General features: G+C 67.0%; 64 protein-coding genes (2 of these 64 only partly in view). 33 read left to right on the top strand and 31 right to left on the bottom strand.

The features are described from left to right. The 3 genes from K368_RS23685 to K368_RS0101930 all read left to right on the top strand — a co-directional run. Positions 1-1,115, top strand: the 3' portion of a protein-coding gene (locus tag K368_RS23685) for a PepSY-associated TM helix domain-containing protein (protein WP_051439718.1). Its footprint begins 406 nt before the window's first position; the window shows 1,115 of its 1,521 coding nt (coding positions 407-1,521); its start codon lies beyond the left edge, outside the window; it ends in the stop codon at positions 1,113-1,115. After that, entirely contained in the window at positions 1,112-1,450 is a 339-nt protein-coding gene (locus K368_RS0101935) for a DUF3325 domain-containing protein (RefSeq protein ID WP_027170911.1), read from the top strand. The genes K368_RS23685 and K368_RS0101935 overlap by 4 nt, the downstream gene beginning before the upstream one ends. A gap of 73 nt (positions 1,451-1,523) precedes the next feature. Continuing rightward, entirely contained in the window at positions 1,524-2,813 is a 1,290-nt protein-coding gene (locus K368_RS0101930; protein ID WP_027170910.1) for an ArgE/DapE family deacylase, read from the top strand. 73 nt (positions 2,814-2,886) lie between these two features. On the opposite strand, the gene K368_RS0101925 is transcribed toward K368_RS0101930, so the two are convergent. After that, positions 2,887-3,633 (bottom strand): glucose 1-dehydrogenase, encoded by a 747-nt coding sequence (locus tag K368_RS0101925; protein ID WP_027170909.1) that lies wholly within the window; start codon positions 3,631-3,633, stop codon positions 2,887-2,889. 107 nt (positions 3,634-3,740) lie between these two features. On the opposite strand from K368_RS0101925, the gene K368_RS0101920 reads away from it, so the two are divergent. Together K368_RS0101920 and typA are read left to right on the top strand one after the other, a co-directional pair. Then, a complete protein-coding gene (locus K368_RS0101920) occupies positions 3,741-4,094 on the top strand; it encodes a helix-turn-helix domain-containing protein (RefSeq protein WP_027170908.1) in 354 nt (117 codons plus the stop codon). Positions 4,095-4,495: 401 nt separating this feature from the next. Beyond that, complete coding sequence (gene typA / locus K368_RS0101915; RefSeq protein ID WP_027170907.1) at positions 4,496-6,316, top strand: translational GTPase TypA; 1,821 nt, start codon at positions 4,496-4,498, stop codon at positions 6,314-6,316. Between the two features lie 77 nt (positions 6,317-6,393). Here the strand turns inward: typA and K368_RS0101910 are convergent, their stop codons facing one another. From K368_RS0101910 to K368_RS0101875, 10 genes are all read right to left on the bottom strand, one after another. Next, entirely contained in the window at positions 6,394-8,049 is a 1,656-nt protein-coding gene (locus K368_RS0101910) for an acyl-CoA synthetase (RefSeq protein ID WP_036265892.1), read from the bottom strand. Between the two features lie 119 nt (positions 8,050-8,168). Beyond that, entirely contained in the window at positions 8,169-8,333 is a 165-nt protein-coding gene (locus K368_RS26960; RefSeq protein ID WP_197030967.1) for a hypothetical protein, read from the bottom strand. Between the two features lie 52 nt (positions 8,334-8,385). Continuing rightward, positions 8,386-8,634 (bottom strand): hypothetical protein, encoded by a 249-nt coding sequence (locus K368_RS0101900; RefSeq protein WP_027170905.1) that lies wholly within the window; start codon positions 8,632-8,634, stop codon positions 8,386-8,388. Beyond that, entirely contained in the window at positions 8,635-8,973 is a 339-nt protein-coding gene (locus tag K368_RS0101895) for a hypothetical protein (protein ID WP_027170904.1), read from the bottom strand. Between the two features lie 51 nt (positions 8,974-9,024). Beyond that, on the bottom strand, positions 9,025-9,348 hold the full coding sequence (locus K368_RS27225) for a hypothetical protein (protein ID WP_245259471.1): 324 nt from the start codon (positions 9,346-9,348) through the stop codon (positions 9,025-9,027). Beyond that, positions 9,342-9,647, bottom strand: coding sequence for a DUF2254 family protein (locus K368_RS27550; RefSeq protein ID WP_280940216.1), 306 nt, complete (start codon positions 9,645-9,647; stop codon positions 9,342-9,344). The genes K368_RS27225 and K368_RS27550 overlap by 7 nt, the downstream gene beginning before the upstream one ends. A gap of 59 nt (positions 9,648-9,706) precedes the next feature. Continuing rightward, complete coding sequence (locus K368_RS27545; RefSeq protein ID WP_280940215.1) at positions 9,707-10,282, bottom strand: DUF2254 family protein; 576 nt, start codon at positions 10,280-10,282, stop codon at positions 9,707-9,709. A 93-nt stretch (positions 10,283-10,375) separates the two neighbouring features. Then, a complete protein-coding gene (gene cysK / locus K368_RS0101885) occupies positions 10,376-11,350 on the bottom strand; it encodes a cysteine synthase A (protein WP_027170903.1) in 975 nt (324 codons plus the stop codon). Between the two features lie 280 nt (positions 11,351-11,630). Continuing rightward, positions 11,631-11,801 carry a hypothetical protein gene (locus K368_RS26955; RefSeq protein WP_197030966.1) on the bottom strand — a complete coding sequence of 57 codons (171 nt, stop codon included), beginning with the start codon at positions 11,799-11,801 and terminating at the stop codon, positions 11,631-11,633. A gap of 368 nt (positions 11,802-12,169) precedes the next feature. Then, positions 12,170-12,664 (bottom strand): META domain-containing protein, encoded by a 495-nt coding sequence (locus K368_RS0101875; RefSeq protein ID WP_027170902.1) that lies wholly within the window; start codon positions 12,662-12,664, stop codon positions 12,170-12,172. Positions 12,665-12,984: 320 nt separating this feature from the next. Here K368_RS0101875 and K368_RS0101870 point away from each other — a divergent pair, with 320 nt between their 5' ends. Beyond that, a complete protein-coding gene (locus K368_RS0101870; protein ID WP_245259470.1) occupies positions 12,985-13,305 on the top strand; it encodes an XRE family transcriptional regulator in 321 nt (106 codons plus the stop codon). Positions 13,306-13,323: 18 nt separating this feature from the next. On the opposite strand, the gene K368_RS0101865 is transcribed toward K368_RS0101870, so the two are convergent. Both K368_RS0101865 and K368_RS0101860 read right to left on the bottom strand, forming a co-directional pair. Continuing rightward, positions 13,324-14,559, bottom strand: coding sequence for an FAD-dependent oxidoreductase (locus K368_RS0101865; protein ID WP_027170901.1), 1,236 nt, complete (start codon positions 14,557-14,559; stop codon positions 13,324-13,326). Continuing rightward, positions 14,556-15,512 carry a LysR family transcriptional regulator gene (locus tag K368_RS0101860; RefSeq protein ID WP_027170900.1) on the bottom strand — a complete coding sequence of 319 codons (957 nt, stop codon included), beginning with the start codon at positions 15,510-15,512 and terminating at the stop codon, positions 14,556-14,558. The genes K368_RS0101865 and K368_RS0101860 overlap by 4 nt, the downstream gene beginning before the upstream one ends. A 203-nt stretch (positions 15,513-15,715) precedes the next feature. On the opposite strand from K368_RS0101860, the gene K368_RS0101855 reads away from it, so the two are divergent. From K368_RS0101855 to K368_RS0101840, 4 genes are all read left to right on the top strand, one after another. Further along, positions 15,716-16,777: a class 1 fructose-bisphosphatase gene (locus tag K368_RS0101855; RefSeq protein ID WP_027170899.1), complete on the top strand. Its 1,062-nt coding sequence runs from the start codon at positions 15,716-15,718 to the stop codon at positions 16,775-16,777. Positions 16,778-16,811: 34 nt separating this feature from the next. After that, positions 16,812-17,672, top strand: coding sequence for a phosphoribulokinase (locus tag K368_RS0101850; RefSeq protein WP_027170898.1), 861 nt, complete (start codon positions 16,812-16,814; stop codon positions 17,670-17,672). 61 nt (positions 17,673-17,733) lie between these two features. Then, entirely contained in the window at positions 17,734-18,420 is a 687-nt protein-coding gene (gene rpe / locus K368_RS0101845; protein WP_027170897.1) for a ribulose-phosphate 3-epimerase, read from the top strand. Continuing rightward, positions 18,414-19,160, top strand: coding sequence for an HAD-IA family hydrolase (locus K368_RS0101840; RefSeq protein ID WP_027170896.1), 747 nt, complete (start codon positions 18,414-18,416; stop codon positions 19,158-19,160). Before rpe ends, K368_RS0101840 begins: the two co-directional genes overlap by 7 nt. Here K368_RS0101840 and K368_RS26430 read toward each other — a convergent pair. Then, entirely contained in the window at positions 19,117-19,275 is a 159-nt protein-coding gene (locus tag K368_RS26430; protein ID WP_155934974.1) for a hypothetical protein, read from the bottom strand. The genes K368_RS0101840 and K368_RS26430 overlap by 44 nt on opposite strands. A gap of 161 nt (positions 19,276-19,436) precedes the next feature. On the opposite strand from K368_RS26430, the gene K368_RS0101835 reads away from it, so the two are divergent. Together K368_RS0101835 and ruvC are read left to right on the top strand one after the other, a co-directional pair. After that, entirely contained in the window at positions 19,437-20,183 is a 747-nt protein-coding gene (locus tag K368_RS0101835) for a YebC/PmpR family DNA-binding transcriptional regulator (RefSeq protein ID WP_027170895.1), read from the top strand. Positions 20,184-21,103: 920 nt separating this feature from the next. Beyond that, on the top strand, positions 21,104-21,667 hold the full coding sequence (ruvC, locus tag K368_RS0101830; protein ID WP_018041974.1) for a crossover junction endodeoxyribonuclease RuvC: 564 nt from the start codon (positions 21,104-21,106) through the stop codon (positions 21,665-21,667). Between the two features lie 122 nt (positions 21,668-21,789). Here ruvC and K368_RS0101825 read toward each other — a convergent pair whose 3' ends face one another. Beyond that, positions 21,790-22,419 (bottom strand): YceI family protein, encoded by a 630-nt coding sequence (locus K368_RS0101825; protein WP_027170894.1) that lies wholly within the window; start codon positions 22,417-22,419, stop codon positions 21,790-21,792. Positions 22,420-22,502: 83 nt separating this feature from the next. Between K368_RS0101825 and ruvA the strand changes: the two genes are divergently transcribed. From ruvA to bfr, 4 genes are all read left to right on the top strand, one after another. Beyond that, positions 22,503-23,120, top strand: coding sequence for a Holliday junction branch migration protein RuvA (gene ruvA, locus K368_RS0101820; protein WP_027170893.1), 618 nt, complete (start codon positions 22,503-22,505; stop codon positions 23,118-23,120). Positions 23,121-23,234: 114 nt separating this feature from the next. Then, a complete protein-coding gene (locus tag K368_RS0101815; RefSeq protein WP_155934972.1) occupies positions 23,235-24,224 on the top strand; it encodes a hypothetical protein in 990 nt (329 codons plus the stop codon). A 206-nt stretch (positions 24,225-24,430) separates the two neighbouring features. Further along, a complete protein-coding gene (locus K368_RS27220) occupies positions 24,431-24,712 on the top strand; it encodes a (2Fe-2S)-binding protein (protein WP_036265891.1) in 282 nt (93 codons plus the stop codon). Between the two features lie 62 nt (positions 24,713-24,774). After that, positions 24,775-25,272 carry a bacterioferritin gene (bfr, locus tag K368_RS0101805; protein ID WP_027170890.1) on the top strand — a complete coding sequence of 166 codons (498 nt, stop codon included), beginning with the start codon at positions 24,775-24,777 and terminating at the stop codon, positions 25,270-25,272. A 30-nt stretch (positions 25,273-25,302) separates the two neighbouring features. Here the strand turns inward: bfr and K368_RS23675 are convergent, their stop codons facing one another. After that, complete coding sequence (locus tag K368_RS23675) at positions 25,303-25,857, bottom strand: Uma2 family endonuclease (RefSeq protein WP_036265888.1); 555 nt, start codon at positions 25,855-25,857, stop codon at positions 25,303-25,305. 160 nt (positions 25,858-26,017) lie between these two features. Here K368_RS23675 and ruvB point away from each other — a divergent pair, with 160 nt between their 5' ends. The 10 genes from ruvB to tolB all read left to right on the top strand — a co-directional run bounded on the left by ruvB (position 26,018) and on the right by tolB (position 34,451). Further along, entirely contained in the window at positions 26,018-27,106 is a 1,089-nt protein-coding gene (ruvB, locus tag K368_RS0101795; RefSeq protein WP_197030965.1) for a Holliday junction branch migration DNA helicase RuvB, read from the top strand. Positions 27,107-27,184: 78 nt separating this feature from the next. Further along, positions 27,185-27,454 carry a type II toxin-antitoxin system ParD family antitoxin gene (locus tag K368_RS0101790; protein ID WP_027170888.1) on the top strand — a complete coding sequence of 90 codons (270 nt, stop codon included), beginning with the start codon at positions 27,185-27,187 and terminating at the stop codon, positions 27,452-27,454. Between the two features lie 7 nt (positions 27,455-27,461). Next, positions 27,462-27,791: a type II toxin-antitoxin system RelE/ParE family toxin gene (locus K368_RS0101785; protein WP_027170887.1), complete on the top strand. Its 330-nt coding sequence runs from the start codon at positions 27,462-27,464 to the stop codon at positions 27,789-27,791. Continuing rightward, a complete protein-coding gene (locus tag K368_RS0101780) occupies positions 27,788-28,732 on the top strand; it encodes a metallophosphoesterase (protein WP_027170886.1) in 945 nt (314 codons plus the stop codon). Before K368_RS0101785 ends, K368_RS0101780 begins: the two co-directional genes overlap by 4 nt. Then, the gene (locus K368_RS0101775) at positions 28,729-29,703 is read left to right on the top strand and encodes a metallophosphoesterase (RefSeq protein WP_051439717.1); all 975 of its coding nucleotides are present in this window, start codon (positions 28,729-28,731) and stop codon (positions 29,701-29,703) included. Before K368_RS0101780 ends, K368_RS0101775 begins: the two co-directional genes overlap by 4 nt. After that, positions 29,700-30,113: a tol-pal system-associated acyl-CoA thioesterase gene (gene ybgC / locus K368_RS0101770; protein WP_027170884.1), complete on the top strand. Its 414-nt coding sequence runs from the start codon at positions 29,700-29,702 to the stop codon at positions 30,111-30,113. The genes K368_RS0101775 and ybgC overlap by 4 nt, the downstream gene beginning before the upstream one ends. Before the next feature lie 248 nt (positions 30,114-30,361). After that, positions 30,362-31,078, top strand: a complete 717-nt coding sequence (gene tolQ / locus K368_RS0101765; RefSeq protein ID WP_027170883.1) for a protein TolQ — start codon at positions 30,362-30,364, stop codon at positions 31,076-31,078. 31 nt (positions 31,079-31,109) lie between these two features. Continuing rightward, positions 31,110-31,553, top strand: coding sequence for a biopolymer transporter ExbD (locus tag K368_RS0101760; RefSeq protein WP_027170882.1), 444 nt, complete (start codon positions 31,110-31,112; stop codon positions 31,551-31,553). A gap of 14 nt (positions 31,554-31,567) precedes the next feature. Then, positions 31,568-32,989 (top strand): cell envelope integrity protein TolA, encoded by a 1,422-nt coding sequence (tolA, locus tag K368_RS0101755; RefSeq protein WP_027170881.1) that lies wholly within the window; start codon positions 31,568-31,570, stop codon positions 32,987-32,989. A gap of 130 nt (positions 32,990-33,119) precedes the next feature. After that, positions 33,120-34,451, top strand: coding sequence for a Tol-Pal system beta propeller repeat protein TolB (gene tolB, locus K368_RS0101750; protein WP_027170880.1), 1,332 nt, complete (start codon positions 33,120-33,122; stop codon positions 34,449-34,451). 155 nt (positions 34,452-34,606) lie between these two features. On the opposite strand, the gene K368_RS0101745 is transcribed toward tolB, so the two are convergent. After that, positions 34,607-35,839, bottom strand: a complete 1,233-nt coding sequence (locus K368_RS0101745) for an MFS transporter (RefSeq protein ID WP_027170879.1) — start codon at positions 35,837-35,839, stop codon at positions 34,607-34,609. A 181-nt stretch (positions 35,840-36,020) separates the two neighbouring features. Here K368_RS0101745 and K368_RS0101740 point away from each other — a divergent pair, with 181 nt between their 5' ends. Then, complete coding sequence (locus K368_RS0101740) at positions 36,021-37,190, top strand: hypothetical protein (RefSeq protein WP_245259469.1); 1,170 nt, start codon at positions 36,021-36,023, stop codon at positions 37,188-37,190. A gap of 12 nt (positions 37,191-37,202) precedes the next feature. On the opposite strand, the gene K368_RS0101735 is transcribed toward K368_RS0101740, so the two are convergent. The 5 genes from K368_RS0101735 to K368_RS0101715 all read right to left on the bottom strand — a co-directional run bounded on the left by K368_RS0101735 (position 37,203) and on the right by K368_RS0101715 (position 44,290). Beyond that, positions 37,203-37,835: a redoxin domain-containing protein gene (locus K368_RS0101735; protein ID WP_027170877.1), complete on the bottom strand. Its 633-nt coding sequence runs from the start codon at positions 37,833-37,835 to the stop codon at positions 37,203-37,205. A 5-nt stretch (positions 37,836-37,840) separates the two neighbouring features. Then, a complete protein-coding gene (locus K368_RS0101730) occupies positions 37,841-40,018 on the bottom strand; it encodes a protein-disulfide reductase DsbD domain-containing protein (protein ID WP_036266658.1) in 2,178 nt (725 codons plus the stop codon). A gap of 153 nt (positions 40,019-40,171) precedes the next feature. After that, positions 40,172-41,446 carry an FAD-dependent oxidoreductase gene (locus K368_RS0101725; RefSeq protein ID WP_027170875.1) on the bottom strand — a complete coding sequence of 425 codons (1,275 nt, stop codon included), beginning with the start codon at positions 41,444-41,446 and terminating at the stop codon, positions 40,172-40,174. A gap of 41 nt (positions 41,447-41,487) precedes the next feature. Beyond that, positions 41,488-43,329 (bottom strand): aminopeptidase P family protein, encoded by a 1,842-nt coding sequence (locus K368_RS0101720; RefSeq protein WP_027170874.1) that lies wholly within the window; start codon positions 43,327-43,329, stop codon positions 41,488-41,490. Between the two features lie 43 nt (positions 43,330-43,372). Beyond that, positions 43,373-44,290: a 50S ribosomal protein L11 methyltransferase gene (locus K368_RS0101715; protein WP_027170873.1), complete on the bottom strand. Its 918-nt coding sequence runs from the start codon at positions 44,288-44,290 to the stop codon at positions 43,373-43,375. 483 nt (positions 44,291-44,773) lie between these two features. On the opposite strand from K368_RS0101715, the gene modB reads away from it, so the two are divergent. The 3 genes from modB to K368_RS23665 all read left to right on the top strand — a co-directional run bounded on the left by modB (position 44,774) and on the right by K368_RS23665 (position 47,141). Next, positions 44,774-45,466, top strand: a complete 693-nt coding sequence (gene modB, locus K368_RS0101705; RefSeq protein ID WP_027170872.1) for a molybdate ABC transporter permease subunit — start codon at positions 44,774-44,776, stop codon at positions 45,464-45,466. 8 nt (positions 45,467-45,474) lie between these two features. After that, the gene (gene modC / locus K368_RS0101700; protein WP_036265884.1) at positions 45,475-46,590 is read left to right on the top strand and encodes a molybdenum ABC transporter ATP-binding protein; all 1,116 of its coding nucleotides are present in this window, start codon (positions 45,475-45,477) and stop codon (positions 46,588-46,590) included. Between the two features lie 158 nt (positions 46,591-46,748). Next, positions 46,749-47,141, top strand: a complete 393-nt coding sequence (locus K368_RS23665) for a hypothetical protein (RefSeq protein ID WP_036265881.1) — start codon at positions 46,749-46,751, stop codon at positions 47,139-47,141. A 253-nt stretch (positions 47,142-47,394) separates the two neighbouring features. On the opposite strand, the gene flaF is transcribed toward K368_RS23665, so the two are convergent. Further along, positions 47,395-47,928 carry a flagellar biosynthesis regulator FlaF gene (flaF, locus tag K368_RS0101690; protein WP_245259468.1) on the bottom strand — a complete coding sequence of 178 codons (534 nt, stop codon included), beginning with the start codon at positions 47,926-47,928 and terminating at the stop codon, positions 47,395-47,397. 122 nt (positions 47,929-48,050) lie between these two features. On the opposite strand from flaF, the gene K368_RS0101685 reads away from it, so the two are divergent. Next, positions 48,051-48,305, top strand: a complete 255-nt coding sequence (locus tag K368_RS0101685; RefSeq protein ID WP_027170869.1) for a hypothetical protein — start codon at positions 48,051-48,053, stop codon at positions 48,303-48,305. 10 nt (positions 48,306-48,315) lie between these two features. Here the strand turns inward: K368_RS0101685 and K368_RS26950 are convergent, their stop codons facing one another. The 7 genes from K368_RS26950 to K368_RS0101650 all read right to left on the bottom strand — a co-directional run bounded on the left by K368_RS26950 (position 48,316) and on the right by K368_RS0101650 (position 52,457). Continuing rightward, entirely contained in the window at positions 48,316-48,471 is a 156-nt protein-coding gene (locus K368_RS26950) for a hypothetical protein (RefSeq protein WP_197031090.1), read from the bottom strand. 192 nt (positions 48,472-48,663) lie between these two features. Next, positions 48,664-48,927, bottom strand: a complete 264-nt coding sequence (locus K368_RS0101675) for a hypothetical protein (protein ID WP_227437903.1) — start codon at positions 48,925-48,927, stop codon at positions 48,664-48,666. 213 nt (positions 48,928-49,140) lie between these two features. Next, positions 49,141-49,641, bottom strand: coding sequence for a metallophosphoesterase family protein (locus K368_RS0101670; RefSeq protein ID WP_027170867.1), 501 nt, complete (start codon positions 49,639-49,641; stop codon positions 49,141-49,143). A gap of 13 nt (positions 49,642-49,654) precedes the next feature. Beyond that, on the bottom strand, positions 49,655-50,659 hold the full coding sequence (locus tag K368_RS0101665) for an energy transducer TonB (protein WP_027170866.1): 1,005 nt from the start codon (positions 50,657-50,659) through the stop codon (positions 49,655-49,657). Positions 50,660-50,664: 5 nt separating this feature from the next. Then, the gene (gene tolR / locus K368_RS0101660) at positions 50,665-51,147 is read right to left on the bottom strand and encodes a protein TolR (protein WP_027170865.1); all 483 of its coding nucleotides are present in this window, start codon (positions 51,145-51,147) and stop codon (positions 50,665-50,667) included. A gap of 110 nt (positions 51,148-51,257) precedes the next feature. Beyond that, the gene (locus K368_RS0101655; RefSeq protein ID WP_027170864.1) at positions 51,258-51,950 is read right to left on the bottom strand and encodes a MotA/TolQ/ExbB proton channel family protein; all 693 of its coding nucleotides are present in this window, start codon (positions 51,948-51,950) and stop codon (positions 51,258-51,260) included. Positions 51,951-52,049: 99 nt separating this feature from the next. Continuing rightward, entirely contained in the window at positions 52,050-52,457 is a 408-nt protein-coding gene (locus K368_RS0101650) for a Tat pathway signal protein (RefSeq protein ID WP_245259655.1), read from the bottom strand. A 676-nt stretch (positions 52,458-53,133) separates the two neighbouring features. On the opposite strand from K368_RS0101650, the gene K368_RS0101645 reads away from it, so the two are divergent. Next, complete coding sequence (locus K368_RS0101645; RefSeq protein WP_027170862.1) at positions 53,134-53,571, top strand: Hsp20 family protein; 438 nt, start codon at positions 53,134-53,136, stop codon at positions 53,569-53,571. Positions 53,572-53,649: 78 nt separating this feature from the next. Next, positions 53,650-53,934 (top strand): DUF1150 domain-containing protein, encoded by a 285-nt coding sequence (locus tag K368_RS0101640; RefSeq protein WP_027170861.1) that lies wholly within the window; start codon positions 53,650-53,652, stop codon positions 53,932-53,934. A 17-nt stretch (positions 53,935-53,951) separates the two neighbouring features. Here K368_RS0101640 and K368_RS0101635 read toward each other — a convergent pair whose 3' ends face one another. Further along, positions 53,952-54,094, bottom strand: the final stretch of a protein-coding gene (locus tag K368_RS0101635) for an alpha/beta hydrolase (RefSeq protein WP_027170860.1). It continues 637 nt past the right edge of the window; the window shows 143 of its 780 coding nt (coding positions 638-780); its start codon lies off the right edge, out of view; the stop codon is at positions 53,952-53,954.

Here is a 54,094-nt window from a genome sequence, read left to right as displayed (position 1 = left end):
CGGCCCTCGGCCGCTGGATCGTCGGCATCTGCGCGATGGTTCTGCTCGTCGCCCTCATCAGCGGCATCGTCACCCATCGCCGGATCTTCGCCGATTTCTTCACCTTCCGCCGTTCGAAATCCGCCCAGCGCGGCTGGCTCGACGCGCACAACGTTACCGGTGTTCTGGCGCTGCCGTTCCACCTGATGATCACCTATACGGGCATCGTCTCGCTCGCGCTCATGTACATGCCGTGGGGAATGGTGAGCGCCTACAAGGGCGACGAACTGCGCTTCTATGTCGAGTCCGGCCAGATGCCGACCTGGCGAGCCGCCGAGGGCAAGCCGGCCGAGCCGGCGCCGCTCGGTCCTATCATCCGCCGCGCCCAGGCCGAGGTGAGCGAGCCGCTTGAGATGGTCTCGATCAACAATCCCGGTGATGCCAATGCCACCGTGGTGGCGGTGTTCGAGGAGCCCCATGGGCTCGCCCATCGCCACCCGCAGATCGCCTTCCACGCGGTGACTGGAGAGGTGGTCGAACGGACCGGGCCGCTGAAACCGGCGGCGCATGCCTATACGAGCTTCGTCGGCCTGCACGAGGCGCATTTCGCCGGGCCGGCCCTGCGCATCCTGTTCTTCCTATCCGGCCTGATGGGCTGCGCCGCCATCGCCACTGGCCTCGTCCTGTGGACCGTGGCGCGGGCGCCGAAGGGCGTTGTCCGTCTCGCCCCCGGCTGGCGCCTCGTTCATGCGCTCAATATCGGTACGATCCTCGGCCTGCCAATCGGAATGGCGGCACTCTTCCTCGCCAACCGCCTTGTTCCGGTGGAGTGGGCCGCCAGGGAGTCCTGGGAAGGAGGCGTGTTCTTCGGAAGCTGGCTCCTCGCCGCCCTGATCCCCCTCGCCCGCCCGCATCGCCGGGCATGGAGCGAGATGAGCTATGTCGCCGCGCTCCTCTTCCTCGCCGTCCCCCCGGTCGACTGGGTGCGGATGGGGTGGCGCACCGACTTCCTGGGCTTCGACGCCGCCATGGTGGCGCTCGCGCTGGTCTTCCTCTTCGGCGCGCGGAGGCTCGGGCGCCACGAGGGCCAGCGGAGGGAGGCTACCCGCACCACCGGAGATCTCGCCCGAGCATGACGCCCGTTGCCGTGTCCCTCACCTCACTCCTGAGCTTCTCCGGCCTCGCCTGCCTCTGTCTGAGCATGGACCGGCATGGCCGGACCCTGTTCCACGGGCGCCCCTCCCCGCGCCGGGACAGGGCGTTCCGCGTTGCCGGTTGGCTTTTCATCGCCTTGGCCTTCGCGGCCGCCGTCACCACGGCTGACTGGAACTTCGGTCCGGTGCAATGGCTCGGCTCGCTCACCGGGGCCGCGCTCTTCGTCGTGGCGCTAATGTCCTATCGTCCGGCCTGGATCCGCCCGGCGGCCATCGCGGCGCTTCCCCTCGCCATAGCCATCGCATTCTTCGTCTGAGCTGGTACCGGGCTCCCGCCTGGCAGGATGGGGCTTTATGAAGGTGTTGGACGGGTTTTCACGAGGACGACCGATGGTGCTCGACGCTGCTCTCGCGGACCGCATCACCGCCTCCGTGGAACGGGGCTTCGCCGATCAGGTGGCACATACCCAGGCGCTTGTTCGATTCGGCTCGGTGCGGGGCGCCGAGCATGCGATTCAGGACCAAGTCTTCCGTTGTCTGAAGGACCGTGGCTACGCCATGGAGCGGGTCCACATGGATCATGCGGCGATTGCTGCGCATCCCGGCGGGGGACGGATCGCGCCTGACCATTCCGACGCGCCCATCGTCGTCGGCATCCACCGTCCCCGCCATGAGACCGGCCGCTCGCTGATCCTGCAGGCGCATGTGGACGTCGTGCCCCCCGGCCCCCTCGACCTGTGGAGACATCCGCCCTTCGATCCTGTGATCCAGGGAGACTGGATGTATGGACGGGGTGCCGCCGACATGAAGGCCGGCCACGCTGCCAACCTCTTCGCCCTCGATGCGTTGGCTCGGATCGGCCTTCAGCCGGCTGCCACGGTGACGGTCCAGTCTGTGGTCGAGGAGGAATCCACCGGCAACGGCGCTCTCATGACACATTTGCACGGCTACCGGGCCGATGCCGTACTGATCCCCGAGCCCGAGGATGAGAAGCTCGTCCGCGCCAATACCGGCGTGCTGTGGTTCACCGTCGAGGTGCGGGGCACACCTGTCCATGTCCGTAAGATGGGGGCGGGGGCCAACGCCATCGATGCGGCCTATCGGGTGATCGGGGCCCTCCGCGAACTCGAGGAATCGTGGAACGACCGCAAGGCGGGGCGCCGCCATTTCGAGGGCGAAGCGCATCCGATCAACCTCAATGTCGGCCGGATCGAGGGGGGCGATTGGGCGTCATCGGTGCCCGCTTGGTGCCGGATCGCGTGCCGGATCGCAATCTATCCGGGCGTCGCCGCGGCGGATGCGGCACGCGAGATCGAGAGGGCGGTAGCGGACTTCGCCCGGACCGATCCGTTCCTGGCAAAGACGCCGCCGCTGGTGGCCTTCAATGGTTTCTTCTCGGAAGGCTACGAGTTGGACGAGGGCTCGGAGGCCGAGGCGGTGCTCGCTACCGCACACAAGCGGGCCATGGGGACCGACCTTCGGAGCTTCATGTCGCCGAGCTATCTCGATACCCGCATCCATGCCCTCTACGATCGAGTTCCAGCCCTCTGCTACGGGCCGATCAGCGAGAACATCCACGGTTTCGACGAACGTGTCAGCCTCGCTTCGGTCAAGCGGATCACCACCGCGATCGCGCTGTTCGTGGCCGAATGGTGCGGGACCGAGGCGCTCGGCCGATAGGCGCGGGCGTCGCGGCCTGTGTTCCCGTGCGTGCTCCTGCCGCCGGAGTACGCACGCGTAGCGGTGCCTCGCGTCAGCGAATGCCGCCGCTGGCGGTGATGTTCTCGCCTGTCAACCAACGGGCATCGTCCGAAGCGAGGAAGGAGACGACCTCGGCGATATCGTCCGGCTGGCCGGCCCGGCCGAGCGGTGTCTGCGCGATGAACCCGGCTTCCATATCGGAGCCGACGATGCCGGCTGTGTGGGTGCCCTCGGTCACTACGAAGCCGGGGCTGACCACGTTGACACGGATCTTACGTGGGGCAAGCTCGTTGGCGAGGACGTCCGAGATCGCGTTCAAGGCCCCCTTGGTGCCGGCATAGACCCCTGCGCTCGGCGTATGCACATGGGTGATCGCCGAGGAGATATTGACGACGCTGCCGCCTTCTCCGAGATGCTTGGCCGCCGCCTGGGTCGCCAGCAGGACGCCGAGCACGTTGACGTCGAAGAGACGGCGATAATGCTCTTCGGTGATTTCCTCGATCGACGCGAATTCATAGACGCCGGAATTGTTGACTAGCACGTCCAGACGGCCGAACCGCTTTACTGCTGCCTCGATCAATTCCTGTGCCTGGGCGGCCTTGGAGACGTCCGCCTGGACTGCAATGGCCTTGCCTCCGGCCGATGTGATGGTCTCGACGACGGCGTCGGCACCGGCCTTGCTCGATGCATAATTGACCACTACGGCCGCGCCGTCCTTCGCCAGGGCTTTGGCGATCGCCGCACCGATGCCCTTCGATCCGCCGGTCACCACGGCGACCTTTCCGTCAAGCTTCGACATGTGTGTTATCCTTCGTCAAGAACTGGCCCCAGAACGGCTGCCTTGGTTCCATAGTTCTGAACTTCGGAACTAAACAAGCGAAGATCAAGCCCCCATATGGACGAATTATGAGGCCCCTGTTTCACCCGGCGATTGAGGACATCCAGCCGCAAGCGATCCTCCACGCCCTGTCCGATCCTCGCCGCGCGGTGATCTTCGCGCGGATCAGGAGCGCGGGCTGCGTCGAGGCTTGCTCGGCCTTGTCCGCGATGGGAGACCAAATCATCCCGAAATCCTCGCTCTCGAGCCATTTCAAGGTGCTGCGCGAGGCCGGATTGATCCACTGCGAACGTCACGGCGTGGAGATGCGGAACCGCTCGCGTTGCGCCGAGGTAGAGTCTCGCTTTCCAGGTCTGCTGGCCGCGATCATGAGCGCCTACGCATCGAGCATCGACGCGAGCGCGTGCGGGACAGGCGAGTAACTGCCGGCGCGTCGCCTTGCATCGTGAATGCCCTGGGCTCGGACGGATGCCGGACGTGGTCCATCGGCTTGGTGGCGTTCACGGTCGCATTGGCGCCATTGCTCAGGCCGAGCCGGAGGCGGATGCTCGTCTCAGGGTTGTTCTTTTCCTGCGCGGCAGACTGCATGCGGACCGCATGACAGCGTCACCGGTCTTCGCTGTTTCCGCGCATGAAGCGCCGGGCTTGAAGCTGCGGCACGCGGGGCCGCGTGAGATGAGTAGCAGACACGCAGCCCATACCCCTTGCCGGAACGCCCGACACCTTATATTGCGACGCGATAGCTCGATCCCGTGACCCGGCGCTGCCGGCCGCATCCCCGCGGCCCGTCGCGTGACGGGCTCTTCTCGCTGCCGGATACCTTATGAAGCTTCGCAATATCGCCATCATCGCCCACGTCGACCACGGCAAGACGACACTTGTCGACAAGCTCCTGTCCCAGTCAGGGTCGTTTCGAGACAACCAGCGCGTCGAAGAGCGCGCGATGGATTCGAACGACCTCGAGAAGGAGCGCGGCATCACCATCCTGGCCAAGGCGACCTCGGTCGTCTGGAAGGATACGCGCGTCAACGTCGTTGACACCCCCGGCCACGCCGATTTCGGCGGCGAGGTGGAGCGTATCCTCTCGATGGTGGACGGCGTGATCGTCCTCGTCGATGCCGCCGAGGGCCCGATGCCCCAGACCAAGTTCGTGGTCGGCAAGGCCCTCAAGATTGGCCTGAAGCCCATCGTGGCGATCAACAAGGTCGACCGTCCGGACGCCCGCATCACCGAAGTGGTGAATGAGGTGTTCGACCTCTTCGCCGCTCTCGACGCTACCGACGACCAGCTTGATTTCCCGATTCTCTACGGTTCGGGCCGCGCCGGCTGGATGGCGACGTCGCCCGACGGATCCCAGGAAGACGGTCTCGCGCCGCTCTTCGACCTCGTGCTCTCGCACGTGCCCCAGGCCAAGGTCGAAGAGGGTCCGTTCCGGATGCTCGGCACCCTGCTCGAAGCCAACCCCTTCCTCGGCCGCATCATCACCGGCCGCATCGCATCCGGCACCGTGAAGCCGAACCAGGCCATCAAGGTCATGGACCGCACGGGCAAGCTCGTGGAGACCGGTCGCGTCTCGAAGATCCTGGCCTTCCGCGGCCTGGAGCGCGCGCCCATCGACATCGGTGAGGCGGGCGACATCGTCTCCATCGCCGGCCTCGTGAAGGGCACCGTGGCGGACACCTTCTGTGACCCGCAGGTCGAGACCCCGATCCAGGCCCAGCCGATCGATCCGCCCACTGTCACCATGTCCTTCATCGTCAATGATTCGCCCCTGGCTGGCACCGAAGGCGACAAGGTGACGAGCCGCATGATCCGCGACCGCCTGTTCAAGGAGGCCGAGGGCAACGTCACGCTCAAGATCGAAGAAGCGGCCGACAAGGATTCGTTCTTCGTCTCTGGCCGCGGCGAGTTGCAACTGGCCATCCTGATCGAGACGATGCGCCGCGAAGGCTTCGAGATCGCCGTGTCGCGTCCTCGCGTAGTTCTCTCCAAGGATGAGAATGACAACGTCCTCGAGCCGGTCGAGGAGGTCGTGGTCGACGTGGACGAGGAGTACTCGGGCGTCGTCGTGCAGAAGATGTCCGAGCGCAAGGCCGAGATGATTGAGATGCGGCCCTCCGGCGGTAGCCGTCTGCGCCTCGTCTTCCACGCGCCGACCCGTGGCCTCATCGGCTACCAGGGCGAGCTCATGACCGACACGCGCGGTACGGCGATCATGAACCGCCTGTTCAAGGCCTACGAGCTCTACAAGGGCGAGATGCCCGGCCGTCGCAACGGCGTTCTGATCTCGAACGACAAGGGCGAGGCGGTGGCTTACGCCATGTGGAACCTGGAAGATCGCGGCCCGATGATGATCGAGCCCGGTGCCAAGGTCTATCAGGGCATGATCATCGGCGAGCACAACCGCGAGAACGATCTCGAGGTGAACGTGCTCAAGGGCAAGAAGCTCACCAACATCCGCACCACTTCGAAGGACGAGGCCGTGCGCCTCACGCCGCCGATCCGCATGACCCTGGAGCGTTCGCTCGCCTGGATCCAGGACGACGAGCTGATGGAGGTCACGCCGAAGTCGATCCGCCTGCGCAAGACCTATCTCGACCCCAACGAGCGTAAGCGCTTCGAGCGGTCGGGCGGCGTCGCCTGAAGGGCGTTCAACGATTTGAACCATACGAAGGCCGGGCTCATTGCCCGGCCTTTTCTTTTTGAGTGGAGTTGGCGCCCTCACTCGGTCTTCGCCCGCTTTCGCAGCAGGTATTTCTGCACCTTGCCCGTCGAGGTCTTGGGCAGCTCGCCGAAGACGACGTGACGGGGGAGCTTGTAGCCGGCCAGACGCTCGCGGCACCAGGCGATGAGGGCGTCGGCTTCCACCGTGGCGCCGGGCTTCAGCTCCGCGAAAGCCATCGGCGTTTCGCCCCATTTCTCGTCCGGCCGGGCCACCACGGCTGCGGCCGAGACGGCGGGATGGCGGAACAGGGCGTCCTCGACCTCGATGGAGGAGATGTTTTCGCCGCCTGAGATGATGATGTCCTTGGAGCGGTCCTTCAACTGGATGTAGCCGTCCGGGTGCTTGACCCCGAAATCGCCGGAGCGGAACCAGCCACCCTTGAAAGCGTCTTGCGTGGCGGCAGGGTTCTTCAAGTAGCCGCGCATCACCACGTTGCCACGGAACATCGCCTCACCCAGTGTCTCGCCGTCGGCAGGCACCGATTCGCAGGTCTCGGGATCGCGAATGTCGAAGCCCTCCAGCACGGGGTAGCGCACGCCCTGTCGCGCCATTTTTTCCGCGCGCGCGTCCGCATCCAGCGCGTCCCAGTCCCGGTGCCAGGCATTCACGACGGCCGGTCCGTAGGTCTCGGTGAGGCCGTAGAGATGCGTGACGTCGAAGCCGGCGCTGCCCATGGCGGCCAGCACTGCCTGGGGCGGAGGTGCTGCTGCCGTTAGGAAAGCGACCCGGTGGGGCAGGGGGCGGCGCTCGGCCTCAGAGGCGTTGAGCAGAAGTTGCATCACGATCGGCGCGCCACAGAGATGGGTGACGCCGTGCTCGGCGATGGCCGCATAGAGCGCGCCGGCCCGTACCTGCCGCAAGCAGACATGGGTGCCGGCGACCACCGACAGGGTCCATGGGAAGCACCACCCGTTGCAATGGAACATCGGCAGGGTCCAGAGATAGACCGGGTGCTGCCCGAGTTGGCCGGTGATCACGTTGCCGAGTGACAGGAGCGCCGCGCCGCGGTGATGATAGACCACTCCCTTCGGGTCACCGGTGGTGCCCGAGGTGTAGTTGAGCGAGATCGCGTCCCATTCGTCCGCCGGCATCGCCCAGTCGGACGCCGGATCGCCCTCCGCCAATAGTGCCTCGTAACCGAGGCTTCCGATCGTGGCGTCATCACCGGTGAAGACCGGATCGTCGACATCGATGACGAGGGGCTTGTGCCGTGCCTGTTCCAGGGCGGGGTCGACGATTCGGCTGAACTCCCGGTCGGTGATCAGCACCCTGGCCTCGCCATGATCGAGGCAGAAGGCGAGGGCGGCCGCGTCGAGACGGGTGTTCAGGGTGTTGAGCACGGCGCCGGCCATCGGCACTCCGTAATGACACTCGATCATCTCGGGGGTGTTGGCGAGCATCACCGCCACCGTGTCGCCCCGACCGATGTCGCGCGCTTTGAGAGCCGCCGCGAGACGCCGGCTGCGCTCGTAGAGCTCCCCATAGGTTCGGCGCAGCTCACCGTGGATCACCGCCACATGATCCGGAAACACCCGCGCCGCTCGATCGAGGTAACTCAGTGGTGTCAGCGGCTGGTGATTGGCCGGGTTTCGGTCGAGGTCCCGGTCGTAGATCGTCGTTTTGTCTCCTACGACGGCATCGGGGGCATTCATGGCGTCTGTCTCCCTTTGGGATACAGTACCCGCCTCGCCGGTGGGCTCAATGGCCTTCTCTATTCGTGGACGAAGGGCATGTCTCGATTAACGACCACGCCCTTCATCGCCACAATCCTTCAGCCGCCACCGGGGTCGGTCTCGTCATCGGGTGTCTTGCCGCCCTGCGGCCCTTGTCCCGGCTTGCCGTCGGTCTTCTCGTTCGGATCCATTACGGCATCGGGTGCCGAGTTGGCCGGCTTTCCCTGTGGTGGATTATCCTTCTTGTCCGTATCGTCCGCCATGGGCGTTCCTTTCCTTCACTCGAAGCGTCACGTCGGCCCCTGCCGGGGTGTCTCACCGCTTGCGGTCCGATTGGCCATCCGATGAACCGCCCACGGGCGTCGGGTTGCGCCCGGCCTCGTCAGCGTCCTTGTCCCAGCTCGCCTTCCGGTCGGCGTCGCTGAGGCCGCCCGAATCGATGCCGGTGATGTCCGCCTGTTGCGCAGTCTGATGCCCACCTTCCACCGCAGGCTTGCCCCGGGATCCGACCTCGTTGGGCTTGCGCGTCGCGGCATCGGTGGGCTGCTTGTCGAAATCCGACATCTAGCTCTCCTCGTCCTTGCCGACGCTCGCGGTGGCGCGATCGATCGAATCCCTCGCCGCCGCACTCGGAGGCTTAGCTTTCTGCGATGCATCGCCGATGGCCCGGATGTTCTCCGCAGGCACTTCCGCCTCCGTCTGGTCGGTGGCGTCTTCACTCGGCGTCCCGGACGCGATACGGGCGGTCTCGGCCTCTCCCGAGGGATCGCCTTTTAGGTCAGCTTGCGTACGGGACGGAATGCCAACGTCGCGGGCATTGTCCTGGCCGGGATTCTGGCCGTTTCGATCGGTATAGGCGTCGAAATCCTTCAGCGAAGGGCGCTGGCGCGGTTCATCCGTCATGGTGTCCTCCAATGTTGGAAGTTCAACCACTCCATGGGCCGCGAGGTTGCGTCAGCGCCGATGGCCGACGACGGCGTGCGCGGCGCGCAAGGATTCGAGATCGTCGGGCAGGTCGAGGTGCTTCTCCGCCCGCGCGAGGGCATTATCCGCCTCCCGGCGTGCGGCCGCCTGAAAGCCGGGGCCGTCAATGGCGTGAAGGGCGGCGAGCGCCTTTTGCAGACGCACCGCGACCTCGGCGCAGGCGGCACCATCGCGGCCGATGTGACGGAACGCGTCGGCGAACAGGTCCGCCGCCTCGATGCCGGGCACGCGCAGGCGTGGGTAGGTCTCGGCCCGTGTTGGGGCGGCCCGGCATTCGGCCCAGAGCGTCAGCACCCGCACTTGCGTGCCGATGACGTGATCGGCGTGCCGGGATCGTTGATCGCCGCAGACAGCCCGCGCGAGGCAACCTCTGAGAGGACGATGATGCCGAAGCATGGATCATCGTCGAAGCTGCGCCTGTCGCCGATGACGACGGCCTTGGTGATGCCGGCCAGGGTCGCGGCGTCGGGATTGTCGTCGATCTTTAACAGGATCCGGCCCCGATGGACGAAGCTGCCGGGTAGGACCGCTACCGCTAGGTGCAGGACAAGGTCCGACGCCTCGGCGAGTGCCTCCAGTGCCCCGGAATCCACGTGCTGGAGTAGCCCATGCTCTGTGCCTGCACGGCGATCGCGCCCTCCGGTGCGGCGCACTAGGGCAGCCCACCGAGATAGGGTGCCTCGGCCCGCCCCCTGATCGAGGCGCAGGCCGCCTCCTCAATGGCGTCGACGGTCTCGCCGACCCGGCCGAGATGGGCCAGGGTGTCGATCCAGCGCACCAGGGTGAGGACCGCCGAAGCGAAGACGACGAGGGTGAAGCCAAACAGGATGACCCGGCCCTGGTCGCCGTAGAGATGGGTCTTGAGCGCGATCAGCCCGACCACGCTGTAGACGAAGGCGCCGATGAAGCTCGCTACCGCATTCTGCGTGCGGGTATCCTCCATCAGCAGGGTCACGGCACGGGGCGTCACGTTGCTGGTGGCGCCGCCATAGGCCTGCACCATGATCGAGAGCGAGCATGTCGCCACCGGCAACATGCTCGTCGCGAGCACGGACAGGATCTGGTCGACGGCGTCGGCGCCGATCGATCGGGCTATCTCGATGGGGATCAGCGGCGCGCCGAGGGCCGTGGCGAGCGCGGCCGCTACACCGGCTCCGTAGAATGCAGCCACCCGCAGCCAGGGGCTGCGGGTGGCGCGGCGGATCCGATACAGGGCAGTCGAGCACAAGGGCGGCCTTCAGAAAGGGGTTCGAAAGCCACAGGGAGAAAGCGCCGTCGTCGTGGAAAAGTCGGCCCCGTGGGCAGGGCCGTCCGTCGGAGGTTAGATTCCCTCGAAGAGCGCCGAGGAAATGTAGCGTTCGGCGAAGGAGCAGGCCACCGTGACGATGCGCTTGCCCTGGAACTCCGGCCGTGCCGCCAGCTTCAGCGCTGCGGCGACGTTGCCGCCGGTGGAGATGCCTCCAGGGATGCCTTCGAGCTTGGCGAGAAGCCGGGCGGTGTCGAAGGCTTCCTGGTTCGAGACGGTGATCACCTCGTCGATGACTTCGCGGTCGAGGTTGCCCGGGATGAAGCCGGCGCCGATGCCCTGGATCTTATGCGGGCCGGGCTGGCCGCCGGAGATGACGGGCGAATCGGTAGGCTCGACGGCGATCACCTTGAGATTCGGCAGGCGCGGCTTCAGCACGCTGCCGACACCCGTGATCGTCCCGCCCGTGCCGACGCCGGCGACGAAGGCGTCGAGCTGGCCCTGGGTGTCGTTCCAGATCTCTTCGGCCGTGGTCTTGCGGTGAATTTCGGGGTTGGCCGGGTTCGAGAATTGCTGCGGCATGATCGAGCCGGGAATTTCGTTCAGAAGTTCCTCGGCTTTGCTGATCGCGCCCTTCATGCCCTGCGGGCCTGGGGTGAGGGCCAGCTCCGCGCCGAGGAAAGCCAGCATCTTGCGGCGTTCGAGGGACATGGTCTCGGGCATCACGAGGATCAGGCGGTAGCCGCGTGCCGCCGCTACGAAGGCCAGGGCGATGCCGGTGTTGCCGGAAGTGGGCTCCACCAGCGTACCGCCCGGCTTCAACTGGCCGGAGGCTTCGAGGGCGTCGATCATGTTGACGCCGATACGATCCTTCACGCTCGCGATCGGGTTGAAGAACTCGAGCTTGAGCAGGATCTCGGCATCGACGCCGCGTTCCTTGGTGATGCGGTTGAGCCGGACCAGGGGTGTATTGCCGATCGTCTCGGTGATCGAGCCATAGATATGGCCGTGGCCGGGTTTGCGGGTCTGCGAGGGGCTGGTGTCGGCCATGACGAGATCTCCTGATCGGCTCTTACGCATCGCGAAGGCCTCGACAGGCCCTGCGCTCGGTATGCGCCGGGATATCGCGTCGTTCTATGCGAGGCAATCGGCAATGGCCGCAGGGCAAAGACAAATCTTCTCTGTCTTCAACGATCTGATTCATCAGTAGAAGTATTGATTTGCCTGGTGACAGGCCAAGAGAATGTTGTTCTTGCTACGTCGCCCGTGACTCGTCGTCCCGGACCTTTTGTGCGGTCTCGCCATGATCGATGCCTGGATCAGGCGGTGTTCACGAGAACAGGACCATTGCCGAGAGCACAAGGATAGTCGCGCAGAACGGTGTCGACAGCGCGATCCGGAAGGCCCCCGGATGCAGGCTCGGCGGGCAGGTATAGACCGCCTCTTCGCGAGCGCCGCTGCGGACGACGCTCCCCGTCGCCCATTCCAGTCGCTTCACCATTTCGCTTCCCCCGCTTCAACCGCGATCGGCAGAAGGCGATGGGGGCATTGAACGAGGGGTAAAGCCGGGCCGGAGACCTCGGATCGTCGTCAACGCGGCCTTAAAGCGAAGTCCACATTCGTAAGGGAGCCGGCGTCAGGGCGCCTTACATACCGGCACCGAGGAGGCGGGCTGGGCATCGGACTGCCGCGCCTGCACGTCAGCGTTGTTCATCCATCGAACGGATGGGGCCGGTAGGGTAGCTCCACGCGCTTCCGGCCTCGATTCCGTTGCGGTGAGCCGAGTCGGCTGTCTCTCGCGAAACGTCCATCGCAGCGCGTGTTCGCCCAGGGAAGGACGGCCGGTGACCGGCCGTGCTGCGGAGAAATCTAAAGCGCGCGATCGAACTTCAACTCGCCCTTCTGGCTCTTGATCACCAGCTGCGACCCGACGAGGTCCCACTGGGCGGCGGTGCGCAGGGCGATGAAGAAGTCCTGCTCGCTGGCGCCGGTACCCTTATCGCAGGGCTTCTTCGTGAGAGCGAGGGGGCCGACGGCGAGGTGCTGCTCGCGCAGGGGGAAGGCCGTGGCGGCGAAAGTGTTGCAGCCGCCATAGCCACGAGCGCGGTACTGCTTATCGATGATGAAGCTCGGCCGGTCGGTGCCGTTGAAGGGCTTGCCGTTGAGGCTCACGGCGGTCCAGGTCGCATCGAGCGGAAACATCTTCTCCTGGGCCTTGGCCGCCGGAACGTACTGCTTCTTCTCGGGCTTCTCGCGGTTGTCCTTGCCGAAGCCGGTGACGTTGGATCCCTGCGCCATTGCGCCCGTCGCCAGCATCCCCGCCGTCGCGGCACAAGCCATCGCGGCGAACAGCATCGCTCTCATCGTCAGGCCCTCCTTCGTAATCATCAATCGAACTCGCATCGTCGCGCACCGCGTCCCGGTTGCGACGCGCGATCGTTCGGGCCGCTCGTCCCGCGCGAAGCTCTGCGTCGGACGAGGCTTGCGTGGACAGCGTACGGACGCCCTTCGGATAAGATTCCAGCACAAATAAGGTCAAGAGTGCCCGTTGTGGGTTTTCCTTGTCATTCACTTCCAAACGTCGCTCCACGCTCCCTCTACGTGAACAATCCCGCTGCCAGCCTCGTTAAAGCAGCTTAGAAGCCGGCGCGTGTCGAGCGCCATTGCATGACGGAGTGCTTCCTGTGTCGGGACTGGACGAGAGCGAACGCGGCGGGGCGGGGCCGAACACGATGAGCCCGGCGCAATCGCGAGCCGCCCGCGGCATGCTGGGCTGGTCGGAGGCGGATCTCGCGGCCAAGGTCGGTCTGGCCGAGCAGGATGTGAAGGCCTTCGAGAATGGCACCGGCGATCCGGCATCGGGCCGGATCGAAGCGCTGAGAAGTGTTCTCATGACCGCCGGCATCGTCTTTCACGAAGGCAGCGAGAGCGGTGTCGGCCTTCGTGCGACTGGCGGAGACGAAGGCACCCGGCTCGGATCGCTGACTACGGAGAACGATCACTGAAGTCGTGGCGAGAGGCGGTCAGGGTCCGTTGCGTCCCATGGCGAGAGCCTTGAGATCGAAGGCCGGATCCGCAGCCTCGTCCTGCGTCGGTGACAGGCCGCGCGCGATGATTCGGCGGGCGGCCATATGCTCGGCGGCCGAATCCACCGTCTCGATCCCGGTGAGGTGCGGACCGCGATAGCGGAACACCGCAAATCCCCCGGCGGTGGCGCGTCGCACGGAGATGTCGTTCGATGCCGGCAATCCCACCATCTGCAGCTTGTGCCCGCCCTGATCGCTCCAGAACCAGGGAACGGCATCGTAAGGGGCGGGGCGTCCGGTGATGCGGGCGGCGAGGCAGCGGCCCTGGTCGATGGCGTTCTGAATAGATTCCACCCGCGCCGTGCCATGGGCTGCGAAGCGTGTGGGAAACTGGGCGCAATCGCCGATAGCCGAGATCGACGGGTCGTCGGTGAGAAGAACGGAGTCGACAACGATGCCGTCCTCCACGTGAAGGCCGGCCTCGGCTGCAAGGTCCTGGTTTGGAAGAACGCCGATCCCGATCAGGACCAAGTCGGCCGGGCATACGGTGCCGTCTGACAAGACAATCGACTCGGCCCGCCCAGCCCAACCCTCGATGGCCTGCACGCCGCCGCCGAACAGGAAGCGGATGCCGGCGCTCTCGTGTACCTCTCGGAAGAAGGTGGCGATCGGCTCGGACACGGCCCTCGCCATCGGCCGATCGGCGGCTTCGATGACGGTAACGGACAGGCCGCGTGCGGCGCAGATGCTGGCGAACTCGAGCCCGATGAATCCCGCGCCGACGATGGCGATGCTGCGCGATACGGCGATGGCCGCCCTGATCCGCTCGGCATCCACGATCGAGCGTAGCTGGTACACGCCCGCAAGCTCGGCCCCGGGCACCGGCAGAGGCCGGTTTCGCGATCCCATGGCGAGGACGAGGTGATCGTAGCCGAGGTCACGTCCGTCGCTGAAGCGGACTTTGCGGGCTGACCTGCTGATCGCGACGGCCTCGACCGAGGTCTCGCAGGCGATGCGGTGGTCCGCGTAGAAGCCCGGCGCCCGCAGAAACAGGCCGGCGGCATCCACCTTGCCGGCGAGATAGGCCTTCGAGAGCGGTGGACGCTGATAGGGAAGGCTCGGCTCGTCGCCGATCATCGTCACCGATCCGGCATAGCCGGCCTCGCGCAGGGAAGCCGCAGCTTGCAAACCGGCCTGCCCGGCACCGACGACGACGATCCCGGTCTCGCTCACGCCTCGAACTCCGCGGTGACCGGACTGACGGCCGGTGACAGGGCCAGACGCGGCAGCTTCCGCCCGCCTTCCTTCACCGTGTAATCCCAGAACGCCGCCGCCGCCGGCCCGAGCACCTTGTCGGCGCGGCGGACTACGTACCAGTCGCGACGGATCGGCAATCCCTGCACGTCGAGCAGAATCATGCGCCCGCTCTCGACCTCGGCCGCCACCGTGTGGCCCGAGATGAGGGCGATGCCGAGTCCGGCCATCACCGCCTGCTTGATCGTTTCGTTCGAGCCAGAATCGATTCCGAGTTTCGCGCGCTGGATCATGATGCCCGACATGAACTCCTCGAACACCGTGCGGGTGCCGGACCCTTCCTCGCGCACCAGAAAGGATTCCTCGGTCAAGTCCGCCCGCGTGAGGTTGGTCCGCGTGCTGAGGCGATGGCCCGGCGCCGCGATGATCACCAGCGGGTGCGCGCCGAACATCTCGGCCTCAATGGCAAAGTCGCGCGGCGGACGACCCATGATGGCAAAGTCGATTTCGTAGTTGCGCAGGGCCTCGACCATGGCGCCGCGATTGCCGACGACGAGGTTGATCTCCACCGCGGGATAACGGTCGACGAAACCGGCGATGATCTGGGGCGTGAAATACTTGGCGGTGGACACCACCCCCATGGCGACCCGGCCGCCACTGCCGCCCTTGAGGGTCTGGAGCCGGTCGGCGCAAGTCTCCAGCACCGTGTTGATGCTGTCGATCGCCCAAAGCATCTCGCGCCCGGCATCGGTGGGCTTCAGGCCCGTGGGGGTCCGGTCGAACAGCAGCAGCCCCGCCTCCTCCTCCAACTGGCGGATGCGCGCGTAGAGCGCCGCCGAGGTGACGTTGAGTTCCTGGGCCGCACGGGTCATCGTTCCGAGGCGGGCGACCGCTGCGACGGCCTGGAGTTGCTTGAGCGAGAGGTTGCGCATCCGGCGTTTTTAGTTTTTTTGGAACCGCCCGCAAGTTTTTTCAGAATTCCTTCTTTGCACGGGGAATGCCCGTCTGGCGCTCTGGTTGAACCCGGCGCTATCGTGCAAAGGGCGGTGCTCCGGGCTTTCGAAGGCCTGGAAGCTGGACGGATGATGAGCGGCCGGATGGTCTCCGGCGGGTCTGTGGAAGAGGACGTGAGCCGATGTCGTTGGGGTCTCTGGAAATCGGGTCGCGGCTCGATGCGTACCTCGCCCAGGCGGTTGCCGCCGATCAGGGCCTCGCCGACGTCGCCGCAGTCATCGCGGCCTGTGCCGAGGCGGCTGTGGATGTGAGCGAGGTGATCGGCCGCGGCGCGCTGGGCGGCGGCGATCTCGCGGCACAGGGTGAGCAGAACAGCGACGGCGACGTGCAGAAGGCCCTCGACGTGCTGGCGCACCACAGATTCACCGAGGCCCTGCGCGGCGCGCCGGTGGCGGAGGTCGCCTCCGAGGAGGCCGAGGGCATCATGCTTCTCAACGCCGGCGCCCCGCTTGCCGTCGCCATCGATCCCTTGGACGGCTCGTCGAACATCGGCGTGAACATGGCGGTGGGCTCGATCTTCGGCATCCGGCCCGTGGGCGCGACGGCGGAGAACCCCCTCGGTTCGTTCACGAGCCCCGGCACCGCCCAGCTCGCCGCCGGCTTCGTCACCTACGGTCCGGCGACCTCCCTGGTGCTGACGCTTGGATTCGGCACGCAGATCTTCACTCTAGACCGGGCCGAGCGTGTGTTCCGCCTCACCAGTCCTCGGATCGAGGTGGTGGCCGCTGCCAGGGAATACGCCATCAACGCTTCCAACGCCCGGCATTGGGACACCCCGGTGAAGGCCTTCATCGAGGATTGTCTGGCCGGTTCCGACGGGCCGCTGGACAAGAACTTCAACATGCGATGGCTCGGCTCCCTTGTGGCCGATGCGCAGCGGGTGCTCCTGCGTGGCGGCGTGTTCCTCTATCCCGGTGACAACCGGAAGGGCTACGCGCAGGGCCGCCTGCGCCTCCTCTACGAGGCTGCGCCCATCGCGATGCTGATGGAGCAGGCGGGTGCGTTGGCTACAGACGGCGCCAACCGTATCCTCGACATCTCCGCCACCGGCATCCACGAGCGCGTGCCGCTGGTGTTCGGATCAAGCGAGGACGTGGCCTGCGTCGCCAAGTATTACGGTGGCCGCAACGCCGCCGCCGGCCGCTCGCCCCTGTTCGGCCAGCGCGGCCTGATGCGAAGCTGACCGGGGACAGGCTGGAACCGGTCGGGCATCGTTCATGTCGGCGCGTCATCCCATCATTTCGGTCACCGGATCGTCGGGCGCCGGCACGACCTCCGTGCGCAACACGTTCGAACAGATCTTCCGCCGCGAGGACGTGAGCGCGGTCTACATCGAGGGGGACGCGTTCCACGCCCTCGATCGCAACGCCATGCGCAAGGCCATGGCCGAGGAGCCGACCCTCAGCCACTTCGCGCCCCGCGCCAACCTGCTCCTGGAGCTGGAGGAGGTGTTTCGCAGCTACGGCGAATCCGGCGGCGGGCGTACGCGTCACTACGTCCACGACGTTGCCGACGCGCAGGCCTACGGCGCCGAGCCGGGCACCTTCACACCCTGGGAGGATTTCCCGCCGGGCTCCGACCTGCTGTTCTACGAAGGCCTTCACGGCTGCGTCGTCGACGACAATGTCGACATGGCCCGCTACGCCGACCTCAAGATCGGCGTGGTGCCGGTAATCAACCTCGAATGGATCCAAAAGCTGCACCGGGACCGCTCGTTCCGCGGCTATTCCACCGAGGCCGTCACCGACGTGATCCTGCGGCGCATGCCGGATTACGTGCAGACGATCTGCCCGCAATTCACCTGGACGGACATCAACTTCCAGCGCGTGCCCACGGTGGATACCTCCAACCCTTTCATCGCCCGCTGGATTCCCACCGCCGACGAATCGCTGGTGGTGATCCGATTCAAGGACCCGAAGGGTATCGACTTCTCCTACCTGATCTCGATGATCCAGGGTTCCTTCATGAGCCGTGCCAATTCCATCGTGATTCCGGGTGGCAAGCTCGACATCGCGATGCAGCTCATTCTGACCCCGATCATTATGCAATTGGTGGAACGCAAGCGCCGGCTTGCCTGAGACCAGCGAACGTCCGGGCTCTTGCTCTTGCCGGACCGATAAAGTGAACGAGATAGCCCGAATGACGACCCGCACGGCCGGCCCCATCATCTCTCCTTCCATCCTCTCGGCGGATTTCGCCGCCCTCGGCGAGGAGGTCCGCGCGGTCTCGGAGTCCGGGGCGGACTGGATCCACCTCGACGTGATGGACGGGCATTTCGTGCCCAACATCACTTTCGGCCCCGACGTGGTGAAGGCGCTCCGGCCGCACAGTGCCAAGATCTTCGACGTCCACCTGATGATCGCCCCCGCAGACCCGTATCTCGCGGCCTTCGCCGAGGCCGGCGCGGATGCGATCTCCGTCCATGTGGAGGCCGGCCCGCATATCCACCGCTCGCTCCAGACCATCCGGTCTCTCGGCAAGCGTGCCGGCGTCGCGCTGAATCCGGGTACCCCTGCGACCGCCATCGAGTCCCTGATCGACATGGTGGACCTCGTCCTGGTGATGACGGTGAATCCCGGCTTCGGCGGCCAGAGCTTCATCCCCTCGACCCTGGAGACCATCGCCCGGATCAAGGCCATGACCGCCGGCCGCGACATCGACATCGAGGTGGATGGCGGCATCACCCCGGAGACCGTCGGCCTCGCCGCCGCTGCCGGGGCCAACGCCTTCGTCGCCGGCAGCGCCGTGTTCAAGGGCGGGCCGGCCGGATATGCCGAGCGCATCGCCGCCATCCGGGCGGGCGCCGGCGGCACCGTCGCATGTTGAAGGCGCTGATCTTCGACGTCGACGGAACCCTGGCCGAGACCGAGGACCTGCACCGGCAGGCCTTCAACCGCGCCTTCTCCGAATTGGGGCTCGACTGGCACTGGTCGCCGGAGCTCTATGCCGACCTTCTCACCGTCATGGGCGGCAAGGAGCGGCTCGCCCATTACGTGGCTACCGAGCACGGCGAGCCGGATGCGGAACGCCGCGCGCAGATGAGCGAGATCCACGACCGCAAGACCGGGATCTACGGCGACCTCGTCACGAAAGGAGCGCTCGAACTGCGCCCCGGCATCGCGCGCCTGGTGGGGGAAGCCAAGAGCGCAGGCCTTCTCCTCGCGGTGGCGAGCACCACGAGCCGCCCCAACGTGGACGCGCTCCTCGCCGTCAACTTTCCCGAGGGCAGCCCCTTCGACGTGGTGGCCTGTGGCGACGAGGCGGAGCGCAAGAAGCCGCATCCGGACGTGTTCGTCCTGGCCCTCACGCGCCTCGGCGTGGCGGCGGGGGAAGCCATCGCCTTCGAGGATTCGGTGGCCGGCATCCGCTCGGCGCTCGATGCGGGACTGCCCGTGGTTGCCACGCGAAGCCGCTACACCGGCGGACACAGCCTGGAGGGCGCATTCTCGGCGGTGTCGGATCTCGGTGAGCCGGGGACGCCCCATACCCACCTTTCGGGAACCCCATGGGCCGGGGGGGTCGTCACCCTCGCGGGGCTGGCGGCCTGGCACGAGCGGGCGGGCTGACCCCCTTCGCCGGCCGGGGAAACAGCGTCGCCCCGGCGAGGAGGCCGAGGCCGGCGGCGAGGGCGAGGCGCCACCAGGGCCGCTTGGCTCCGTCGTTCCGGGGGGATGTCGCCATGTTCGTATCCGCCGGGGCCGGAAAAGCCCCGCTCCGCCAACGCGGCGGACACCGTCGCGTTGCCTCCACGGGCGGACCCGGCCTATAACCCGGCCAAATGCCGCTGCGGCGACGTATGCGTGCCCCTCCGTTCCACCTCTGACACGACCCAAGGTCACGCCATGGCCGGCCATTCCCAGTTCAAGAACATCATGCACCGTAAGGGCCGCGTCGATGCGGTCCGCTCCAAGATCTTCGGCAAGCTCGCCCGCGAGATCACGGTGGCGGCCAAGCTCGGCATGCCCGATCCGGCGATGAACGCACGCCTTCGCGCCGCCATCATCGCGGCCCGCGCGGAGAACGTGCCCAAGGACAACATCGAGCGCGCCATCAAGAAGGCCTCCGGCGCCGATGCCGAGAACTACGACGAGATTCGTTACGAGGGCTACGGCCCGGGCGGTGCCGCGCTCATCGTCGAGGCGCAGACCGACAACCGCAATCGCACGGCCTCCGACGTGCGCTCGGCCTTCACCAAGTCCGGCGGCAGCCTCGCCGAGACGGGCGCCGTTTCCTTCATGTTCGACCATGTGGGCGTGGTGGAGTTCGACGCATCGGTGGCCGATGCCGACACGATGCTGGAGGCCGCCATCGAGGCGGGCGCCGACGACGTGCGCTCCTCCGAGGATGGCCACGAGATCACCTGCGCCCAGGATTCCTACGGTGAGGTCTCCAAGGCCCTGGAGGCCCGGTTCGGCGAGCCGCGCCGCACGGCTCTGGTCTGGAAGGCCCAGAACACCATCGAGGTCGACGACGAGACCGGCGAGAAGCTGATCCGCCTCGTGGAGGTCATCGAGGACCAGGACGACGTCCAGAACGTCTACGTCAACTTCGCCCTCTCCGACGCACTGGTGGCCAAGCTGGAGGGTTGAGGGCCGTCCTTTAGCCCTCCCCCCCGTTGCGGGGGAGGGTGCCTGCGGAGCAGGCGGGAGAGGGGGCGACATCTCTGGACAACGCGCTCCCCTCATCCGATCCGCTTCGCGGGCCATCGTCTCCCGCAGAGGGGAGACGGACACGTGCACCACCGGCTCTCCACACCCCTTCACCCCCGCGCGCGGACAAGCGCCGGGGGCATGGCCCAAGTGAAGCCCCAAACAGGGGACGCGGGACGCCGCGAAACCCATTGAGCGCTATAAATGTTTGCCGGTCCCCCGGCGTCCCGTCAGGCTCCGGCGTTCCCGCCGGGGCCTGTTTTGTCGTCGCGGTGTCTCCAGCGGTCCTCGCGTTGCGTCGCGCCTGAGGTGGTCGTGTCGCATCCCAGCCCGGCTGTTCGAACGGACTTTGCCCCGCACGCCCTCTCGTATTGGAGGGGCCGCAAACCTCATCATGGCAGCCGAGATCAGGGTCAGTGCCGGGGCATTTAACTCCCGACCTACCGCGCCCCCATCCGAGCCCCCAGACTATCGAGCCGCCGCCCGGGGCGATGGTGACCGACACCACCGACGCAGGCACCGCCCCGCCGCCCCTCCGACCCACCCGGTCGGTCACCGGGCGAGCCCCCTTCGCTGGGCGGCAGGTGTGGGGATATAGGCATGTGATAGGAATTTTGTCAAGATAACTCGCCCGTTCACCGTTGCCGCCGAGGGGAGCATCCGGACTGCAGGGTTCGACGGCGCAAGCACGTCGGTCGCCGTTTCGTAGACCAGGAAATCGTGGCCCGCGCCGCCGGTGATGGTGACGTTGCCTCCGTTTGCGACGATCGTACCGGAAGTTCGAGTACCCGGGGGCATCCCCTACCGATGCTTTCGCCTATGATGGCGGGCCATCGGCAGTCACCGCGATACAGGCCCCCATGACCCCCATCCGCATCCTCGGCATCGATCCAGGCCTGCGCCGTACCGGCTGGGGTCTGATCTCCGTCGTCGGGGCCAAGCTGACTTACGTCGATTGCGGCGTGGTGACCTCGGACGGGGATCTGCCGCTGGCCCTGCGCCTGCGGGAATTGCACGAGGGCATCACCCGCGTGGTGTCGGGGTTCTCGCCCGACGAGGTCGCCGTGGAGGAGACCTTCGTCAACAAGGACGCGCAGGCGACCCTGAAGCTCGGGCACGCCCGCGCCATCGCCCTGCTGGTGCCGGCCCTGGCCGGATTGCCCGTCTCCGAATACGCCGCCAACCTGGTGAAGAAGACCGTCTGCGGCTCGGGCCATGCCGAGAAGGTTCAGATCCAGGCGATGGTGAAGTTCCTGATGCCCAAGGCCGAGTTCAAGACGGCGGACGCGGCGGATGCCCTGGCCATCGCCGTCACCCATGCCAACCATCGCGGGGCGCATGCCCTGAAGAAACTCCACGCCCCCGTCGCCGGAGTGAGCGGGCTTGCCGCCGCGCGGATCGCGGCGGCCCTTGCGAAGGGTTAGCGGACTGCCTCCCTCCCCCTTGTGGGGAGGGATCGAGGGTGGGGGTGGTTCCGCCTGCCTCCGTGGAGGGGCACCCAGGCACCCCCACCTGAAACGCCTCCCCGCGCAGGGGAGGCGACCGCTCACTGCGCCTTGAATTCGCCCTCGAGCCGCAGGGACACGTCGTCGCCGATCGCGGGGAGGAAGGCGCTGACGCCGAAATCCGATCGCTTGATCACGGCCCAGCCGTCGAAGCCCACTGTGTAGCGCTTGTCGATGGGGTTGAGGCCGGCCCGGTTGAAGGTGGCGTCGAAGGCCACGGGCTTCGTCACACCCTTCAGGGTGAGGCTGCCGGCGACGCGGGCCGTGGTCGGGCTCGTGGGCTCCACCAGGGTGGCGGTGAAGGTGGCGGTGGGAAACTTCTGGGTGTCGAAGAAGTCCGGCCCCTGGAGATGGCGGTTGAGCGCTTCGTTCAGGGCGTTGATGCTCCCCATGCCGATGGTCACCGTGAGCCGGCTCTTGCCCGGATCCTTGGGGTCGAGGTCGGCCTGTCCCGCCACGTCGGTGATCTGGCCGTAATAGGTGGAGTAGCCGAGGTGGCTCACCGACCAGGTGATCTTGCCGTGGGCCGCGTCGAGCACGTAGCTGCCGGCCCGGACCTGGGTCGGGTCGGTGGTGGGGCCGGCATCCTGGGCCGGGTTCTGGGCCGGTGTCTGAGCATGGGCGGCGGAGGCGGCCATCACCATGAGGAGGGCGGCGAGGGGTGTGCGCATCGGGCGGTCACTTTCTCTCGGTGGCGGGTCGGACAGGCGAGCCTGTCCCTGGTAAAGACCCGTCCGTGATGACGGGATGACGCATGATCGGCAAGTTGAAGGGCGTGGTGGATTCCTACGGAGAGGATTTCGTGATCCTCGACGTGCAGGGCGTCGGCTACGTGGTGCATTGCTCCGCCCGCACCCTGCAGCGGATGCCCGGCGCCGGCGAGGCGGCCTCGCTGGCCATCGAGACCCATGTCCGCGAGGACATGATCCGGCTCTACGGCTTCCGGTCGGATGCGGAGCGCGAGTGGTTCCGCCTGCTCCAGACCGTGCAGGGGGTGGGCTCGAAGGTGGCCCTCGGCCTGCTCTCGGTGCTGGAGCCGGAGGCCCTCGCTACCGCCATCGCCATGGGGGACAAGACCTCCATCGCCCGCGCGCCGGGCGTCGGCCCGCGCCTGGCCGCCCGCCTCACCGCCGAACTGAAGGACAAGGCGCCGGCCTTCGCGCCCATCGACCCCGCCGTGCTCGCCCTCTCCGGCGCGGTGGAGGACCGTACCGCGCCGCAACCCGCCGCCGATGCGATCTCCGCCCTGGTCAATCTCGGCTATGCCCCGGTGCAGGCCTCCGCCGCCATCGCCGCGGCGATGAAAGGCGCCGGGGAGGGGGCGGAGGCCAAGACCCTGATTCGCCTCGGGCTCCGCGAACTTGCACGCTGAGCGCGGCGAGCTCGCATCCTCCGCCGGGCGGATCGGCTTTCGTTCTTCCGACGATCCGTGAAATCGGCTATCGACCGGAGCCCCGACTGGGCGGACCGCGCTCCGGGATTGAATATGACGGGCTTCTGGACATCCCTGTCAGCCGCTTTGGTCTCGTGCGCGGCGCTGGCACCGGCGCTGGCGGCCGATCCGGCGAGCGCGCCGCGGCCCGTTCCGGATACGCCCTCGCCGTTCTTCCTCTTTGCCGACACCCAGGTGAGCTACCACTACCAGTTTCCCGCCGCCGAGCCGGGCGTGCGGGTGCGAAACGCGGACGGCTCGTTCCGCTCACGCGGCATCCCCAAGCAGATCTTCACCCTCTCGCATGCCAATGCCTGGGCCTACGGCACCAATCTCCTCTCCCTCGACATCCTGAAATCCGGCTCGCAGGAACGCGCCGGCACGACCAACGCGCCGGGCGGGTTCCTGCTTCGCGATGACGGCGCGACGGAGGTCTATGGCCTCTATCGCGGCACCCTCAGCCTCAACGCCCTCACCGGGACCAAGGCGTTCGTAGTGCCCGGCCTCATCAAGGACGTCTCCCTGTCCTACGGGTTCGATGCCAACACGAAGGACACCGCCTTCGGCCCCCGCAAGCGCAACGTCGTCGGCGGCCTTAACCTCGCCTTCGACGTACCGGCCGGCTTCCTCGGCGCCTCGGTCCACGCCTACAAGGAGTGGAACCGCAACGGCTTCAATCCCTATCCCAACCGGGACATCAGCTACGACACCGTCCCCGAGATCGAGATCGCCTACAGCTTTCCCCTGGCCTTTACCGGCCTGCCGCTCAGCGTCACGGGCATCAACAACATCGTCCTGCCCAAGGGGCGCGGTGTCCGCAACCCTGCGATCTTCGCCTTCAACCGCGAGACGGGGCTCGAATTCGTCTCCCGCACCAACCTCGTGCTCGACCTCGGCAAGCTCGTCTACGACCAGCCCGACCGCGTCGATGTGTTCATCGGCTTCCAGTACTGGCTGAACAAGTTCGGCAATCTCGAAACGGCGACCCTGAAGGGCACGGAAGAGAAGAGCTTCCTCGCCGGCATTGCGTTCCACGTCTTCTGAGCAAGCTCGCCCCGATGGAGCCCCCTGGCCGCAGGCACGTCCGCGCGCCTTGCGCATTCGTCCCATGGCGGTTAAGTTATTGAGAAAGCAGTAGATTTTAAAAGTTCTAAAAAGGCGCGCAAGCGAGTGATCTGGGAGGGAAATTTGCCGATGACGCAATTGTCTCGCCCGCGATCGACGCTTCCTGTTTCGTTCAGCGAGCTCCCATGATCGTCTGTTCCTGTAACGTGTTGTCCGACGGCGCCGTTCGCGCTTGCCTGAAGGATGGGCCCGATTGCCCGCGAACCCCGGCACAGGTCCAAGCTTGTCTTGGCTGCAGCCCGAAATGCGGTCGCTGCGCCCGGACGATCCGTTCGATCATGCAGGCGGCGCTGCAGGGTGCCTTGCAAGACGCGGTGGCGGAGGCCGGCCATGCGTGCGGAACGGGTTGCGCCAGCGGCTGTAGTTTGGTTCAATTCCAAACTGCGGGGGAGGGGATCGCCGCCTGAGGGCCTGTGCGAGGCCCCACGCTCCCCTTCGAGCTTGAAATAGCCGAACGGGAGTGAGTTCTATGAAGGGTGATGCGAAGGTCGTCGAGTACCTCAATAGAGGTCTGCGCAGCGAGTTGACGGCCGTGAGCCAGTACTGGCTCCACTTCCGCATGCTGAACGACTGGGGATACATCGACCTCGCCAAGTTCTGGCGCAAGGAATCCATCGAAGAGATGAACCACGCCGACCGGTTCATCGACCGGATCCTGTTCCTTGACGGGTTTCCCAACCTTCAGGAACTCGATCCGCTGCGGATCGGCCAGAACATCGAGGAGATCATCGCCTCCGACCTCGCCGCCGAGACCGAGGCCCGGGCGCTCTACCTCGAAGCCGCGCAGTACTGCGACACGATCAACGACCGCGTGTCGAAGATCCTGTTCGAGGAACTGGCTGCTGACGAGGAGGGGCATATCGACTTCCTCGAGACACAGCAGACCCTGATCGCCCAGATCGGCCTGGCGCTCTACGCCCAGAAGCATATCGGCGGCCTGGAAGCGATCGCTCCCGAGAAGGATTGATCCGAGGCTGAGCGTCGGCACTGCCGGCGCTCAGCGCGCGATTACCCGATAGCAGATGTCGCGCAGGGGCAAGGCAGCCTGGATTGCCGCGAGATCGAGATTCGCATCAAGCCCCTCGATGACACGCAGCCCGCTCCAAACGCCGTCGACCCGGTCGAAGACTTCGATATGCGGTTTGTCGCGCGCCACCAGCACGCAGTGCTGCAGGGAGTGGAGTTGCTGATAGACGTGCCACTTCTCGAAACGGTCACGTGCTTCCGTCCCCGGAGACAGCACTTCGAACAGGATGGTCGGGTTGTCCACCGAGGTCGTTCCCGGTTCTAGGTCGCCGCACACGACGAGGACATCCGGCAACATCGCCGCGTCGAGCGGTTTGCTCTTCAAGTAGAACGTCTCGGTGAACGTCTGACAGGAAGACCCTCGGGCGCGAAATCCATTCTCAAAGCCGGTTGCGATGTTCTGGACGATGCGCCCATGTTCCCAGCGGGCGCCGACCATCATCCGCACGACGCGACCGCCGATCAGCTCCCAGCGTTCGTTGCGCGGCTTGTCGGCCAGCAACTCCTCGAAATCGTCGAGGGCCATCTTCTAGAACAGCTGTGAGGCATCACCCATCGCGACCCACCTGCGGCGGCAGCGTGCCGCCGATGGCGCAGTGTAGCGCGCCGGGCGGCGTTGTGCGACATCGGGCCGAACGCCCGTCCACCGGAGCAGGCCCCGTGCCGGGCCCCGACCGAGAGCCCGTGTGAGCAAGCTTCCCAAATCGCCGAAATCGCCGACCCTGCACCCGCTTCCGGAGTCGCTTCTCACGCCCGAGCGCCGCCCGGACGATGTCGAGCAGTCGATCCGGCCCTTGAGTCTCAGCGAGTTCATCGGCCAGCGCGCCGCGCGCGCCAACATGCAGATCTTCATCGAATCCGCGAAGAAGACCGGTTCCGCCCTCGACCACGTGCTGTTCGTGGGGCCTCCCGGCCTCGGCAAGACCACCCTGGCGCAGATCGTGGCCCGAGAGCTCGGGGTGAACTTTCGCTCCACCTCCGGCCCGGTCATCGCCAAGGCCGGCGACCTCGCGGCGCAGCTCACCAATCTCGAAGAGCGCGACGTGCTCTTCATCGACGAGATCCACCGCCTCAACCCGGCGGTGGAAGAGATCCTCTATCCGGCGATGGAGGATTACCAGCTCGACCTCATCATCGGCGAGGGGCCGGCCGCTCGCTCGGTGAAGATCGAGCTGCCGAAATTCACGTTGGTGGGCGCCACCACCCGCGCCGGGCTGCTCACCACGCCGCTTCGCGACCGGTTCGGCATCCCGATTCGCCTCGAATTCTACGATGTCGACGAGCTCGAGCTCATCGTCACCCGCGGGGCGCGGGTGCTCGGCATCGGCATGTCGGCGGAGGGGGCCAACGAGATCGCCAAACGGGCGCGGGGCACGCCGCGCATCGCCGGCCGCCTCCTGCGCCGGGTGCGCGACTTCGCCATCGTGGCCGACGCTCCCACCGTCACGCGGGCCATCGCGGACCGTGCGCTCCAGCTCCTCGACGTGGACCCGGCCGGCCTCGACGTGATGGACCGCAAGTACCTGACCATGATCGCCACCTCCTTCGGCGGCGGCCCGGTGGGGATCGAGACCATCGCGGCGGCGCTCTCCGAGCCGCGCGACGCCATTGAGGACATCATCGAGCCGTTCCTGATCCAGAAGGGATTCGTCCAGCGTACCCCGCGCGGACGCATGCTGACGCCCCATGCCTACAAGCACATGGGCTTCGCCGTGCCCCGGCGGGAATCCGGCTCGCAGTTCGGATTGTTCGGGGCGGAGGAACCCAATGGCTGAACGGGGTGTGTCATCACGCTGTTCCGATCCGTGGTACATTGATCGCGTTCCGAGCCCGGGATAGCGGATACGAGGCGCATGGCGGCTATACGAGACCTGAGCGTTTCCCTGCCGGCCGACCTTGTGGACATGGTCCATCACAAGGTTGCCGCTGGCGAGTATGCGACGCCGAGCGACGTCATCGGCGAAGGCCTGCGGGCCTTGCAGGCGCAGGAGCGGGACGAGACCGAATGGCTGCAGACCCGCATCGGCCCGGTCTATGATCGGATGATTGTCGACCCGAGCGCTGCGCTTTCGGTCTCAGATGTTCGCCATGCGCTGCGCGTGACGACGGCCGGGGACGTTTGATCCCGCCTTGTCCTACGACGTTCGTTTCAGCCCCGAAGCGCTCGCCGACCTCATCGACCTTCGCCGGTTCCTCACGCCGGGCGCCGGCTTCGAGCGGGCGTCGGCCTATGTCGACGATATCGTGGACGATGCGGAGAGCCTCGCCACGTTCCCGCAGCGGGGCCGCGTGCGCGACGAAATCCGCCCAGGGCTTCGCGTCATCGGATATCGCCGCCGCGTGAGCTTGGCCTTCACGGTCGGGCCTGAGACGGTCACCATCCTTGGCGTCTTCTACGCCGGACGGGATGCGCAAGCCGCTCTGCGCCAGGAGACGGCGCTCGTGGCTCCTCGCCGATGACGAACGCGACCTTATCCTCCCCTGTCCGGATCACCCGCCGCACCCTCGTGCTCGGCCTCGGCGCCACGGCGCTCGCGGGCAGCGGCACGGCCGCCTACGGAATCGGCGTCGAGCCGATGCGTCTCGCCGTCACGCGGTACCGCATCAGACCGATGGCGCCTTGGCCGGCGGGCCTGACCCTGCGGATCGTGGCCGTCTCCGACGTCCATGCCTGCGATCCCTTCATGACGCCCGACCACATCCGGCGGATCGTGGAGGCGGCCAACGGCCTCGGCGGCGATGTGATCGTGCTGCTCGGCGATTATGTCAGCGGCATGAAGCGGATCACCGGTATCGTGGACTCTGCCGATTGGGCGCCCGTCCTCGGCGGCTTGAAGGCTCCGCTCGGCACCTATGCCATCCTCGGCAACCACGATTGGTGGGCCGATCGCGCCGCCTGCGAGCGCGGGCACGGCCCGACCTTTGCCGGGGAGGCCCTGACGCGCGCCGGCATCCGCGTCCTCGAGAACGAGGCCCTGCCCCTGTGGGTGAGGGGACACGAGGTCTGGCTCGCCGGCCTCGGCGATCAACTGAGCTTCGAGCGCACGTGGTGGCGTTTCGGTCTCCCACGTAAGGGAAGCGATAATCTGGCAGCCGCCCTCGCGGCGATCCCCGACGGCGCGCCCTCCATCCTCCTCGCCCACGAGCCGGACATCTTCCCGCAGGTTCCGGCCCATGTCGCCCTCACCCTGTCGGGCCACACCCACGGCGGACAGGTCCGGTTCCTCGGTTACGCCCCTGTCGTCCCCTCCCGCTATGGGCGGCGCTATGCTTATGGCCATGTGCGCGAGCAGACCGATCTCGTCGTGTCCGGCGGTTTAGGGATGAGCGGCCTGCCGGTACGCCTCGGCGTGCCGCCCGAGATCGTCGTGGTCGATCTGTCCTCGGAGCCCATGGCATGAACCCGGTTGACGATCGGATCGGCGAGGAGGCTCTGCCCTCACGGACGCCGGCGGTGAGGATCACGCGCCGGACGGTTCTCGCCGGCCTCGGCGTCATGGCCCTGGCGGGAGGTGCGACGGCCGCCTACGGCATCGGCATCGAGCCCATGCGCCTGTCGGTGACGCGCTACGCCATCACGCCGAAGGGCTATTGGCCCGCCGGGCTGAAGCTCCGCATCGTGGCGTTGGCCGACATCCATGCCTGCGAGCCGTGGATGTGTGCCGCCCGCATCGCCGGCATCGTCGAGACCGCCAATGCGCTCGGCGGCGACCTGACGGTACTCCTCGGCGACTACGTCGCCGGGCAGAACTTCGTCACTCGCTACGTCGAGGCCGCCGAATGGGCCCCCGAACTCGGCGGTCTCAGGGCGCCGCTGGGCACCTTCGCCATCCTTGGCAATCACGATTGGTGGGAGGACCGTTCGGCGCAGAAACGTGGCGCCGGCCCGACCATCGCCGGGGAGGCCCTCACGCGGGCCGGTATCCGCGTCCTCGACAACGAGGCGATCCGGTTGGAGAAGGACGGGCGCGCGTTCTGGCTCGCGGGGCTCGGCGACCAGCTCGCCCTGCTGCCGACCCGAAAGCGATACGACCATGCCCGCATCGGCGTCGACGATCTCGACAAGACGCTCGCCGCCGTGCCGCAGGGTGCGCCGACGATCCTGCTGGCGCACGAGCCGGACATCTTCCCGCAAGTGCCGGCCCATGTGGCGCTGACCCTGTCCGGCCATACCCATGGGGGGCAGGTGCGGCTGTTCGGCTACTCTCCCGTGGTTCCGTCGCGCTACGCCAACCGTTACGCCTACGGCCATGTCCGCGAGCAGGCGGATCTCGTCGTCTCCGGCGGCCTCGGCAACAGCATTGCGCCGGTGCGCTTCGGGGTTCCGCCAGAGATCGTCGTGGTCGACCTATCCTCGGAAGACATCGCATGACCTCTCATCGCATCGACATCCGCGTCTATTACGAAGACACCGATTTCTCAGGTTTCGTCTATCACGCCAATTACTTGCGCTATATGGAGCGCGGCCGCACCGAGCTGCTTCGCGCCCTCGCGATGGAGCAGGTCGATCTAGCGCGCGATGCCGGGTTGATCTTCGTGGTGCGTCGCATGGTGCTCGACTTCCTGAAGCCGGCGCGGATGGACGACATGCTCGCCATCATGACCACCGTCGTCGAACTGCGCGGCGCTTCGATGCCGATGATCCAGGAAGTGCGGCGCGGCGACGAGGTCCTGCTCAAGGCCGAGGTCACCGTGGCGGCGGTGCGGGATGGCCGGGCCGTTCGTCTTCCGGACAGCCTTCGTCGGGCCATGTCGCAGCGTTTCGAGACCCCGTCGCTTTAGGCTCTCGCAGGCCGGCCTGGCTTTCCGTCGGCAAAGCGATGTGCCCAGGACAGCGAGACGTCCGGCGAGAGAGAATCCGACACTTCCTCATGGTTCATTAACCTTGACGGTCGAGGAAGGTGCGGCGTGCATTTTGCGATGCACCCCATACTTTCGACAGATTCACCAGCGATCTGGGGAACATACCGCCCGGATCAGGTGGAGCGCGGGAGTCGGCCGCCCGGTCGACCCGGGACGAGGACGAACGCATGAATCCCGCCGATGCCATGCAGGCGCTGCCGCCGCCGGACATGAGCCTGTTCAACCTGTTCTGGCACGCCCACATCGTGGTGAAGCTGGTGATGGTGGGGCTGCTTGGCTGCTCCGTCTGGTGCTGGGCGATCATCGTCGACAAGACCCTGCTGTTCCGCCGTACCAAGACCGAGATGGACGCGTTCGAAGAAGCGTTCTGGTCCGGCCGCTCCCTGGAGGAGCTCTACCGTTCGTTCAACGACCGGCCCGCCACCAATCTCGGCGCCCTGTTCGTGGCCGCCATGCGCGAGTGGAAGCGCTCGTTCGAGGGCTCCGGCCGCCAGATTCAGAGCCTGTCCCAGCGCATCGACAAGGTGCTCGACGTGACGATCCAGCGCGAGGTCGAACGCCTTGAGTCGCGCCTGCTGTTTCTCGCCTCCATCGGCTCGGCCGGTCCCTATGTCGGCCTGTTCGGCACGGTCTGGGGCATCATGACCTCGTTTACCGCCATCGCCGCCTCGAAAAACACGTCGCTGGCAGTGGTGGCCCCCGGCATTGCCGAGGCCCTGTTCGCCACCGCCATCGGCCTGTTCGCGGCGATCCCGGCCGTGCTCGCCTACAACAAGCTGCAGTCGAACGTCTCGAAGGCCCAGTCGCGGCTCGAGGGCTTCGCCGACGAGTTCTCCGCCATCCTCTCGCGTCAGATCGACGAGCGCCTGTCGCTCGCCGCCTGATCCTGATCACCAGACATATCGAGGCACGATCATGGGCATGGCCCACGGAGCGGCGCAGGGGGGCAGCAGGCGGCGTCGCGCGCGGCGCGGCGGCGCCATCAACGAGATCAACATGACGCCGTTCATCGACGTCGTACTCGTGCTGCTCATCGTGTTCATGGTGGCCGCACCGATGATGACGGTGGGCGTGCCCCTCGACCTGCCGCAATCCAAGGCGAGCCCGCTCAACTCCGATTCGACGCCGGTGACCCTGTCGATCCGCCAGACCGGCCAGATCTTCCTCGGCGAGGCCGAACTCACCGACGACACCATCGTCCCGAAGCTTGTGGAGACGTCCAAATCCGGTTTCGACGAGCGGGTTTTCGTGCGCGGCGACAAGCGGGTGGATTACGGCCGCGTGGCCCAGGTGATGGCGATCGTGACCGGGGGTGGCTTCAAGAAGGTCGCTCTCGTGACCGAGCCGGACCAGAAGTAGCGGGCGACGCCACCGTGAAGCTTCCCGCCAAACTGCGCGAACCGGGCGTCTGGATCTCCAGCGGCGTGCATGTCGCCGTACTCACCGTGGCGTTGATGTCAGTGGCCGCCCCGGCCCTGCCCGACGCGCAGGAGGGCGTGCCGGTGGAGGTGATGACCGAGCAGCAATTCTCGGAGCTGACCAAGGGCGAGAAGAACGCCGACAAGCCGATGCCCGACGCCAAGCCCCGCGCCGACAAGGTCGCGGAGAAGGCCGAGGAGCGCGAGCCCGAGAACGCCAAGGTCGACGCACCCGCGCCTCCGAAGCGCCCGGCCGACATGAAGGTCGCCAGCGCCGAGGAGATGCCCCTGCGCATGCCCGACCACGATTCCGAGAAGGAAGCGGCGGAGGCCGCCGCCAAGGCCGAAGCGGCGAAGCTCGCCAAGGACGCTGCCAAGGAAGCGGCAAAGGCCGAAGCCGCGAAAGCGGCGGAAGCCAAGGCTGTGGCGGAGGCCAAAGCCGAGGCCAAGGCCGCCGCCAAGGCGGAGGCTGCCAAGGCGGAAGCCAAGGCCGAGGCGGTGAAGGCCGCCAAGGTCGAGGCCGAGAAGCGCGAGAAACTCGCCGAACTCATCGAGCGCCAGGAAGCCGAGGCCATCGCCAAGGCGGAGGCCGCCAAGGCCGAGAAGGCCAAGGCCCTGGCGGACGCCAAGGCCCAGGCCGAAGCCAAAGCTCTGGCTGAGGCGAAGGCGCGGGCCGACGCGAAGGCCAAGGCCGAAGCCCTCGCCAAGGCGGAGAAGGCCGAGGCCGAGGCGGAAGCCAGGGCCGAAGCGAAGGTGAAAGCCGAGGCCGAACGTCAACAGGCGGTCGCAGAAGCCAAGGCTGCGGCCGATGCCAAAGCTCAGGCCGAGGCGAAGGCCAGGGCGGACGCCGCCGCCAAGGCCAAAGCGAAAGCCATGGCGGATGCCCGCGCCAAGGCCGATGCGGAGGCCAAGGCGAAGAAGCAGGCCGAGCTCGCCGACAAGTTCAGTTCCGGTGACATCAAGCAGCTGCTCGCCTCGCGGGCGCCGTCGCAATCAACCGGGGCCACCGGTCACGAGGTCCAGCGCACGGCCTCGCTGGGGGCGGCCAGCGGCACCTCGCAGCGCCTCTCGCCCTCCATGCGCGATTCGCTGATCGGAATGCTGACCCAGCAGATCGAGCGCTGCTACTCGGCGCCCCCCGGTGCGTCGCAGGGCGTGGTACTGCCGATGCTCGACATCCGCCTCTCCGCCAACGGTGCGCTGAGCACCGAGCCGCGGATCATGCGCGGCGGCGCCAACGCGGTGGATCGCTCCCTCGCCGAGGCGGCCCTCCGCGCCGTGAAGCGCTGTGCGCCCTACAAGATTCCGCCCCAGTTCGCGCCGTATTACGACGACTGGAAGGCGATCAACGCGGAATTCGAGTTCTCGCGGGTGTGACGGGCATTCTCATCGATCGCGCGGCGCATCATATGGTGACCGCACCTCCATCTCCCCTGTGGGGAGGGACCCGCGTTGAGCTTGGCGACGGCCGATCGTCCATCTGATCCCAATCTCTCGGAATCTCTTCATGACCGACACTCTCCACCAGCGGCTCGCCTCGCCCCTGGCGTCGCTCCTCGCGGTCTTCGCCCTCGTGTTCGCCTTTGCGGCGCCCGCACAGGCGCAGTTGAACCTGCGCATCGGCGGCGGCTCGTTCCAGCCGATGCCCATCGCGGTCGCCGATTTCTCCGGTGATCCGAGCCTCGGCCTGCTGGTATCGAGCGTGGTGACCAACAACCTGCGCCGGTCCGGCTATTTCGTGCCCCTGGAGAAGGGGAAGTTTCCTGAGAATCCCGGCTTCGACGCGGTGCCGGGCTTCGACAAGTGGCGTGCCGCCGGCGCCCAGGCCCTGATCACCGGCCGGGTCGGGCGTGATCCGTCCGGGAAGCTCAAGGTCGAGTTCCGGCTCTGGGACGTCACCTCCGGACAGCAACTCACGGGCCAGCAATACGGCGCAGATGTCGCCAATGCCCGCCGCACCGGGCACCTCATCTCGGACGTGGTCTATACCAAGATCACCGGTCTCGGTGGCTGGTTCGACAGCCGCATCGCCTTCGTCGACGAGTCCGGATCGAAGGAGAACCGCCGCAAGCGCCTGATGGTCATGGACCAGGACGGCGCCAATGTCCGTGCGCTGACCAACGGCGAGTCCGCCGTGGTGGCGCCGCGCTACTCGCCCTCGACGCAGGACATCGCGTTCATGACCCAGGCCAGCGGCCAGCAGCCGCGCGTCCAGGTGATCAACCTCGAGACCGGCGCGCGCCAGGCCATCGGCCGGATGGACTCCATGAGCACCAGCCCGCGCTTCTCGCCCGACGGTCGCCACCTCGTCATGAGTGTGCAGCAGGGCGGCAACGCCGACATCGTCAAGATGGATCTCGGCTCGAAGGCACAGACGCCGATCACCAACGGCAACGCCATCGACACCTCGCCGACCTATTCACCCGACGGCAGCAAGATCGTGTTCGAATCCGATCGCGGCGGCTCGCAGCAGGTCTACGTGATGGGGGCCGACGGCTCGAACCCGACCCGTATTTCCTTCGGTGAGGGCTCGGCCTCGCAGCCGGCCTGGTCGCCCAAGGGCGACCTCATCGCCTTCACCCGCCAGCGCAAGGGCGGTTTCGCCATCTGCGTGATGAAGCCGGACGGTTCGGGCGAGCGCGTGCTCACCGAAGGCTTCCACAACGAGGGGCCGACCTTCGCGCCGAACGGCCAGTACGTCCTGTTCTTCCGCGATCCAGGCGGTCAGGGCGGCGGCAAGCTTTATATGGTCGACATTACCGGCAAGGTGGAGCAGCCGGTGCCGACCCCGTCCTACGCCTCCGACCCCACCTGGTCGCCGCTGCTGGCGGGGAAGTAGGGGAAAGGCTGGCGACGATGTCGAGCGGCACTCCCGCCAAGCCAAGTCCTTCCGTCGAAAGGCTTCATCCCTCACCGAGTGCTTGCGTGACGGGAAAGGGATAATGCCCGCGCAGGATGTGGTGGGAATACGAAGGGCGGGCTGCGACGTTCCGATCACTCCGCCGGCAGCAGACGGTCCCGCGCCTTGAGCGCCGGGAACAGGCGGCTCCACAGCACCGCCACGAGGATCGTCGCGAGCCCTCCTGCCACCACGGTGGGCACCGCCCCGACAAAGGCGGCGAGCGTGCCGGATTCGAACTCGCCGAGTTCGTTGGAGGCGCCGATGAACACCGTGTTCACCGCCGAGACCCGTCCGCGCATGGCATCGGGTGTCTCGCCCTGGACGAAAGTCTGGCGCACGTAGACGCTGATCATGTCGGCCGCCCCGGTGACGAACAGGCAGGCCATGGAGAGCGGCAACGACGTGGAGAGGCCGAACGCCGTGATGGCGAGGCCGAAGACCGCCACCGCCTGGAGCATCCTCTTGCCGGCATGGCGTTCGAGGGGGCGATAGGCGAGGAGGATGGCGGTGACCACCGCACCGGCTGCGGGCATGCTGCGCAGGGCGCCGAGCCCGAGGGGACCGACATGGAGAATCTCTGCGGCGAAGATCGGCAGTAGTGCGGTCGCTCCTCCCAGCAGAACGGCCACGAGATCGAGGCTGATGGCGCCGAACACCACCGGCTGCGAGCGGATGTAGGACAGGCCGGCCAGGAGGGTGGCCCAGGTGACGGGCGGCCGCTCCGTGACCGCAGCCGGGCGAAAGCGGATCGCGACGACCAGGGCGCTCGCCAGGGCGAAGCTCGCCGCCGCCGCTCCGAACACGGCGGCGGGCCCCAGCATGTAGAGGAAGCCGCCAGCAGCCGGGCCGAGGATCGACGCGCTCTGCCAGAGCGAGGCGTTCCAGGCGATGGCCGATCCGAACAGGGGGCGCGGGACCAGGGTCGGGAGCAGCGCCTGCAGAGCGGGATTGGCGAAAGCGCGCGATGTGCCGATGACGACGACGAGGGCGTAGATGGGCCAGATCGAGGCGGTGCCGGACAAGGCGAGGCCGAGGAGGCCGAGATCGGCTAGGGCCAGGGTCACATAGGCGATCGCCGTCACCAGACGCCGGTCATGGGTGTCGGCGACGTGCCCGGTGATCAGGGCGGAGAGCATCGCCGGAAGGAAGCTCGCGAGGCCCACGAGGCCCAGGGCGAGGGCCGAGCGGGTCAGGTCGTAGACGAACCACCCCACCGCCACGGCCTGCATCTGATAGGCGAGGCCGGTGAGAAAGCGCGCGGCGCCATACAACCGAAAATCGCCGTTGCGGAAGACCGCCCAGCGGGGTGCGGCGGGTTCTGTCATAGGGGCATCGGAGGGGCGCATGCGGTTCGGGCGGAGATACGTCGGTTGCTTGTCTATACGAGATCGTCGGGGGCGGCACCGATGCAAGGTATGCCGGATGCGAGGCGCTGCCTTGTCGAATTGATAATGGTTGGGACGATAAACTGCTTTCTATGGTGGAGCGTCATCGAGTTGTGCCCGAATGAAGCAAGGCGATCTTGAGCAAGGTCAGGCAGGCCAAGCTCAGCAACCAATTCATATTTCGAAAACCTCCGCCTCGTCTTCACGCGGTTCGATCAGGGCGTTCGAGAGGAGCGACATCCCGCAGGTCTGCCGCCTGTTTTCGCAGACGTTTCGCCTGGGCAAGAGCTATCAGACGGCCAAGCTCGCCGCCTGCCTGGAAGCGACGTATTTCGACTCGCCGGGCTATACCGAGGGCACCGGCTCCATCGTCCATTTGGACCGGAACGGAGCGGTGGACGGTTTCATGGGCGTCATCGCCATGACCATGGTCGTCGGGGAACGGACCCTTCGCGCCGGCATCCTCAGCGCGTACATGGCCGATGATCCCGACAACAATCCCGGCATCGGCGTCAGTCTCGTCCGGGGTGTCACCGCCCGCGATTTCGATCTCCTCTTCACCGACACCGCCAACCGAACGTCCCTGGATATTGCCCGCGCCACCCGCTTCGTGATCCTGCCGGCACAGAGCCTCGAATGGGTGAAGATCCACCGGCCCGCGGGGACGGCGGCGTATTTCCTCGGCAAGCGCCTGCCCCGGCTCGCGCGCTGGATCGTTCCGATCGCCCGCGCCACCGATAGCGTGATTCGGCGATTTCTGCCCTCCGGCCCCCCACGCCCCGACGGAGTCGTCTCGAGCCCCATCGCCGCCGCCGATTTCGCGGAGGCCGCCCGACCCTTCCTCGACCCCTATGACCTGAAGCCGAGTTCGGCCGAATTGGGATGGTTCGTCGAGCAGGCCGGGCTCCAGACCAAATACGGCCCCCTCCAGATCCGCGAGGTCGTGGACAGGATCGGCCGACGAATCGGGCTCTATCTCCTCTACACGCGCCGGGACGGCGTCGCCTATGCGCTCCAGATCATAACCCAGCCCAACCGCGAGGAACTCGTCGTCGGCCAGATGTTCGCCGATGCGGCCGCGTCGGGAGCCGTCGCCGTGCGCGGGGCGACATCCCCCGACCTGATGAAGGGGCTCTTTCGCCAGAAGGGCCTCTTCTATCACCACGTCATGGGCACGATCGCCTGGACGCGCGATCCGGAGGTGGCGGCAACGCTTCGCAGCGGCAACGTATTTCTCGGCGGGCTCGCCGGCGAGACCTGGGCACGCATCGTCACCGAGGATTTTTCGTGACGTGCGGCATCCTTACGAAGCGTATTTCACCGTGCAGCCATAGGGTTTCGCCGTCCTGACGCTTACCGGCTTGCCAGCGGCGATCTCGGTGAGGGCGAGGTCGACGTAATTCTTCGCGGTCCTGAGGTCGTCGAGATTGGCGGAAGGCTTGTCGTCGATGCCGCCCTGGTAGAGCAGAGTGCCATCGCCCGACACGATGAACATGTGAGGGGTCGTCTTTGCGTCGTAGGCGCGGCCGATCGTGCCGGCGGGATCGAGGATCACGGCGGTGGGGGAGGCTCCACGGGTCTGGGTCAGGCGGTTGGCGGCCTGCCCGTCCACCGCGCCCTGCTCGCCTGGGGCGGAAGAGACGACCGAGAGCCAGACGATGCCGGCCTCGGTCCATTTCTTCTGCAGGGCCTGCATCGCCTGACCGCCGTAATGCTTCATCACGAAGGGGCAATCGTGGTTGGTCCATTCGAGGACGACGACGTTCCCCTTGTAATCCTCCAGCCGGACGGTGCGGCCATCGGCATCCGTGCCGGTGAAGAGCGGAGCGGGCTTGCCCACCTGCGGGCCCGCCGCCATCGCTTCGCCGATGGGCAAGAGCCCGACGAGCCCGGCGGCGAACATCGTTCCGAGAAACATCCGGCGTGGCAGGGCCATGGCTCTCATCTTTTCGTCGTCTCGAGGGCGGCGCGCCGGTCGGCGGCATTCGTTGGAATCCGGGTGAGTTCGTCGAGGACGATGCCCGATGTCAGGATCTGCGGCAGTACGATGGGCTCGCCCGTGCCGGTATAGAGCAGGTAGAGCGGCACGCCGCTGCGGCCATGCTTCTCCAGCAGGGCGGTGATCTCGGGATTCTGGTTGGTCCAGTCGCCCTTCAAATAGGTCACGTCGCGCGCCTTGAATGCGGCCTCCACGCTTTGCGTGCGGAGTGCCGTGCGTTCGTTGACTTGGCAGGTGATGCACCAGGCCGCCGTCATGTTGACGAAGACCGGCTTGCCCTCGGCCACGAGGGAATCGAGCCGGGCCTGGGTGAAGGGTGTGATGCCCTCGGCCGTCGCATTCCGCATATCCGCCGAGGCCCGGTCTTGGTCGAGGCCGACGGTGAGTGCGAGGGTCGCCGCCAGGGCCGCGACGGCGGTCAGGCGGGCGAGCCCGGCGCCGATGCCACCCGCGTGGCGCGCCCGCTCCCAGGCCCAGGCGGCGAGGCCCACGAGGACGAGGCCGATGAGTGCGCCGAGAAGACCGGCCGAGCCGACCTGCTGCGACAGCACCCAGACGAGCCAGGCCACGGTGGCGTAGATCGGGAAGGCGAGGGCCCCTTTCAGCGTGTCCATCCAGGCCCCCGGACGCGGCAGGCGCCGTAAAGCTGCCGGCCACGTGGTGAGGACGAGGAAGGGCACGGCGAGGCCGAGGCCGAGGCTCGCGAACACCGCGAGGCTCACCATGGGTGGCTGCGTCAACGCGAACCCCACCGCCGAGCCCATGAAGGGGGCGGTACAGGGGGTGGCGACGACCGTCGCCAGGATGCCGGTGAAGAACGAGCCTTCGAGCCCCGCCCGCCGGGTCAGCCCGTCGCCGACCCCGGCGATGCCGGCCCCGACATGGACCACGCCGGAGAGGCTGAGGCCCATGGCGAAGAGCAGGTAGGCGAGGCCCGCCACCACGAGGGGCGATTGCAGCTGGAAGCCCCAGCCGATCCCGGCGCCCGCGCCCTTGAGGACGATCAGCAGCCCCGCCAGGGAGAGGAAGGCGGCGAGTACGCCGGCGGTGTAGGCGAGGCCGTGCAAGCGCACGCGGGCGGCCGGCTCTCCCGAATGCTTCACGAGGCTCAGCACCTTGATCGACAGAACGGGAAAGACGCAGGGCATCAGGTTGAGGAGCAGGCCGCCTAGGAAGGCGAGGCCGGCGGCACTCCACAGGGTCAGGCTCTCCTCAAGCGAAGCGTTTCGCGATGCGGATTCCGATGCCGTGGGGATTATGCCGGTGGGAGCGGGGGCCGGCGCGTCGCCGATGGCATAAGAGCGCTGGACCGTACCATCGACGGTCTGCTCGTCGAAGGTGAGGACGCCGGGAAGCTCCGTAGGTGCGGGATCGCCGGGCGTCGCCCGCGCAAGGCTCAGACTGAACCCCTTGTCGTCGATGGTCAGGGTCTGGGGAGCTGCGTTCTCGATCGCCGTCTCGGAATAGGGGAAGAACGCGGGGTCGCGGATCGCATCGGGTTTCAGGCCGGGCGCGACGGCGGTGAGGATCAGCCTGTCGCCCTCGCTCGTGAGTTTCACCGGCCAGGGGGAGGGGACGGGGAGGGCCGCGCGGGCATCCTCGAACAGCAGGATGTTGGCGGGCGAACTGCCGGTGCTGGTGCCCGGAGCGGCCACGGGCACGCTCAGCTTCAGGTCGGCGGAACCCGGAATGCATTCGCGCTCGCAGACGAGATAGGTGAGCTTGGCCGCGAGAATCACCGCCTTGCCGGGCGGCAGCACCGCCGGCGGGGTGATTTCCGCCAGCAGCACTGTCTCGCCCTCGAAGCCGAAATTCACCAGATGCGCCACCGGGATGCGGCTCGGCGTCGGCCATTGGATGGCGCCCGCCGTGAACCCCTGGGGCAGCGACCACGCCACCTCCGGCGACAGGCCCGAATCGCCGGGATTGCGCCAGTAGACGTGCCAGTGCGGGCGCATCACCATGCGGATGCCGATGGTGAAGGGCTCCCCGGCCCGGATCGCCCCGGGCTCGGCCAGGAGGTTGGCCTTGACGAGGTCGGCCGGCGGCTTGAGCCCCTGCGCCGAGGCGCCGGCGGCACCGATCAGCACGAGAAGCAGGAGGGCGAGGAGCCGGTTCATCGAGACCTTGAAGCGGAGGGGCGGGGCGCCAGTCATGACACCCTGACGCTTAGATATGGCCGTTTGGTGCCGCGGTAAAACCGGCGGCCCGAGATGGCCCGCAACAGAATCGCCGCGATGGGGCCTCCACCGTAAGAGGTGACCCCGAAAGGCTCACAGGAATCGTCGGGGGTCGAAGGGCGCGAGGGGGATTTCCGGCGTTTCGCCTCCGACGAGCTGGGCCGCGAGGCGCCCGGTTCGCGCCGAGCCGACGAGGCCCACATGGCCATGCCCGAAGGCGTAGACGACATCCGTGGTCCTGCGCGCGGGGCCGATGCAGGGCCGCCCATCCGGCATGCTCGGGCGATGACCGAGCCAGACCTTCAGACGGTCCTCGGGTATAGGGTCCGGTAATCCGGGAAACATCGAGATGAGGTGATCGCGCAGGATCTCGGCGCGTTTCCAGTTCGGCGCCGCCGCCAGTCCCGCGAATTCCACCTGACCGGCCGCGCGCAGGCCGCCATTCATGAAATTGACGATCATCTTGGCGTCCGAGGCCATGACCGGCGTGCGCGGCCCCGCCTCGGCCTCCGTCACCATGACGTGGTAACCGCGCTCGCTCTCCAGGGGGAGCGTGTCGCCGAGGGAGGCGGCGAGGGGCTTCGACCGGGCGCCCGCCGCGACGACGGCGCGGTCGCAGGGAATCTCCCCCTGTTCCGTCGTGACGGCGGCGAGGCGTCCGCCTTCCAGCCGGAACCCCGTCGCACGGGTGGGGATCCGGATGGCGCCGCGCGCCTGCGCCAGGTCGGACAGGGCGGCGACGTAGCGTCCGGGATCGCGGCAATGGCCGGCCTCCTCGACCACGAGGCCGAACGTGTAGCGCCGATGCAAGTTGGGCTCCCGCTGCCGCAGCTCGTCGGCAGAGAGTTCGAGCCACGTGACGCCGACCTTACGCCTGATCTCCCAGGATCGGGCTTCGCCCTCGAAAGCCGTACGGTCGGGATAGACGTGCAGCACGCCGCGACGCTCGACGAGCTGCGGGACGCCCGCCTCCTCGGCCAGCTTCGCGTGGAGTTTCGGCGCATCGACGAGCAGCGTCCGCATGGCGCGGGCGGTGCGCTCGATCCGGGGCGTGGTGCGGGCGGCGAGCAGGAACCGCGCGAGCCAGGGCATCACCTTCGGCAGGTAGGCCCAGCGGATCGAGAGGGGCCCGAGCGGATCGAGGAGGAAGAAGGGCACCCGCTTCCACATGCCGGGCTCCGCCGGCGGAATGACCGAGTGCGACGAGAGCCAGCCGGCATTGCCGTAGCTCGACGCCTGCTCTCCGCCGGGAGGGCCGGGATCGACCACGGTGACGCGATGGCCCGCCCGCAGGCACTCGATGGCGCTCACCGACCCGACCGCGCCGGAGCCGATGACGACCACGTGAAGGTCCGACTGGGCAGTCATTCGTTTTGTTCCTGCAGGGGGTACGACGGTCGGCCTCGGTCTCAAGCGGGGCGCCCGCTCGCCAGCAACGGCCGTGTCGCCGCCTCTAGCCAAGTCCGCGTCTCGCCGTCGAGATCGGCGCTCAGGGCTGCCCGCACCCGCGCGTGATAGGAATCGATCCAGGCGATCTCGGCCTCGCCGAGGAGCGACAGGTCGATGAGGCTGGTATCGTAGGGGGCGAGCGTCAGCGTCTCGAAGCCGAGCATCGGTCTTTCGCCGCCGGGGATCGCCCGCTCCTCCACGAGAACGAGGTTCTCGATGCGAATGCCGTAGGCGCCGGCCCGGTAATAGCCCGGCTCGTTGGAGAGGATCATGCCGGGCGAGAGGGCGGTGGTGCCGGTCTTGGCGATGCGCTGCGGGCCTTCATGCACGGACAGGAAGGCGCCGACGCCGTGGCCGGTGCCGTGATCGAAATCGAGCCCCGCCTCCCAGAGCGGCGCACGGGCGAAGGAGTCGATCTGAGCGCCCGTGGTGCCCTTCGGGAACACGGCCCGCGCGATGGCGATATGCCCCTTGAGCACGCGGGTGAAGCGGTCGCGCATCTCCGGCGTGGGCGTCCCGACCGCGACGGTGCGGGTGATGTCGGTGGTGCCGTCGGCATATTGCGCGCCGGAATCCACCAGGAAGAGCTCGCCATGGCCGACCGCCCGGTCGGTGTCGCGGGTGACGCGATAATGCACGATGGCGCCGTTGGGACCGCTGCCGGAGATGGTCGGGAACGAGATGTCCCGCAGCAGACCGGTTCCGCCGCGAAAATCCTCCAGCGCCTCCACGGCGGCGATCTCGGTGAGGCGGCCGCCCGGCGCCTGCCGGGATAGCCAGGCGAGGAAGCGCGTGACCGCGATCCCGTCGCGGTGATGGGCCGCGCGAGATCCGGCGATCTCGCCCGCGTTCTTCACTGCCTTCATCAGCGTGATCGGATCGAGGCCGGGATCGACCCTGCCTCCGGCCTGTGCCACCAGTGTCGCCAGCGCCGACGCGCCGGTGGCGCAATCGAGCCTGATCCTGGACTCTCCGGCACCGAGAGCGGCGAGGGCCGCGTCGAAATCCGCTCGCCCGGCGATGTCCGCGGAGGGCACAAGCGCCTCCCGCAAGGCGGGATCGATGGCGGACGAGGTGAGATACAGGGCGGCACGTCCCGTCCGGGGGACGATGGCGTAGCCGAGCGCCAGGGGCGTATGCGCCACATCTCCGCCGCGCAGGTTGAACGCCCAGGCGAGGTTGTGCGGATCGGAGATCACCAGGGCGTCGCAGCCGCCGCGCCCCAATGCCTCTCGGATGCGGCGGAGCTTGGCCTCGACAGCCTCCCCGGCGAGTTCGAGGGGATGCGCCACCACCGCGCCCGCGGGGGCGGCCTGCCTGTCGGTCCAGACCGCATCGACGGGATTCACCAAAACCGGGGTGACGCGGCCGCCGGCCTTGGCCACCGCCTTCTCCAGCTTGGCGACGCCCTCGGCGGTGTGGAGCCAGGGATCGTAGCCGAGCACGGCACCCTGCCTCAGATGCTCGCCGATCCAGGCCTCGACACTGGTCTCGGCGAGCTGAATCGGGGTGAGGATCGTGGTGTCCACCTGTGCCGGGGCCTGGAGCGTGTAGCGCCCGTCCACCACCAGGGCCGCCTCGTCGGCGAGGATCAATGCGGTGCCGGCCGAGCCGGTGAAGCCCGTGAGCCAGGCGAGGCGCTCGGCATTGGCGGGCACGTATTCAGACTGATGCTCGTCCGCGCGGGGCACCACGAACCCGTCGATCCCCGCCTGCCGCATCGCCGCCCTCAGGGCGGCGATGCGCGTCGCGCCCTCCCGGTGGCTGGGATCGTCGAAGGTCTGGAAGCGGGCGCGGGTCATGGCGATGAGAGTTACGCGTCGCCGAGAGGAGCGGCAACCGCCCTCACAGTGGGCGTGGTGCCGCTCCGCCGCGTTTTAGCACCAGGGTCGCCCAGCCCTCGATGAGGCCATGCCGGGCGAGGTGGAAGCCGCGATGGCGATAGGTGGAAAGGACGCCCGGCACGTCGCGTTCGATCAGCCCCGACAGGATGAGCACGCCGTGATCCGCCACCGTCGCAGTGAGCGTCGGCGCGAGGCGCTTCAGGGGCCGGGCGAGGATGTTGGCGAAGACCACGTCGAAGCGCCGGCTCCGGTTCGCGCTCGCATGGCGCACGCCGGGTCCGACATAGAGCCGGACGAGGCCGCCGAGACCGTTCAGTCGGGCATTGCCCTTGGCGGTGGAGACCGCCTCGGGGTCGAGGTCGCCGGCATGGACGGGCTGGTGCAGGGCCTTGGCCGCTGCAAAGGCGAGGATGCCGGTGCCGGTGCCGACGTCGAGAACATGCGCGGGACGGCCCTGCTTCAGGATGCCGGCCAATGCCTTGAGGCAGCCCAGCGTCGTGCCGTGGTGGCCGGTGCCGAAGGCCAGGGCCGCCTCGATCTCGATGGCGAGGTCATTCGGTCGAATGGTGTGGCGGTCATGCGCGCCGTGGACGAGGAAGCGCCCGGCGCGGACCGGGTTCAACCCTTCCAAGGAGGCACGGACCCAATCCTGCTGGTCGATGGTCTCGAACACGGCCGCATCGGCCTGTTCGCCAACGAGGGGGCGGATCAGGTCGCGCACCATCTCCTCGTCCGGCGCATCGGCGAAATAGGCCTCCAGGCGCCAGGTCTTGCCGTCCTCCGCCTCGAAGGCGGCGACCGCCGTCTCCGTCGGATCGAACATCTCGCCGAGGATATCGGTCATGGCGCGCGCCGACCGCTCGTCCGTGAGGAGGCGCAGCACATGGGTGGGGCGGTTGGGATGAAGGCCTTCGAGCATGATGCGGGCTCTAGCATCCGCGAGGATTGCCCGCCACCGTCGCGGAACCGAGCCCGCGCCTTCGCGTTTCCCTGCGCTTCTCCTGTCGTCCCCGTGGCGTTCGAGGGTGCGGTGTTGAGTACGAACCAGAAGAAAAACATAACTCGGGCCCCCGTGGCCATCGTCGGCAGGAGGACCACCAGACGCCTCCGTGCGAGCGGAGCCTCGGGGCTGCTCGATTCCGAGCCGAATTTCGAGCCGGTCCCGGGTTCGATGTTGGTTCTTTTGAGCCGGCTCCATCGCGCCGAGCGGCGGAACAAGCCGGAGGACGAGCCGCCCGCGACCTGAGCGCATGCCTTCATCGCCGGTCGCAATCCGTGGTATCGACGCTGCCGACGGCCGGTGTGGTTCATGAGGATCGGCCTACGGCGAAAGGGATGCGCGTCTCTATGATCCAGTACAGCTGCAACGGGTTCGCCGGGACCGGCGTCTGACCCGCCGCCCGTGCTCGATCTCACCCCAGACGAATGGACCGCCATCGGCCTGAGCCTCAAAGTCGCCTGCGTGGCGACCCTGGCGAGCCTCGTCCCCGGCCTCTTAATCGCCATGCTCCTGGCACGCGGACGGTTCCCCGGCCGTGCTCTCCTCGACGGCCTGGTCCACCTGCCCCTGATCCTGCCTCCCGTGGTGACGGGATACCTCCTGCTCCTGTCGTTCGGCCGACGCGGCACCTTCGGTGCGGCGCTCGCCGAGATCGGAATCGTGTTCTCGTTCCGCTGGACCGGGGCGGCGCTGGCCTGTGCGATCATGGGGTTCCCGTTGATGGTCCGGGCCATGCGCCTGTCCATCGAGGCGGTGGACCGGCGCCTGGAACAGGCCGCCGCCACTCTCGGGGCACGGCCGAGCGCGGTCTTCCTCACTGTCACCCTGCCGCTCGCCATGCCCGGCATCCTTGCTGGTGCGGTGCTGGCTTTCGCCAAGGCGATGGGGGAGTTCGGTGCGACCATCACCTTCGTCTCCAACATCCCCGGCGAGACCCAGACGCTGCCCTCCGCCATCTACAGCCTGACCCAGGTACCCGGCGGGGAAGCGGGCGCGTTGCGCCTCACCCTGATCTCGGTGGCCCTGTCGATGGTGGCCCTCCTCGTTTCGGAAGTACTGGCCCGACGCCTCGCACGCCGCCTCGGCACGGGGTGAGAAGGCCCATGCCCGCCACAATCGACATCGACGTGTCGCTCACGCGGGGGGCCTTCAGCCTCGACGTCGCCTTCACCGCCGGCCCCGGCCTGACCGCTCTGTTCGGTCGCTCGGGCTCGGGCAAGACCACGGTGATTGACCTCGTCGCCGGGCTGGCGCGGCCGGATCGTGGGCGTATCGCGGTGGAGGGCGAGACGCTGCTCGACACGGAGCGGGGCATCGCCGTCCCGGCCCATCGCCGGCGAATCGGCGTGGTGTTCCAGCAGGCACGGCTGATGCCGCATCTCTCGGTACGACGGAACCTCGCCTATGGAAGGGCCTTCGCCCGCGGCCGGAGCGACGGCATCGCCTTCGACGGCGTCGTCGACCTGCTGGGGATCGGCCATCTCCTCGAACGGCGGCCGGCGGGTCTCTCGGGTGGCGAGGCGCAAAGGGTGGCGATCGGCCGGGCCCTGCTCAGCCGTCCCCGCCTCCTGCTGATGGACGAGCCCCTCGCCGCCCTCGACGAGGCCCGCAAGGCGGAGATCCTGCCCTATATCGAGCGCCTGCGCGACGAGGCCGGCTTGCCAATCGTCTATGTCAGCCACGCGGTCTCGGAGGTGGCGCGGCTGGCGCGCACCGTCGTGGTGCTCGAGGCCGGTCGCGTCGCCGCTGTCGGCGCGGCCGATACTGTGCTTCGCCGAGCCGATCTCCTCACCACGCAGGAGGCCGAGGCCGGCGCGATCCTCGACATGGTCGTGGGGGAGACCGATCCCGAGACCGGTCTGACGCGCCTGAGCGGGCGTGCCGGCCGGCTCTCCGTTCCCCGCCTGACCCGGAGCCCCGGTACGGTGGTGCGTATCCGTGTGCCGGCGCGTGACGTCCTCCTCGCCACGCAGCCGCCGGTGGGCTTGAGCGCGCGCAACTTGCTCGAAGGGCACGTCGCCTCGATCCACGCCCTCGGCGAGGCGGCGTCCATGGTGGAGATCGACTGCAACGGCGTCCTGCTTGCGGCCCGCCTGACCCGTGCCTCCGTGCGCGATCTCGCCCTCGCGCCCGGCCGCGCCGTCTACGCGGTGGTGAAAAGCGTTGCCTTCGATCCCCAGGCCGTCGGGACAGCGAGGCCGGAAGCGGTGGAGATCTGACCGCGCCGCCGACAAATTCCTAAAAAACCATCTTTCCCGTTGAGAATTCCTTTGTCATCTTCGGGACGAGTGGTGGGTAACCGGCGGGCTTTAAGAACTGGTTCACCCTCGTCGTCGTTTTTGGTTGCATGCCACGACCACCTTCGAAAGGGCGTGCAATGACGATCCTCAGTATCTCTCCGATGTCGATGTCCCCCGTCGCGCCGGTCGCTCCCCTCGTGAATTCCCCGGCCCCGGTGCGCAAGGCCGGCCCGGCGACAACGGTCGGCACGCCGCTGGACCCTCCCGTGCGCTTCGATGTCCGGTTGGACGACGCGTCCGTCACCGACGACCCGGCGACGAAGCCGGACGCAGCATTTCCGACGGCGGATGAGCGCCGCATCACCGTGGACCAGGACACCAAGAGTCTAGTGTATCAAGTGGTGGATCCGAATTCGGGCGATGTCGTCGTGCAATTGCCCGAGGCCACGATCCTTCGAGCCCGCGCCTATGCGGAAGCCACGGCGGCCAGGGCGAAGGAAGATCAGCGACCGCTGGATCGGACGGCCTGACGGGAGCGAGGGCCAGCTGCACAATCTGAGAGCAGGTGTGAGAGGAGGGTCGCAGCGCAGGCTACGGCTCTTTCGACGTTCGGCCGGAGGGTCCGCGTCGTCCTTCGAGCGAGGAGGAAAAGCAGGCCGCCGGGTTCGTTCCAGCCACCTGCGCGTCAGCCAAGCGGTGGGCGATATGCCACCGGCTCATCCACCGTGCCTGGATGCGTTGCGGCCCGCACGCGCCGCTTGAGCGCGGGGGGCCTTGCAGGCGTCAGGTGCGCAGGCCGGCGGCGATCTGGTGGTTGATGTTGATGAGGGCCGATAGCTTCTCCGCCTTCGGCTCGATCATCGTGTCGATCATCCGCTTAAAGACAAAGGTCGACAGTTCGGCGATACTCGTCTTGATCTCGATCGGGAGTTGACTGTCGGGTGCCGTCGCGGCACCGGCGATGATGGACCAGACCTTCTGATTGAAGTTGAGAGCTTCGTTCAGCGCTCCCGACTGATTCTGCCAATCCGCCTGGATCGTCTGAAGCCGGCCCGCCGCCTTGATCAGGACGGCTGCTTCCGCCTCCCGCGGCGTCAATGCAGTCTGCGCGACCCGTGCATAGGCACTGGCTCCGTAGGACATAGCCGATCCCTCTCCCGAGGCGGCCGAGCTGATTCGGGCCGCTTGAGGCCGACCTTGACGGAGTAAGGTTAAAATCCGGTAGCGGAGCGATCTCGCCCCAATCATGCCGATAAGCTGGCGGAGGACGTAGCGGGCAGTGGACGACCTCACCTGTCCGACGGGATCGACCGACACGATGGCGTGCGATGCAACAAAGGAAGATTTCTGTCGGCCTTGTGCAACGCATCAGTCAGGTTTTGACGTCATGCTGTGTCCGGGCAGACCCGCGCCGCGGGCGGGCATGACTTTCCACTGACATGATGAATTTTCTGCTCGGTACGCTCGCCGGAGGGCTCGTCGCCGGGGTCCTCACCATCGTCGCCGTTCGTCAGCCCGAGGTCCAGGCCAAGCTCGGCCTTCATCCCGTATCGACGGCACTGCTGCTCCCGGCGGCTCCGCCGCGCATCGAGGCTCCCTGTAGCCTCATTCCCGCCCGTCCTCAGAGTGACCAGACCATCGGCCACCCGGACATGCTGTTCTCCAAGCGCCGGTTCTGGTTCGTAGCCCCTTGAAGGGGGGCGATCAGAGGCTGCTGAGCAGGAACATCACCATCGTCGTCGCCACGGTGGTCGAGAGGAAGCCGCACAGGGCCGCCGCGAAAGACGGACCGGTCGCTGGCGAGTGCGCGGCGTGGGACGAAAGCAGGGTGAGATCGCTGTGCTGGGCGGACGCGTTCATGACGGAAGTCTCCCGACGGACAAGCTTTCCGTCGTTCGTGAAGCTGTGACGGGGGAAAAACGGTACGGCTGTGCGTCGCCGCACCGAACAGGCGCATGCAGAGGCAATCCGCGCCAACGCGGATTCTTTTCCAGTTTTGACGTATCAATCGACGAGGGCTGAGGAGAAGTATCTGCGTTCCCGCTACGAAGTTCAGTCGCAGCGATTTACCGATTTTGCAGCCCGAAGGGCCCTTGTTTCGCTGCGAAGATCGATGGCGACAATACCGGCACCGCAATCTTCGAACGCTTCCTTAGCGTCCTCATAACGATCGCCGACTTCGTCGAGCGTGTCGCAGACCCGATCACGGTTGCCGAGCCGCGCTTCCTCGCGAGCCTGGTAGCGAAGGGCCGCAGCCTCCTGGATCTTCCGTTCACCCTTGAGGCAGGAGGGGGCCGCTAGGGTCGGAGCGATCATGCACAGCACGAAGCCCAAGGCGGCGATGGGCGTTGCAGGAGCGAAGCGCATGGTAGAATCCGATTGTGCGTCTCGTTGAAGGAGGGCTGTCCGTCTTTCGACATCGGCACCCTAGTACGGTCAGTAACTGATCAAGTTTAAAGCCAGAGATCGGTCGTCATCGGCAGGTCTGCGGTTCAAACGGCGAACTCACGGCGAAGGTTCCGCAGGTTTTCAGCGCCTGCGAGAGGCCAGGATCTGGTCGAGGCGCACCGGGGCACAGGCATGGACGTCGACCCCGACATCATATTGCCGTGGGGCCGGCCCGAGCCTGCCGTGGGAATGGCCGTGGAGATTGAGGGCGCCGCGCCCGATGCCGTTCCAGGTCCGGAACGCGTAATGGCAGAGGACGAGCCGCCGCCCCTCCACCTCGATCTCGGCATAATGGCCCACCGAGGCCCAGTCCCGCAGGGCGAGCGTGCCCGGACCGTCATTGTTGCCGACGATCAGGTGCTTCACACCGTTGAGAGCGCCGACGATTTCGGCGATGCGCGCGTCTGAGGGGCCGAGCGCCACGTCGCCGAGATGCCAGACCGTGTCGTCTGTCGCGATCCTCTCGTTCCACTTGGCGATGAGGCCGGCATCATGAGCGGCGAGGTCGGAATAGGGGCGCCGGTCGATGTTCAGCGCCCGTCGGTCGCCGAAATGCGTATCGCTGGTGAACCAGACCGCCACGGCTCCGCCCTGCTCAGCCGCCGGGACTGAAGCGCAAGGGAATGGTGACGGCCAGGGAACCGGCGCTCACCCCGGGAGGAGCCGCCGGCAGCGAACCGCGCACGGCGGCGAGTGCTGCCCCGTCGATGACGCTGATTCCGCTGCTGCTGGCGAGCCCGGCGCTGAGCACCTGACCCGAGCGCGAGACCGTGAAGCGGACCACAGCCGTGCCGCCCGCCGTTCCCGATGCGGCATTGCGGTTCATGCGGCTCTTGACGGCAGCCGAGATCGCACCCGTCCACTGCCTCATGGCACTCGGATCGCTGCCTGCGGCGGACGAGCCGGTGCTGGCCTGTCGGGCGGAGGAGGCCGAACTGGCGGGCCCACCCTCCTGAGCGGCGCGCCTGCTGGTCTCGCGCGCGGCCCTGAGCTTGGCTTCCTTGGCCGCCTTCAGTTTCGCCTCGCGAATGGCTTCGCGCTTGGCCTCGAGTTCCTCCTGGCGCTTCGCCTCGATCTTAGGATCGGGCTTCGGCTTCGGTCGAACGACCTCCACGGGCTTGGGCGGCTTGACCGCTTCGGGAGGCTTGGCCACGACCGGGGGCGGGGGAACAAGAGGCTCGGCCACCTCGGCGGTGGAAGTGACCACCTGCTCTTCCGGCGGTACTTCGGTGACCGTGTCGGGGGTGACCACCGGCTGGGTTTCGTCGGGGGGAATCTCGGTGGTCTCGGGCGGCGTCACCGCCACCATCTCCGGCGGCTGTACCTCTTCCACCACGTCCGGCGTCTCGACGGGCGCCTGTTCGGCGGGCGGGGGCACCGCCTCCGTCATGGCGGGAGCCGATGGGGCTTCGGCCTCCGTCGATTGCGGCGCCAGATCGATGGTAATCGTGTTCTCGCCGGGGGGGGCCTTGGGCGGCTGGCCGAACAGCATCATGCCGGCCAGCACCGTCAGGTGCAGGACGAAGGCCACGAGGAAGGCGGCAGCCAGTCCTGTGGGACCTTGCGGTCCGGGTTCACGTGTCGAGACGAGGGCGCTCATCGGGTCTACCGCGGTGCTCCGCTCGCCGCGGGGGGCGCTGGAAGCGCTCCGCCAGGGGATTGCGCGATGAGGGACACCTTGGTGAAGCCGGCCTGGCCGACGAGGCCCATCACTTCCATGATCTTGCCGTAGGGGACGTCCTTATCACCGCGCACCAGCATGACCTGGTTCGGGTCTTCCGCCGCCAGCGCCTTCAGGCGCGGCATGATCGTCTCTGCCGTCAGCTCGTCCTTGGCCAGGAACGGCTTGCCTTCCTTGTCGATGGAGATCTCCAGGGGCTTCTTTGCCTGGGCGACCTTGGCGGCGGTGGTCTTGGGCAGTTGCACCGGTACGCCCGTCGTCATCAGCGGCGCCGCGACCATGAAGATGATCAGCAGCACCAGCATCACGTCCACCATCGGAGTGACGTTGATCTCAGACATCGGCGCGGAATCGAGGTCGTCGTCATCATCGCCGCCGCCGCTGGCGCGGACCGAACCCATACCCATCGTTCGCCCTCCGGGGCATCGTCGGCCGGCTCGATGGCCCGCCGCAAGTCGTCACCGTACCGCCGCGTGTGCGCCGGCCATGGAATGTTCAGAGCGTCGAGAGAGCCGCGCTACTCGGCGGCGGCGGCGTGCGGTACGCTCTTGCGGTCCCGTGCGAGGCGGTTGCCGAGGGTGCCGATGCTGGCCACGAAGGCGGATTGCACCCGGCCGAGATCGTTGGTCAGCTTGTTGTAGGCCATCACCGCCGGGATCGCGACGATGAGGCCGATGGCCGTGGCGAAGAGGGCCTCGGCGATGCCGGGGGCCACCACCGCGAGCGAGGTATCCTGGCTCTGAGCGATGGACGAGAACGAGTTCATGATGCCCCAGACCGTGCCGAAGAGGCCGATGAAGGGGGCGGTTGAGCCGGAGGTCGCCAGAAGCGGCAGGCCACTCTGGAGACGCTTGACCCGCAACGTGAGGGCGGCGCGCATGGCGCGCTCAATCCGATCGCGGCGTTCGGCGCGGGTCTCGGTGGCATCCTGATCGCGCCAGGCTTCGAGACCGGCCTGAACGATGCCCGCGTCGATCCCCGAGCCCGTGGCTTCGAGGGACCCGCCCGAGCGGACCAGCGTATCGAACGCCTTGGCCTGACGCTTGGCGGCGGCGAAGCGGACAAGCTTCTCGAACACTACCGTCCAACAGGCGATCGAGGCGACCACCAGCAGGATCATGACGCTTTTGACGATCGGGTCAGCCTGAAGAAACAGGCCGATGAAGGAAAAGTCGTGGGCGGCAGCGGCCGGCGCGGAAATCGGATCCATGGCGGGCTCCTCGGGGTTCGTTGGGTGGCGATCGCCGAGGGGCGACCGGATCGGCGTTCGGAAGGGCCGTCGGCCCGCCCGAGGGTCGGCGCATGCAGGTCAGCGCGTGAACGTTGCGCTCGTCTTGCTCTCGGTCTCGATCCGGTCGAGGCAGCTCTCGCGGCTGGCCTCGCCGCCTTCGCAGGCGAGGACGTCGTTGAGGAGGACGCGGCCGATCTTCGGGCAGGCGAGGGCGGGGAAGTCGAACAGCCGCACCATGGTCTTGCGGTCCTGGACGGGGCCGAGTTCGACGGCGAGGCGCTTCTGCGCGACGCCTTCCGTATCGAAGGCGAAGAGGTCGACCTTGAGGGATTTCAGGGCGGTGCCACGACTGTTGTCGACGAGGAGATACGTACGGCAGGCCTCGCCCGACGGCTCGAGACGATTGAGTTCGAGCTTCAGGATGGGAGCCTTCGCATCCTGGGCGGATGCGGAGCCGGCCCATCCCACCGTGAGGGCGGCGGCCATCAGTGCGGCGCCAACGGCCCGGACGGGAGAAAGAGATGGGAAGTCGATCACGCGGTGCGCCTCTTTCATAACGGTCCGGTTCTCCTCGGTTGCGGCAGTCCCTGGTCGCCTGCGTCGAAACGCCATGGCAAACGGGAATCGCCGAGACCCCTGGCAGGGCTCGTCGTCGGCGGTTCCTCGGGCATTGAGCGCGACGCTCGCGTTCCGGTGTCGCTCCAGCCTGACCCGTGGCGCCCGGCTTGCGCACCGCCGCATCGTTCGACGTGGCGCGGAGTATCCGAATTGATCCGGCAAGATCAAGCTTCGTGCTGAAAATCAGAGCAGTTCCAAACTGTTACTGCGACGCTCCACTTACGCGCCATCGATTTCCTAAATCTCCCAAACAAATTGCCTGATTATCCCGATGTCCCGTGCCACCTTCCGATACGGGATCGTCTCCCCGTTTGATGAGATGGCGTTCCGAGCAGGCATCCCCCCGTCGAGCGCATCTGGACGGTGCGAGGAAGCGGCGGTGAGTGGGGCCCTTGAAGCCGAACCCTTGATGCCGCTTTTCCACATCTCCATATCGCGGTGACCGGCAAACGATCGCCGGGAGGAGTGCTGCAGCAGGCGGGCTCCGACAGATCGAAGTGCCTCAATCTATCGACCCTTGGGCTTCGCGAAGGATCAAGATCACGTGACGACACGGCCTTCTCCGTTCGGACATCCGTTTCTTCTCGGCTTCGACGAGATCGAGCAGGCTCTCGACCGCGTATCGAAGGCGGCCAATGACGGGTACCCACCCTACAATATCGAGCGGGTTCCGCGCTCCGACGACGAGCCCGAGCGGCTCCGAATCACCCTCGCGGTGGCTGGCTTCACGCGGGACCAGCTCGACGTGATGCTGGAGGAGAACCAACTCGTGGTGCGTGGCCGCCAGGTCGACGACAAGTCACGCCAGTTCCTGCATCGCGGCATCGCCGCCCGTCAATTCCAGCGTGCCTTCCTCCTCGCCGACGGCATGGAGGTGGTGGGCGCCGACCTGTCGAATGGACTTCTCTCCATCGATCTCACCCGCCCGGAGCCGGAACGGATCGTCCGGAAGATCGCCATCGCATCCCGCGACGACGTGTAGGCACGTGACTCATTCATCCGATGCGGTTCGCGAGATGGCACCGCACAGGATCTAGCTCTGCCTCGAAAGGAGGGCATCATGACCGATTTCAATTCGAAGCCTATTACCCGGGCCGATCTCGACCCCGCCGAGTTCAACGCCGCCGCTCTCGCGGCTCTCGGCGAGGGCCATATCGCCTATGTTCGGCCGATCCGCTCTGACGAGGTGAAGCGGCTGTTCCCGCAGGCGCCAGACCTGGCGCCCGGCATGGACCTGTTTGCCCTTCTCTCGGCCAGCGGCAGCCCGATCCTCCTCGCCGATTCTCGCGACGTGATCGTCGCCAATGCGATGGCGAACGATCTTCACGCCGTCAGCCTGCACTGAGGCAAACCGCTCGCGGGTCAGCCGATCTCCGCCACCGCCGCCAGCAGCCGCGCAAGATCCTGCGGTCGCGACAGGCGGTGGTCGCCATCGGCGATGAGAGTCAGGACGGTGCCGTGAGCCGGCAGCCGTTCCACCGTCGCCAGGGCATGGGTGTAGGGCA

Source organism: Methylobacterium sp. 10 (genome assembly GCF_000519085.1).
Lineage (GTDB): Bacteria > Pseudomonadota > Alphaproteobacteria > Rhizobiales > Beijerinckiaceae > Methylobacterium.
Note: the sequence above shows the minus strand (reverse complement) of the source record. Positions and strands in the feature narration are given on the sequence as shown.

What these genes read in the sequence shown, in the direction of transcription:
- K368_RS0101935 (WP_027170911.1), top strand. Translation starts at nt 1,112, where the DNA reads ATGACGCCCGTTGCCGTGTCCCTCACCTCACTCCTGAGCTTCTCCGGC.
- K368_RS0101930 (WP_027170910.1), top strand. Translation starts at nt 1,524, where the DNA reads ATGGTGCTCGACGCTGCTCTCGCGGACCGCATCACCGCCTCCGTGGAA.
- K368_RS0101925 (WP_027170909.1), bottom strand. Translation starts at nt 3,633, where the DNA reads ATGTCGAAGCTTGACGGAAAGGTCGCCGTGGTGACCGGCGGATCGAAG.
- K368_RS0101920 (WP_027170908.1), top strand. Translation starts at nt 3,741, where the DNA reads ATGAGGCCCCTGTTTCACCCGGCGATTGAGGACATCCAGCCGCAAGCG.
- typA (WP_027170907.1), top strand. Translation starts at nt 4,496, where the DNA reads ATGAAGCTTCGCAATATCGCCATCATCGCCCACGTCGACCACGGCAAG.
- K368_RS0101910 (WP_036265892.1), bottom strand. Translation starts at nt 8,049, where the DNA reads ATGAATGCCCCCGATGCCGTCGTAGGAGACAAAACGACGATCTACGAC.
- K368_RS26960 (WP_197030967.1), bottom strand. Translation starts at nt 8,333, where the DNA reads ATGGCGGACGATACGGACAAGAAGGATAATCCACCACAGGGAAAGCCG.
- K368_RS0101900 (WP_027170905.1), bottom strand. Translation starts at nt 8,634, where the DNA reads ATGTCGGATTTCGACAAGCAGCCCACCGATGCCGCGACGCGCAAGCCC.
- K368_RS0101895 (WP_027170904.1), bottom strand. Translation starts at nt 8,973, where the DNA reads ATGACGGATGAACCGCGCCAGCGCCCTTCGCTGAAGGATTTCGACGCC.
- cysK (WP_027170903.1), bottom strand. Translation starts at nt 11,350, where the DNA reads ATGGCCGACACCAGCCCCTCGCAGACCCGCAAACCCGGCCACGGCCAT.
- K368_RS26955 (WP_197030966.1), bottom strand. Translation starts at nt 11,801, where the DNA reads ATGGTGAAGCGACTGGAATGGGCGACGGGGAGCGTCGTCCGCAGCGGC.
- K368_RS0101875 (WP_027170902.1), bottom strand. Translation starts at nt 12,664, where the DNA reads ATGAGAGCGATGCTGTTCGCCGCGATGGCTTGTGCCGCGACGGCGGGG.
- K368_RS0101860 (WP_027170900.1), bottom strand. Translation starts at nt 15,512, where the DNA reads ATGCGCAACCTCTCGCTCAAGCAACTCCAGGCCGTCGCAGCGGTCGCC.
- K368_RS0101855 (WP_027170899.1), top strand. Translation starts at nt 15,716, where the DNA reads ATGTCGTTGGGGTCTCTGGAAATCGGGTCGCGGCTCGATGCGTACCTC.
- K368_RS0101850 (WP_027170898.1), top strand. Translation starts at nt 16,812, where the DNA reads ATGTCGGCGCGTCATCCCATCATTTCGGTCACCGGATCGTCGGGCGCC.
- rpe (WP_027170897.1), top strand. Translation starts at nt 17,734, where the DNA reads ATGACGACCCGCACGGCCGGCCCCATCATCTCTCCTTCCATCCTCTCG.
- K368_RS0101840 (WP_027170896.1), top strand. Translation starts at nt 18,414, where the DNA reads ATGTTGAAGGCGCTGATCTTCGACGTCGACGGAACCCTGGCCGAGACC.
- K368_RS26430 (WP_155934974.1), bottom strand. Translation starts at nt 19,275, where the DNA reads ATGGCGACATCCCCCCGGAACGACGGAGCCAAGCGGCCCTGGTGGCGC.
- K368_RS0101835 (WP_027170895.1), top strand. Translation starts at nt 19,437, where the DNA reads ATGGCCGGCCATTCCCAGTTCAAGAACATCATGCACCGTAAGGGCCGC.
- ruvC (WP_018041974.1), top strand. Translation starts at nt 21,104, where the DNA reads ATGACCCCCATCCGCATCCTCGGCATCGATCCAGGCCTGCGCCGTACC.
- K368_RS0101825 (WP_027170894.1), bottom strand. Translation starts at nt 22,419, where the DNA reads ATGCGCACACCCCTCGCCGCCCTCCTCATGGTGATGGCCGCCTCCGCC.
- ruvA (WP_027170893.1), top strand. Translation starts at nt 22,503, where the DNA reads ATGATCGGCAAGTTGAAGGGCGTGGTGGATTCCTACGGAGAGGATTTC.
- K368_RS0101815 (WP_155934972.1), top strand. Translation starts at nt 23,235, where the DNA reads ATGACGGGCTTCTGGACATCCCTGTCAGCCGCTTTGGTCTCGTGCGCG.
- K368_RS27220 (WP_036265891.1), top strand. Translation starts at nt 24,431, where the DNA reads ATGATCGTCTGTTCCTGTAACGTGTTGTCCGACGGCGCCGTTCGCGCT.
- bfr (WP_027170890.1), top strand. Translation starts at nt 24,775, where the DNA reads ATGAAGGGTGATGCGAAGGTCGTCGAGTACCTCAATAGAGGTCTGCGC.
- K368_RS23675 (WP_036265888.1), bottom strand. Translation starts at nt 25,857, where the DNA reads ATGGCCCTCGACGATTTCGAGGAGTTGCTGGCCGACAAGCCGCGCAAC.
- K368_RS0101790 (WP_027170888.1), top strand. Translation starts at nt 27,185, where the DNA reads ATGGCGGCTATACGAGACCTGAGCGTTTCCCTGCCGGCCGACCTTGTG.
- K368_RS0101780 (WP_027170886.1), top strand. Translation starts at nt 27,788, where the DNA reads ATGACGAACGCGACCTTATCCTCCCCTGTCCGGATCACCCGCCGCACC.
- K368_RS0101775 (WP_051439717.1), top strand. Translation starts at nt 28,729, where the DNA reads ATGAACCCGGTTGACGATCGGATCGGCGAGGAGGCTCTGCCCTCACGG.
- ybgC (WP_027170884.1), top strand. Translation starts at nt 29,700, where the DNA reads ATGACCTCTCATCGCATCGACATCCGCGTCTATTACGAAGACACCGAT.
- tolQ (WP_027170883.1), top strand. Translation starts at nt 30,362, where the DNA reads ATGAATCCCGCCGATGCCATGCAGGCGCTGCCGCCGCCGGACATGAGC.
- K368_RS0101760 (WP_027170882.1), top strand. Translation starts at nt 31,110, where the DNA reads ATGGGCATGGCCCACGGAGCGGCGCAGGGGGGCAGCAGGCGGCGTCGC.
- tolB (WP_027170880.1), top strand. Translation starts at nt 33,120, where the DNA reads ATGACCGACACTCTCCACCAGCGGCTCGCCTCGCCCCTGGCGTCGCTC.
- K368_RS0101745 (WP_027170879.1), bottom strand. Translation starts at nt 35,839, where the DNA reads ATGACAGAACCCGCCGCACCCCGCTGGGCGGTCTTCCGCAACGGCGAT.
- K368_RS0101740 (WP_245259469.1), top strand. Translation starts at nt 36,021, where the DNA reads ATGAAGCAAGGCGATCTTGAGCAAGGTCAGGCAGGCCAAGCTCAGCAA.
- K368_RS0101735 (WP_027170877.1), bottom strand. Translation starts at nt 37,835, where the DNA reads ATGGCCCTGCCACGCCGGATGTTTCTCGGAACGATGTTCGCCGCCGGG.
- K368_RS0101730 (WP_036266658.1), bottom strand. Translation starts at nt 40,018, where the DNA reads ATGAACCGGCTCCTCGCCCTCCTGCTTCTCGTGCTGATCGGTGCCGCC.
- K368_RS0101725 (WP_027170875.1), bottom strand. Translation starts at nt 41,446, where the DNA reads ATGACTGCCCAGTCGGACCTTCACGTGGTCGTCATCGGCTCCGGCGCG.
- K368_RS0101720 (WP_027170874.1), bottom strand. Translation starts at nt 43,329, where the DNA reads ATGACCCGCGCCCGCTTCCAGACCTTCGACGATCCCAGCCACCGGGAG.
- K368_RS0101715 (WP_027170873.1), bottom strand. Translation starts at nt 44,290, where the DNA reads ATGCTCGAAGGCCTTCATCCCAACCGCCCCACCCATGTGCTGCGCCTC.
- modC (WP_036265884.1), top strand. Translation starts at nt 45,475, where the DNA reads ATGCCCGCCACAATCGACATCGACGTGTCGCTCACGCGGGGGGCCTTC.
- K368_RS23665 (WP_036265881.1), top strand. Translation starts at nt 46,749, where the DNA reads ATGACGATCCTCAGTATCTCTCCGATGTCGATGTCCCCCGTCGCGCCG.
- K368_RS0101685 (WP_027170869.1), top strand. Translation starts at nt 48,051, where the DNA reads ATGATGAATTTTCTGCTCGGTACGCTCGCCGGAGGGCTCGTCGCCGGG.
- K368_RS26950 (WP_197031090.1), bottom strand. Translation starts at nt 48,471, where the DNA reads ATGAACGCGTCCGCCCAGCACAGCGATCTCACCCTGCTTTCGTCCCAC.
- K368_RS0101675 (WP_227437903.1), bottom strand. Translation starts at nt 48,927, where the DNA reads ATGATCGCTCCGACCCTAGCGGCCCCCTCCTGCCTCAAGGGTGAACGG.
- K368_RS0101665 (WP_027170866.1), bottom strand. Translation starts at nt 50,659, where the DNA reads ATGAGCGCCCTCGTCTCGACACGTGAACCCGGACCGCAAGGTCCCACA.
- tolR (WP_027170865.1), bottom strand. Translation starts at nt 51,147, where the DNA reads ATGGGTATGGGTTCGGTCCGCGCCAGCGGCGGCGGCGATGATGACGAC.
- K368_RS0101655 (WP_027170864.1), bottom strand. Translation starts at nt 51,950, where the DNA reads ATGGATCCGATTTCCGCGCCGGCCGCTGCCGCCCACGACTTTTCCTTC.
- K368_RS0101650 (WP_245259655.1), bottom strand. Translation starts at nt 52,457, where the DNA reads ATGGCCGCCGCCCTCACGGTGGGATGGGCCGGCTCCGCATCCGCCCAG.
- K368_RS0101640 (WP_027170861.1), top strand. Translation starts at nt 53,650, where the DNA reads ATGACCGATTTCAATTCGAAGCCTATTACCCGGGCCGATCTCGACCCC.